This is a genomic window from Pedococcus sp. P2_A3 (assembly GCF_056405035.1).
This window is the reverse complement of record NZ_JBFUCW010000019.1, coordinates 1-56906: the sequence shown is the minus strand read 5'-3', so window position 1 is coordinate 56906 and position 56906 is coordinate 1. Positions and strand designations below refer to the sequence as shown.

Here is a 56906-nt window from a genome sequence, read left to right as displayed (position 1 = left end):
CCAGCAGGTTCACGAGGAGCCGCTTGTCGGCATACCCGTCGTGGTCGCGGTCCTTGAGGTCCACGGTGAAGACGGCCTTGAAGCGTGCGGTCGGCCCCGCCCCGGCGTCGCGCTCGACGACGAGCAGCTCGTGGTCGTTCAGGGCGATGGCATCACCGATCGAGTCCCCGGGACTCTCGAGGCGGTAGCGCCAGAAGGTGCCGGTGAACTGCGCTCCGAGGCCGTGGTTGACCTTGACCTCGAAGATGCGCAGGTCGGAACCCAGCCCTGCGGCTCTGTCCTCGGCGAGCGACCCCTCGAGCATCGGGTAGAGCCGCTGGCCGTCAGGGGCCATCGCCATCCCTTCGAACCCGCGTGAGGACGCGAGGTTTGGCTGCTCGCCGACGGCGAGGGTCGGGTTCTGCGGGGCCTTCACCCCTGGGGTCGGCACGGGCGCCTCCAGGAGTCGACCCCCGGCGTCGGCGTGGAGGAGGAACGGTCCGAACTCGTCGCCGAACCAGAAGGTCCCGTCCGGGGCGACCTGCATGGACTCCGGGTCGAAGTCCCAGCCCGTCAGCACCCGGTCCGGCGTGGGACACGTGTAGCCGGCAGGCAGGGTCGAGGCGGCAGCGCAACCGCCGTCACGCCAGATCGTCCAGTCGACGTGGTGGTCAGGGTCGCTGAGGACGAACTGCAGCCCGATATAGGCCGTCGTCCCTGTGGTGGTGTCGGGTCGGATGCGGTTGACGACGAGGTCGAAGTCCTGGCTGTTGCCCTTCTGCCCGTAGCCGTTGTCGGTCATCACGAGGTAGCTGCCGTCGGCGTTGCGGTGCATCGCCGAGAAGCCCTGCACCGGTTGGGCGGGGTACGGCCGGGCCACCGCCGTCGCTCCCGTCTGGAAGTGCCCGGAGGGCTCGGTGCCGGTGCGGTAGGTCTCCGCAGGGAGCGACGAGCGCCCGACGAGACGCGCCTGCGCCGCCGCTGTCGACGGGTCCGGGTCGACGCCCGTGGGGCTCGAGGTGCCGGGAGTCGCGCTGCTGGGTGATGAGGCGAGGGCTGCGGCACAGAGTGCCCCAGCGGCAGCGCAACCTGCCGCGCGGGTCCACGCGGACGTGCTGCGGGCGGGGTGGGAGCCGGCCAGGGGCCGGTCGTGGGTGGTCATGGTGGTCTCCTTCGTGATCTGGGGGTTTGGGTGCTGTGACTGGTGCTGTCGCACGAGCGGGGCGCGTAGCCACGCGCGTGGCGGCACCTTCGACGATCTCGTCGCCGGCACTGTCCCGTCGTCCTCTAGCGGGTCCGACTGTGTCGGCGCCTCGACCACAGCTGTGGACCCCAGGACGACCGGTAGCGGCGTTCTGCGGCGCGCGTCGGCAGCGGGCAATAGGCTGGAACGGTGCTGCGCACTCGAAACCCGGTCCACGCGCTGTCGCCCTCGGACCGCGACGCCGCGTTGGAGGTGTGCGCGCAAAACCTGCCGGCCAACGTGTTCGTCGCCGCCCGACTCCTCGAAGGCGTGCTCAGCACCCAGCCGGGCACCGTGCTCGGCCACAAGGTCGGTGGCACCCTCGAGTCGTTGTGCTGGTCGAGCGCCAACCTCGTCCCGGTCGAGGCAGACGACCTGACGATCAGCTACTTCGCCGACCGCGTGCGGCGCTGGCGTCGGCATTGCGCCTCCATCCTCGGGCCTTCCGACCAGGTGACCGAGCTGTGGCGCCACCTCGAACCAGCCTGGGGCCCCGCCCGAGYGGTGCGGGCCCGCCAGCCGTTGATGAGCACGATGGACCGGCCGTCAGCCCTCGGTATCGAGCTCGACCCGCGGGTCAGGCCCGCCACCGAGGCCGAGGTGGACCTCGTCATGCCGGCTGCGGCCCACATGTTCGAGGGCGAGATCGGCTACCCGCCCTACACCGGTTCCGGCGCGGCCTACCGTTCCGCGCTGCTGTCCCTCATCGACCGCGGCCACACCTTCGTCGCGATCGAGGACGGCGCGGTGATCTTCAAGGCCGACGTGGGGTCGGTTGCCCTGGGCTGTGCCCAGCTCCAAGGGGTCTGGCTCGCGCCGCACCTGCGCGGCCACGGGCTGGCGGTGCCGCTCATGGCCTCGGTGGTGGAGCAGGTCATGGAGACCCGCGCCCGCTGGGTCACGTTGTACGTCAACGACTTCAACGAGAGCGCTCGGGCGACCTACGCCAGGGTCGGGTTCGAGGACGTCGGCACCTTCTCGACCGTGCTCCTCTGACTGCCTCATGGTGAGAGACCGCTGATGGATCCGGCCCTCGAGTCCGAGCCCCGACCGGACACTCCCGCAGCCGGCAACGCCCTGGTCTGGCTGACCCTGTCGCTGTTCGCGTTCGGGGTCTTCCTCGTGGCGATCCCCGGACGTGACCCCGCCGGACGCACCTGGCTGTGGATCGGCGTCGTGCTGCTCGTCGTCGGCGGCCTCTCCTCGACGTTCGCCGTGCGGGCCCGGCGGGCGTACCTCAGGGAGCACCGGACCGACTGACAGGATGGCGCCATGCCCCGCACCGTCGCCCCCCTGACCAAGGACATCCTCGGCCTCGCCGGTCTGTTCATCACCTCCGGCACGACCCACCTGGTCAAGCCCGAGGTCTTCGAGCCGCTGGTCCCGAACGCCCTGCCGCGACGCCGTGAGCTGATCTACGCCTCCGGAGTCGCCGAGCTCGTCTGCGCGGCCGGGCTGCTGCACCCCCGCACCCGTCGGTATGCCGGGTGGGCCAGTGCCGCGCTCCTGGTCGCGATCCTGCCCGGGAACCTCCAGATGAGCGCCAACTACGGCAAGCGGGCGCAGCGCAAGGGCACGCCGTCGGCGCAGGCCGCGTTCGCCGGCACGGTGGCGCGCCTCCCGCTCCAGCTGCCCCTGATCCGCACCGCGCTCAGGGCCGCCGGTCGCGGCCGGTAGGGCTGCTCAGTAGAGGCCGGTGGAGTACTGCTCGCCGTAGTAGCGCTCGAGCTCCTCGATGGAGTCCTCGGGTCGCTCGAGGGCCTTGGCGATCTCGGGGCGTGAGCCCACGGCCAGGGGGTCCCAGGTCTCGGGGTGCCACAGCTTGCTGCGCATGAACGCCTTGGCGCAGTGCCCGAACACCTCGTCGATCTCGACGACCAGGGCGAGCACCGGGCGGTGCCCCTGCACCACCATGGCGTCGAACCATGGAGCGTCCGACACGAGGTGCGCCCGGCCGTTGACCCGCAGGGTGTCGCCCCGGCCCGGGATGAGGAAGAGCAGCCCGACGTGGGGGTTCGACAGGACGTTCTGGTAGCCATCGGCCCGCTTGTTGCCGAGCCGCTCGGGGATCGCGATCGTGGTGTCGTCCAGCACCTTCACGAAGCCGGCCGGGTCGCCCTTGGGGGAGACATCACACCGCCCCTGCTCGTCCGAGGTGGCGACCAGGCAGAACGGCGAGGCGGCCAGCCAGTCGCGGTCGAGCTCGTGCAGCGCGGGACGCGCCTTGTCGCGGACGCGGGGGAGCGGCTCCCCGAGCAGTTCCACCAGCTGGTCGACGGTCTCGATGCGCGTCATGCCCCGATTCTCGCAGTCGGGTGGGCCGCCACGCTCCCTGGCGCGTGCTCACCCCCACGACCCGGATCGCGAGGCACGGGGAAACCGTGGTGAGCACCCAGCATACCGACGGATATCCTCTGGGGGTTGTCCGCCAACCGAGGAGTGCCCCGTGGCCCTGCGCATGTCGACCCTGTTCCTGCGAACCCTTCGCGAGGACCCGGCCGATGCCGAGGTGCCGAGCCACCGGTTGCTCGTCCGCGCCGGCTACATCCGGCGGGTCAGCCCCGGCATCTACACGTGGCTGCCGCTGGGTCTGCGGGTGCTGCGCAAGGTCGAGACGATCGTGCGCGAGGAGATGGACGAGATCGGCGCCCAGGAGCTGCTGTTCCCGGCGCTGCTGCCCAAGGAGCCGTTCGAGGCGAGCGGTCGCTGGACGGAGTACGGCAGCAACATCTTCCGCCTGCAGGACCGCAAGGGGGCCGACTACCTGCTGGGGCCGACCCACGAGGAGATGTTCACCCTCGCGGTGAAGGACATGTTCTCGTCCTACAAGGACCTGCCCCTGGCGATCTACCAGATCCAGACGAAGTACCGCGACGAAGCGCGTCCGCGCGCCGGGGTGCTGCGCGGTCGTGAGTTCGTCATGAAGGACTCCTACTCCTTCGACGTCGACGCCGCTGGGCTCGACAAGGCCTACCAGCTGCACCGCGACGCCTACATCCGCATCTTCGACCGGCTCGGGTTCCACTACGTCATCGTCCAGGCGATGGCCGGGGCGATGGGTGGCAGCAAGTCCGAGGAGTTCCTCGCCACCGCGGAGAACGGCGAGGACACCTACGTCCACTGCCCGAACTGCGGCTATGCCGCGAACGTCGAGGCCGTGCGTGTCCCCGTCCCCGACCCCCTTCCGTATGCCGACGTGCCGGCTGCGCACGCAGAGTCCACTCCCGACACCCCCACGATCGACACCCTCGTCGCCCACCTCAACGCGCACTTCCCGCGCGAGGACCGGCCGTGGGCGGCGGGTGACACGCTCAAGAACGTCCTCGTCGTGCTCGTCCACCCCGACGGCACCCGAGAGCCGCTGGCGATCGGGGTGCCCGGCGACCGCGAGATCGACGAGAAGCGCCTCGGGGCGCAGGTCGAACCCGCCGCGGTCGAGGCCTTCGAGGAGAAGGACTTCGCGGCCAACCCCGCCTTGGTCAAGGGCTACATCGGCCCGGAGTCGCTCGGCTCGGAGTCCGTGTCGAAGGTCCGCTACCTCCTCGACCCGCGGGTCGTCGAGGGCACCCGCTGGGTGACCGGCGCGAACGAGGCCGGCAAGCACGTGATCGACCTCGTGGCGGGTCGCGACTTCACCGCCGACGGCACGATCGAGGCCGCCGACGTGCGTCCCGGCGACGCCTGCCCGAGCTGCGGGCACGCGCTCGAGTCGGCCCGGGGGATCGAGATGGGACACATCTTCCAGCTCGGCACCAAGTACGCCGAGGCGCTCGACCTCAAGGTGCTCGACCAGAACGGCAAGCTGCAGACGGTGATCATGGGCTCCTACGGCGTGGGGGTCTCGCGCGCGGTGGCCTGCGTCGCGGAGGGCAACCACGACGAGCTCGGGCTGCGCTGGCCCCGCGAGATCAGCCCGGTCGACGTGCACGTGGTCGCCACCGGCAAGGACGTCACCCGCGACCCCGAGGTCTTCACGAAGTCCGAGGAGATCACCCGCGCCCTCGAGGCCGCAGGCCTGTCGGTGCTCTATGACGACCGCCAGAAGGTCAGCCCCGGCGTGAAGTTCAAGGACTCCGAGCTGATCGGCGTCCCGACGATCGTCGTGGTGGGCAAGTCTCTCGAGAAGGGGATCGTCGAGATCAAGGACCGCGCCACCGGTGAACGTCGAGAGGTCGCCGCCGACGACGTCGTCAGCGAGGTCATCCGCGAGGTGCGGGGCAGCGCGTCCTGATGAGCGGAGCATCCTCGACGGCCCCACTGCGGGCGGTCATCTTCGACTGGGGTGGCACGCTCACCCCGTGGCACGACGTCGACCTCCCGCAGCAGTGGCGGGTCTTCGCCCGTGAGGTGCACGGGCTCCCCGTGGACGACCCCGCGATGTCGCCCGACGACCTCGCGGAGGCCGACTCGCTGGCGGTGCGGATCCACGCTGCCGAGGAGCGGGCCTGGTCGCGCGGTCGGCAGACGCACGAGAGCGCGTCGATCGAGGCGATCCTCGAGGACGCCGGCGTCGACCCGGACCACGACCGGCACCTGCTGGCGCTCGCGGCATACCGACGGTTCTGGGAGCCGCACACCCACACCGACCCGCAGGTGCGCCCGCTCTGGGAGGGGCTGCACGACCGAGGGCTCAAGGTGGGCGTGCTGTCGAACACGATCTGGAGCCGCGAGTACCACCGCGAGGTGTTCCAGCGCGACGGCGTCCTCGACCTCGTCGACGGCGACGTGTACTCCTCGGAGCTCCACGTCGTGAAGCCCCATCCGGAGGCGTTCCTCGCGGCGTGCGCGGCGGTCGGCGTGCAGCCGGGTGAGGCGGTCTACGTCGGTGACCGGCTGTACGAGGACGTCCACGGTCCCCAGCAGGTGGGCATGCGGGCCATCTGGGTGCCGCACAGCGACCTCCCCGCCGCGCAGGTGGTCCCGGTCGACGTCACGCCCGACGCGCAGGCCCACGAGCTGCTCGACATCCTCGGGATCGTCGACGGCTGGTTGGGCAGGTAGGTGCCCGACCTCGACCTGATCACGCTCCTCCTCATGGCCCTCGCGGGTTTCGGGGCAGGGTGGGTCGACGCGGTGGTGGGCGGCGGGGGACTGGTCCAGCTGCCGGCGCTCCTGCTGGGCTTCCCGGGCGCGTCCCCGGCCCAGCTCCTGGCGACCAACAAGGTGGCGTCGATCTTCGGCACGACGACGAGCTCGATCACCTACTGGCGCAGGGTCCGCCCCGACCTGCGCACCGCGCTGCCGATGGCGGCAGTCGCCTACCTCGGTGCGGTCGGCGGCGCCCTGCTCGGCCTGCACATCCCGAAGAGCGCCTTCAACCCGGTCATCCTCGTCATGCTCGTCGTCGTGGGTGCCTACACCGTGGCCAGGCCCTCGCTCGGCCACGAGACGGCGTTGCGCTTCGACGGACACCGGCACACCGGGGTGGCGATGCTGACCGGCTTCGTCATCGGGGTGTACGACGGGGCGCTCGGTCCGGGCACCGGCTCGTTCCTCGTCTTCGCGCTGGTCGGGCTGATGGGCTACGCGTTCCTGGAGGCCAGCGCCAAGGCCAAGATCGCGAACTTCGCCACCAACCTGGGCGCGCTCACGGTCTTCGTCCCCGGTGGCCACGTGATGTGGAAGATCGGGCTGGTGATGGCGGTCGCCAACATCGCCGGCGGCTATGTCGGGGCGCGGACCGCGGTGGCCCGGGGGAGCAGGTTCGTGCGGGTGGTGTTCGTCGTCGTGCTGGCGGCGTTCATCGTCAGGATCGGCGGTTCCGTGCTCGGCTTCTGGCACTGAGGTCGAGCCGAGGCGGGATCGAGGGCTGCCGCCGACCACGCGTCGAGCCGCCCACACCGGACAGGGGAACAGGCCGCCACCCGGTGGGTGACGGCCCGTTCCCGACCCGCGATCAGGGCTTCACGTAGGCCTTGATCGACCGGGTCGTCGACCCGATCTTGACCCCGAGGTTCCAGTACCCGGTCCGCATGCCGCGATCCATCGTCACGCCGATCGCCCACCGGTTGGTGCCGACCTTCGTGAAGTAGTGGTCGAGACCGTGCGGGGTCCTGGGGCACAACGCCGCATCGACGTAGCGCGGTCGCGTCGTCGAGAGCACGAGGACGGTGTAGGTCCGACCCTTGCGCAGCGTGTAGACGCCGTTGGCGTACGGCGCTCCCTGGATCATCATCGAGACGACCCTGACCTGGACCCGCGTGGTGGCCGTGTTGCCGGCCTTGTCCACGGCGCTGGCCGTGATCGTCTCGACCTCGCCCGAGCGCTGCTTGCGCACCGAGCACGAGGCCAGGCCGGAGAGCGTGTCCGCACCCACGCACTTCACCGACGGCGAGGAGGCGAAGTAGCGGGCACCACTCGTGACACCGGTGAGCCTGACCACCGGGACCACGAGGTCGATGTTGATGCCCCCGAGGGCGACGGTGGCAACGCCACCGTCGGTCGTGGTGACGGTCCGCGTCACACCCTGGCTGGCACCGTTGCCCGAGAGCGTGACCGGGGCCGGGCAGGTGCCCACGAGCGGCGCACTCCCCGCAGCACAGCTGAAGGACACGGTGACCGGCGACCGGTACCAGCCGTACGTCGACCTCGTCGATGGCGAGCTGAGCCGCGCCGTGATGACCGGGTTGGTCCGGGCACTCGAACCCGACGAGGCGAGGAAGTCCGTGGAGCCTGGGTAGGTCGCCGCGACCTGACGGGACTGGTCAGCGGGCGTGGCGTAGGCCAGCGTGGCCACACCGTCGACCACGGGCGCCGAGCCGACGGGGGTGCCGTCGACCGTGAACCCGATCGTGCCCGTGGGTGAGCCCGCGCCCGGAGCCGTCACGCCCACGTGGGCGGTGAGGTTGGAGGGCCCGACCGTGACGGTGGTCGTCGTCGCGGCCTGCGACACCGTCACCGTCTGTGGGGTGCTGACCGAGCTGGCGTGCGTGGTCGTCGAGGTCGGGGTGAAGACGGCGGACACCGGGTGTGCGCCGGGTGCGAGCACGGCACCTCCGGTAGCGGTGAGCAGCCCGGAGGAGGCGGTGCCGTCGTCCGACAGCGGCACGGCGTCGCCGACCGGCTGGCCGTCCACACTGAACTGGACGGTGCCCGCGGTGCTGCCACCCACGGTGGCGGTGGCCGAGACGGGCTGACCGTAGACCGTGACCGACGAGCTCAGCGCCAGCGACGTGGTGGTCGCGTTCAGCTCGACCGTGACGGACTGCGCCACCTGCGGTGCGGCGTTGTGCTCGGCGTCGCCCGCCTGGTCGGCCGTGACGACGCAGGTGCCGACGTGGTCGAAGGTCAGCACGTCGTCCTGGATGCTRCATGCGGCGTTCGTCGTGGCGCTGCCGACGGCGAAGGTGACGGGCGCGGTCGAGCCGCCACCGGTGGTCACGAGCTGCTGGTGGCCCGAGACCGCGGCAGGGCTGGTCAGGGGAGCGAAGGTGATCGCCTGGTCGGTCCGCACGAAGACGTCATGCCGCGCCGTCGCGGGGTTGCCGTCGGTGGAGCTCACCTTGGCGGTGACCGCCTGGGCGCCGAGTGGCGCACCACCCACGGTGACCGGGATGGTGACGGTCGGCAGCACGGAGCCGGCGGCATACGAGGCGGCTGTGGTGGTGCACGACACGACCTGTCCGACCGTCGTGCAGTCGTAGTCGGTGGTCACGGGGGTGGTGGGCACGAGGCCGTCAGGCAGCGTGGTGGTGACCGTGGCAGCGCGAGACTCGTCACCGCCGCTCGCGGCGAGCGAGGGCGTCACGGTGACGGCCCCCGACCGGCCCGAGGTGAAGGAGCCGTCAGCGCTGTCGGAGACGGCGAGCTGGTAGACCGGCAGCTGCCCGGTCAGGGTCGTGGCGCGCACGTTGCTGACCGCGTGGAACGAGTACCCGGCTCCCGTGCTGCCCGCCCAGCCGAAGGACAGCTGGTAGGGGAGGTTCGTGGTGGGGTCGAACCACTCGGCGGGAATGCCGGCGGTCGCCAGGTCGTCCGCGGTGGGGAGGTCGCCGGAGGCGGTTTGCTTGTCGGCGCCGTAGGGGGTCCACGCTGCCAGCCAGCTGCGCGCCGGCACCGTGACGCCGCCGCTGGAGACGACGTCGTGGTCCTCCGGGTTGAGGACGATCTCCACGGGCACGGCGACGGGGCGGTCGAACTGCCATGGCTGGTCGAGGGGGCCGTTGCTCGCTGTCGCGCTCAGGAGGCAGTAGCCGTTGGTGCCGTTGCCGGGGCCCCGGACGACGAGGCTCTGGCTCTGTGCACCGGTGCTGGGGCACGTGCCGTCGTAGCCGAAGTTCGTGGCGGCGAAGTTGCCGACGACGTCGAGACCGAAGCCGAGGTAGCCGTTCGGGACACCTGGCATGCCGCTGGTGGGGGCGTAGCCGAGACCGGCGCCGGGCGCACCGGCGGAGGCGGGCGCCGAAGGGTTGGTCGGGTCGGTGGCCGCGAGGACGAACGAGATGCCGTCGGCGGGGATGACGCCGCCGTAGTACCACTGGTAGCTGTCGAAGCTCACGTCGATGCCCTTGGCCGACGGGAGCCCTGCGTCGTAGAAGGCCGCGCCGACCTGGGAGTAGTCCGGGGTGGTGAGTCGCAGGACGCCCTGGCCAGCCTCATCGGGCTGGTACATCCACGACCCGTTGCACCCGGGGATGGGTTGCTGGGACGAGTCGGTGCCTGCGGTGAGGCAGGCGGCGTTGCCGGTGGACCCGGTGGGCATGACCCAGCTCGGCACCGTCGTCGTCGCCCCGGTGAAGGACTCCTCGAAGAGCGTGGTCGTCACCGGGGTGGCCGAGGCGGCTGTCGCCGTGAGGGCCACCGCCGCCGTGAGGGCGGTCGCGGTGACGGCGAGCACGGCCGTCGCGCGTCGGGCGAGACCCCTTGGTCGCAGTCCGGGCAGGGAACGGATGGACGAACGGGGCATCGAGGACCTTTCAGCGTGAAGGTGGTCCAAGTGGACCGGCCGCGCCGAACGTAACGGCGACAACTGCGCAGGTCAGGGACCTCCGGGAGTCCTCGACCCGAAGGGACTAGGGGCTCGCTCCGTCCGGGTGACCCGGCTGGCGGGGCGGTTCAGCACCCAGTCATGGCTGGTCCACAGCAAACACCCAGACTCCGGCCGCACAGTTTTCCCTGTGACCACGATCGACCTGCCGCCAGCCACGATGACCTCCGCGGCCCCGCCCCCGTCCGGCGCCCGGCGACGCCTCGCCGCGCGACGCGTCCCCGCCTGGTGGCGTGACGCCTCGGTGTCCGCCTTCTGGCTCGTGCTGCTGTGGGTCACGGCCCTGTGGGTCGCCCACGGTGGGGTCCAGGACCTCGGCTCGGTGTCCGGCGCCCTGACGAGCACGGGTCGGCTCACCGGCCTGGTCGCCTCGGCGCTCCTGCTCGTCCAGGTGTTCCTCATGGCCCGCATCCCGTGGTTCGAGCAGGCGTGGGGGCAGGACGAGCTGGCGCGCACCCACCGCCTGGTCGGCTTCACGTCGTTCAACCTGCTCTGGGCGCACATCGTGCTGATCACCCTCGGGTATGCCGCGGCCTCACCGCTGGGGTTGTGGGGCACGATCGTCGACTTCGTCCTCAACTACCCCGGCATGCTGCTGGCCGTCGCCGGCACGGTGGCGCTGTGCCTGGTGGTCGTCACCTCGGTCCGCAAGGCCCGCCGCCGGCTGCGGTACGAGTCGTGGCACCTCATCCACCTCTACGGCTACCTCGGCGCCGGCCTGGCCCTGCCGCACCAGCTGTGGACCGGTCACGAGTTCCTGGCCTCCACTGCCTCGACCGTCTTCTGGTGGGGCCTGTATGCCGGGTGTGCTGCCTCGGTGCTCGTGTTCCGTCTCGGCGTGCCCCTGGTGCGCTCCCTGCGCTCGCCCCTGCGCGTCGTCGCGGTCCACGAGGAGGCACCCGGCGTCACGTCGGTCGTCGTCGGCGGGCCCGGCGTGGCAGCCCTGCGCCCCGCCGCGGGGCAGTTCTTCCAGTGGCGGTTCGTCGACGGGCCGGGCTGGACGAGGGCCAACCCCTACTCGCTCTCGGCCGCCCCGGACGGCCGGCACCTCAGGGTGACAGCCGCCCACGTCGGGGACGGCACCCGTCGGCTCGCCGACCTGCGACCTGGCACCAGGGTGCTCGTCGAGGGCCCGTACGGCCGGCTCCACGCCGGCGTCCGCACCCGTCGCAAGGTGCTGCTCATGGGTGCCGGGATCGGCATCACCCCGCTGCGCGCCCTGCTGGAGGAGCTGGACCAGGACCCCGGCGACGTCGTGGTGGTCCACCGCGCCAGCACCCGCGAGCAGCTCGTCCTCGGGCGGGAGCTCGTCGACCTCGCCACCGCCCGCGGTGCGCGCTACGTCACTGTCGAGGGTCACCGCGTCCCCGGCCGGGACACGTGGCTGCCGGCCAGCGCGGCGCACCTGACCGATGCCGCCGCGCTCTCGCAGCTGGTGCCCGACGTCGCGGAGCGCGACGTCTTCCTCTGCGGTGCGCCCGCCTGGATGGATGCCGCCCGCCGCGCCGCCATCGCCTGCGGCGTCCCCCCGACCCATGTCCACCTCGAGCGGTTCGAGTACTGAGGAGCCCCCATGCGACGCATCACCCTGTGGGCGCTGTCCACCCTGACCACCCTCGTGCTGTTGTTCAGCTACCACACGTCGACCGCCGGCTCGGGGACCACGCTCGCTGCGGGCACCTCGGTGCAGGCGCCGGCAGCCGCAGGTGCCGGCGCCGGGACGAGCAGCTCGGGCACGACCGACTCCGGCACGAGTTCCGGCACGAGTTCCGGCACCAGCTCTGGCGCCAACTCGGGCACGACCGGCAGCACGGCGAGCAAGACCTACGACGGCGACACGGTGCAGACGCGCTGGGGCCCGGTGCAGGTGCGGATCACGGTGGTGAACGGCAAGATCACCGCCTCCGACGCGGTCGTCTACCCCAACGGCAACCAGGAGGACGAGCAGATCAACTCGTTCGCCCTGCCGGTGCTCAGCCAGGAAGCCGTGGCCGCCCAGAGCGCCAACATCGACATGGTCTCCGGGGCGACGGTGACGTCCGAGGGGTACCTCACGTCGCTGCAGTCCGCGATCGACCAGGCCCACCTGTGAGCGCCGCCACCCGCGCCGTCGACCACCGGGCTGGGACCGGTGTCACCGGCAACTCGTCGGGCGTCGCGTCCGAGGAAGCACCGCGGCGGGCCTTCGTCGAACAGGTGATGGGCCTGCCGGTGTCGGTGCACGTGCGCGGCGAGGTCGACCGACCCGAGCTGCTGACAGCGGTCGAGCAGGTGTGGGGCGTGCTCCACCGCGTCGATGCCGTGTTCAGCACCTGGCGCGAGGACAGCGAGCTGATGCGGCTGCGCCGCGGTGACCTGTCGGCAGCCCACGTCCACCCGTGGCTCGCCGAGGTGGAGCAGCTCTGCGCTGACGCGGAGGTCCGCACCCACGGGCTATTCAGCGCCTCCTTCGACGGGGCCCACCACGACCCCACGGGTCTGGTGAAGGGGTGGGCGGTCGAGCGAGCCGCGCTGCACCTGCGGCACGTCCCCGGAGTCTCCTGGTGCGTCAACGCCGGCGGTGACCTCCTGGCGGGAGCCGGCCGAGGCTCGGCTCCGAGCACCTGGCTGATCGGAGTGGAGGATCCCCGCGCGCCGGGGAGTGTGGCCGTCACCGTGCCCCTGCGTCAGGGTGGCCTCGCCACGTCCGGCGCCGCCGCGCGCGGTGCCCACGTGGTGGACCCCCGCACTGGCCTACCCATCCGTCGCGAGGGCTCGGCCACGGTGTGGGGCCCGACCCTGCTCTGGGCCGACGTCTGGGCGACCGCACTCTTCGTCGACCCGGAGGTGGGCACGGCCACGCTGGAGGGCGCCGACCCGGCATACCGCTCCCTCGTGCTCTGAACCGGCACCGGACTGCTGCCCCTGCCCCCCGGGTCTTTGAGTGATCCGACGGGTCCTGGTCCGTCGGATCGCTCAAAGACCCGGGGCGGGCGGGGGTCTGGGACAGTGGACGCGTGCAGGTCTGGTACGCGAGCTATGGCAGCAACCTGGCGCGCCACCGCTTTCTGCACTACCTGGGCGGCGGTCGACCCGAAGGGGCCAGTCGCATCTACCCCGGCGCGCGAGACCGGACCCCGCCCGCGGACGACCGTGCGCTGACGCTCCCCGGTGAGCTGTTCTTCGCCTGGGAGTCGCCGACGTGGGGCGGCGGGATCGCCTTCTACGACGCGGACTCCCCGGGTCCGACGCTGGCGCGTGCCTACCTCGTCAGCGAGCAGCAGTTCGCTGACGTGGCGGCCCAGGAGCGGCGCGAGCTGCCGGGGGAGGACCTCGACCTCACCCACGTCCTGGCTCATTCGCGACACGACCTCGGGCCCGGGCACTACGAGGCGCTCCACCTCGTAGGAGAGCTCGAGGGCTTGCCCGTGCTGACTTTCACCACGCCGGATCCGACTGTCCTGCAACGGAACTCCCCGGTGGCTGCCTACCTGGCATTGCTCGTCTCAGGGCTGCGCGAGGCGCACCAGCTGCCCGACGACGACATCGTCGACTATCTCGCTGCCCGTCCGGGCGTCGGCCCGGGCTGGGACCGCGCCCGCCTCGCCGCCTTGGTCAGCGGCGCAACGCCGCGGTGAGTGCGGCGACGTCCGTCACCGGTGCGTCGCAGACAAAACCCCGACACACGTATGCCGCCGCGTGGCCGCCGACCAGGGGTCGTTGGGCCAGTAGCGGGATCCCCGGCGCATCGGGCTCGCCGTGCACCAGGACCAGCCCGGGGGAGCTCGACTGCCGGGCCGCCGTCACGAGCGCCTGCGCCTCGGCTCCACTGCCGACCAGCGCGACCTGCAGCGGGCCGGCGAGGGCCGCTTCGGCGACGGCCAGCGCCCAGCCGCCGAACCGTGGGTCGCGGGCCGCGAGCTGTCCCGACGCCGCGAGTGCGGCCTCGGCCCGCTCGCGCATCGACGGGTCGCCGGTCAGGGCCGCGCAGGTGAGCAGCGCGCCGGCGAGCGCCGACTGACCCGACGGCTCGGCGTTGTCGGCGGAGCTCCGGGGGCGGGCGAAGAGGGCCTCGGCATCGTCGCTGGTGTCGTGGAAACCGCCGTCCTCGGCGCCGAACCGCTCGACGGCAGTGGTGAGGAGGTCAGCTGCGGTCGCGAGCCAGCGTGCGTCGCCGGTGGCCTGGTGGAGCGCGAGCAGGCCCTCGGCGAGGTTGCCGTAGTCGTCGGCGACACCTGCGGCCGACCCGACGACGCCGTGCCGCGAGGCGCGGCGCAGCCGGCCGTCCACGAGGTGCGTGCCGACGACGAGGTCGGCGCAGCGCACCGCCGCCTCGACGAGCTCCGCCCGGGCGAACAGGGTGCCCGCGTCGGCGAGGGCGGCGATMGCCAGCCCGTTCCACGACGTGACGACCTTGTCGTCACAGCCCGGCTGCGGCCGTTGCAGCCGCGCGTCGAGCAGTCGGGCGCGCACGGCGGTCCACCACGAGGAGTCGTCGGGGTCGCTGAGCAGCTGGAGCGTGGACGAGCCGTGCTCGAAGGTGCCTGCCTCCGTGACGGACAGCAGCGCTGCGGCACGACGACCGTCGTCCTCGCCGAGCACCTCGACGAGCTGGGCGGGCGTCCACGCGTAGGTCAGGCCCTCCACGCCGTCGGTGTCGGCGTCGAGGGCCGAGGCGAACCCGCCCTCGGGCGTGCGGAGGTCGCGCAGGAGGAACTCGGCCGTCTCGAGGGCGACCCGTCGAGCCAGGGCGTCGCCGGTCGCACGGTGGAGGTGGGTGTGGACGCGGAGCAGCTGGGCGTTGTCGTAGAGCATCTTCTCGAAGTGGGGAACGACCCAGCGGGCGTCGACGGAGTAGCGAGCGAAGCCGCCGCCGAGCTGGTCGTAGATGCCGCCCCGCGCCATCGCCTCGCAGGTGCTCGCGGCCATGGCGAGGGCGTCGGCCGACCCGGTCCGCGCGTGGTGGCGCAGCAGGAACTCGAGCACCATCGACGGCGGGAACTTCGGCGCACCACCGAATCCTGCTGCGGCGTGGTCGAACTGGGCGCGCAGCTGCACCACGGCGGTGTCGAGAGCGGTGGCGTCGAGCGGGTGACCGGTCGCCGGTGCCGACAGCTCACGCAGCCGTGCGGCGATGTGCGCGCCGCTGTCGAGGACGCGCTCCCGCTGCGTGGTCCAGACCTCGTTGGCCCCGGCCAGGAGCTGGAGGAACTGACCCTTGGGGAAGTAGGTCCCCGCGAAGAACGGGTCGCCGTCAGGCGTCAGGAGGCAGGTCATGGGCCAGCCGCCGTGTCCGGTGAGCGCGGTCGTGGCAGCCATGTACACCGCGTCGATGTCGGGCCGCTCCTCTCGGTCCACCTTCACCGCCACGAAGTCCGCGTTCAGGGCTCGCGCCACGTCCTCGTCCTCGAACGACTCGTGCGCCATGACGTGGCACCAGTGGCACGCGGCATACCCGACGCTCAGGAGGACCGGGACGTCACGCTCGCGGGCCTCGGCGAACGCTTCCGGCCCCCACTCCTGCCAGTCCACCGGGTTGTCCCGGTGCTGCAGCAGGTACGGGGAGGTGGACGCGGCCAGGCGGTTGGACATGCGTCCCACTCTCGCTCACGAGTCCCACTGACGGCGAATGGGAGGGACGGCGAGCTGGCGACGTCTTGACAGGCTAACGCCGTTAGCCGATCATCGAACCCTGAGGCTAACGCCGTTAGCCTCAGCCCGAGGAGAAGCCATGAAGACCATCACGACCGTCATCGACATCCCAGCCGCCCCGGAGGAGGTGTGGGCTGTCCTCGTCGACACCGCGGCCTACCCCGCCTGGAACCCGTTCATCACGGAGCTGTCCGGCGAGCTCGCCACCGGCCAGCGGCTCCGGGTCAGGATCGCGCCGCCCGGCAGCCGCGCCATGACCTTCAAGCCCACGGTCACCCAGGTCGAGAGCGGCCGCCGCGTGCAGTGGCTCGGCACCCTGGGGGTCAAGGGCCTGTTCGACGGCCGGCACACGTTCGCCCTGGAGCCCCTTGGCGAGCGGGGCACGCGTCTGACCCAGTCGGAGGACTTCAGCGGCATCCTCGTTCCGCTCGCCGGCTCCATGCTGGCCCGCACCAGGGCCGGTTTCGAGGCCATGAACGACGGCCTTCGGCGTCAAGTGGTGGCAGGCGCCACCGCATGAGCCGGGTGGCGGAGATCGTCGACGCCGCCCAGCGGTTGCTGGAGGACGAGGGCCCGGACGCCCTGTCGATGCGTCGCCTGGCGGGGGAGCTGGGCATCCAGGCACCGTCCTTGTACAAGCACGTCGACGGGAAGGAGCGCATCGAGGCCGAGCTCCAGGAGAGGGCACTGACCCAGCTGGCCGCCGCCCTGCAACCGGCCCGCGACCTCCGCGCCCTGGCCCGCGCCTACCGTCGGTGGGCGCTGGCCCATCCACGACTGTACGAGCTGACGACCAGGAAGCCACTGCACCGGGACCGGCTCGGGGACGGCGTGGAGACGGCCGCGTCGGCACGCCTCGTGACCCTGTGCGGCGGGGACGTGGACCGGGCCCGAGCCCTGTGGGCCGCAGCCCACGGGCTGGTCGACCTCGAGCTGGCCAACCGCTTCCCGGACGGTGCTGACGTGCCGGCTGCCTGGGACGCGTTGGTGGCGGCGTTCGACCGGACCGGCGACGGCTGACCTCAGCGGGCGGGTGTATGCCGCGATGCGCCAGTGGGTGTCGGTCGCTGGCGACTCAGCGTGCGGCGGAGCGAGTGGCCGCGCGGGCGCGCACCTTGTGCAGCTGGGGCATGAGCCCGTAGATGACGATCGGCACGGCGATGGTGGCGAGGACGAACGTGCGCAGGACGGGGTTGAGGGGTCGGAGCCAGTCGGCCAGGGCCAGGTTGATGACGGTGAGCGTCGGGAAGACGCAGAGCCAGATCATCAGGGCCAGCTGGTGCTTGCTCGGGGGACTGGGTCGCTGGGGGGCGGTGGGCATGGTGGAGCTCCTTGTGTCGTGGAGAGGTGGGCGGATCTTCGGTCAGCGTGGTGGTCGCAGGCGCGACCCCTACGCCGGGAAGCCTGCGTTGAAGTACGTGACGGCCGTGCGCACGTCGTCGCCGACGAGGTCGGCGTTGATGGCGATGGCTGCGGCCGAGCCCTCACCGGCAGCGGTGATGACCTGCGCGCGGGGGTTGGTGACGTTGCCGGCGACCCACAGGCCGGGGACGCTGGTGGTCCCGTTCGGACCGGTGACGACCCAGCCCTGCTCGTCGAGGTCGCAGCCGACGCCCTTCAGCACGTCGTGGTTGGGCACGAAGCGCGGGGGGACGAACAGGGCCTGTCTCGGGATGCACCGGCCGTCGTCCATCAGGAGCGCGGTCAGGTGGTCGTCCTGCACCACGAGCTGCTCCACGGCGCCCTCCACGACCCCGACTGCGCGCGCGACGAGCTGTGAGCGGTCAGCGGGGGTGAGCGTGGCGGTCGGCGTGAACAGGACGAGGTCGTGGGTCCACTGCCGCACGATCTGGGCGTAGCGGACACTGTCGGGGCCGTTCCAGAGCACCCCCAGCTGCTGGTCCCGGACCTCCCAGCCGTGGCAGTACGGGCAGTGTAGGACGTCCTTGGCCCAGCGTTCGGCCAACCCGGGGACGTCGGGAAGCTCGTCGCGCAGGCCGGTCGTGACCAGGACCTTGCGGGCCCTGACTCGTTGGCCGTCGTCGAGGATGGCCTGGAATCCCTTGGGACCACAGTGGACGAGGTCGGTGACGGTCCCGGCGACCAGGGTCACGCCGTATCCCGTGACCTCGGCGCGACCTGCCGCGAGGAGGTCCGCAGGCGGCATACCGTCGCGTGAGAGGAACCCCTGCATGTGGGCGGCGGGTGCGTTGCGCGGTGCGCCGGAGTCGGCGACCACGACGTCTCGGCGGGCGCGGCCCAGGACCAGGGCGGCGGAGAGGCCGGCGGCCCCGCCGCCGACGATGAGGACGTCGCAGGAGTTCATGAGCCGAGGATGATCCTCGAACCGAACCAGTGGCAACAGCTGTTGCTGTTTCTGGGAAGGATTGGGTCAGAATGTCGGAATGGACGACACCTCCACCACCATCGCGAAGGCTCTCGACCAGGTGGGACCCCGGCTCAAGCAGCTGCGCGCCCATCGGGGAGTGACCCTCACCGCGCTCGCCGAGACCACCGGCATCTCCAAGAGCACGCTGTCGCGGCTGGAGACGGGACAGCGCCGCGCCAGTCTGGAGCTGTTGTTGCCGCTGGCCCAGGCCTACCGGGTGCCGTTGGACGACCTCGTGGGCGCCCCGGAGGTGGGCGACCCTCGGGTGCGCCTGAAGGCGAGCAAGCGCAACGGGCGGACCGTGCTGCCGTTGACCCGTCAGCCTGGCGGGGTGCAGGCGTGGAAGATCATCGTGCCGGTCAGCAACAGCACACCCCAGCCCAAGGCCCATGACGGGTACGAGTGGCTCTTCGTGCTCTCCGGCCGCATGCGGCTCGTCCTGGGCGACCACGACCTCGTCCTGGGCCCGGGTGAGGTGGCCGAGTTCGACACCCGGGTGCCGCACTGGTTCGGCAGTGACGGCAGTGGCACGGCCGAGGTGCTCAGCCTGTTCGGGCCCCAAGGCGAACGGGTCCACGCCAAGGCGCGCTCCGCCAAGGAGTGAGCCGCTCTGCCTACCGCCCCTGCTGAGGTCCGGCCACCGCCGACCTGGTCTGCTCGCGGGCGCCCTCTCATGCGTTTGCGGGAGTTTGCGCCCGCCAAGGGCGCGTAGCGTGAATGCGCCATGAAGGGCCGTGCAGGGAGACCCTCCTACCCAGGGAGGATGCAGTGACACAGCTCGAGAAGTTCACGGTGGGCCCACCGGACCCCGTCACCGACTCGCGGCAGCTGCCGGTGATCACCACTGACGACGAGGACGGTTTCGTCACCGGCGCCGACTTGCAGGACGTCCACCCGGACAACGACGGGGTCGCTCCGGACGACGTGCTCGACCAGGTCCTGGTTGCGGCCACGCCCGACGAGCAGGCGGCGGCCGAAGCTGCCGCGGGGCCGGGCGATGTGCCCGACGCCCCCGACGCCGAGCTCGACGGGCTCACGTCCGGTGTCGACACCGATGACGTCGACCAGACCGGGTTCGGGGTGGAGGAGCTCGGTTTCGAGGGCTTCGACTCCCTCGACGACCCGAAGCCGGGACAGGACGGAGACTAGCCATGGCTGCCGTCCTGACCAGGGCCCAGGCGACACCGATGCTGCTCGCCATCGGGTTCGACAACGCCAAGCGCGACTTCGTGACCGCCGCGCGCGGTTTCCAGACCGGGTGGAACCTCGGCAACGCACTCAAGATCGACGGGGTGGTCGGGCCGAACACCTCTGCCGCCCTGACTCTCTCGTTCGCCAGGCAGCGCAAGGGGCAGCCGACCATGAGCCCGAACTTCTCCTTCGTCGAGTTCCGCTGCAACGACGGAGGCAAGTTCCCGGAGTGCAAACGGATCTGGGTGCTGCGCGACCACGTGCGCCGCCTCGAGGCCTACCGCACCAAGATCAACGCGCCGGTGCGGATCGTCTCCGGGTGCCGCTGCAAGCGCCACAACGCCGCAGTCGGCGGAGCGACATCGAGCCAGCACATGTTCGGCACCGCGTCGGACATCCAGGGCCTCGCCTCGCTGAGCCAGAAGAAGCAGTTCGCGTTGTTCGCCGGACTCGGCTTCCAGCAGAGCACCGGCCGCGTCGTCCACGTGGACTCGCGTGACAAGGGCGGCCACAACCTCACCGGGGGCAAGCCGACCGCACCCACGACCTGGAAGTACGCCACCTGACCGAGCTCGCCGGCGGGGGCAGGGAGTCACCGGGACGACGGTGGCTCCCACTCCGCGCGGCGGAGCCGGTACAGCCGGTGCCGCCTGACCGGACTCCCCTCGGGGACGAGGGGGTGGTCGAAGTCCGCGTCCTCGTCTCGGGTCATCCCCAGCTTGCGCATGACCCCCTGTGACCGGTGGTTGGCGGGCACCACCATGGCGACGATCTCGTCCATGCCGAGCGGTCCGAAGCCGTGCGCCACCGACGCTCGAGCGGCCTCCGTCGCGTAGCCGTGCCCCCAGGCCGAGCGCGCCAGTCGCCAGCCCACCTCGACGCACGGCGTGAAGGGCGCTTGGAACCGGGGCACCGACAACCCCGTGAAGCCGACGAACTCGCCGGTGTCGGCCACCTCGACCGCCCAGAGCCCCCACCCGTGGTCGGCGAGGAACATCGTGATGCGGTCGACCATCGCGTCGCTCGCCTCGCGGGTCAGGTGCGAGGGGAAGTGCTCCATCACGGCCGGGTCGTCGTTGAGCGCCGCGAAGGGTCCGCGGTCCGCGTCCCGCCACTCACGCAGCACCAACCGCTCGGTATGCAGCCGGGTCACCTCGGTCACCTGTGTCCCACCTTCCCGTCGTGCACCGTCGTGCACCGTCGGGGCCCGGTCTTGTCCGGGTTCCGTGCGCGTCCTACTGTCGGCCGTGGACACCTTGCCGTGTTTCCCCGTCTCCGGGAAGGGCGAGAGACGGACCTCGACGACCCGGAAGATGGGTGGACAGTGACTACAGCGCACGGCGCGCGACCCGCACCACTCCAGCTGGCCGGGCCCTGGGGCGGCACGGGGTGGGTCAGTGACCTGGGCGGCCCGGTGCACTGGGTGGACTACGGCGGACCGGACCCTGCCGACCAGGCGCAGGGGCTGCCCGTCGTGATGGTGCACGGGCTGGGCGGGTCGCACCTCAACTGGGTCGGGCTCGCGCCCGAGCTCTCGAAGCGCCACCACGTGTATGCCGTCGACCAGGCCGGCTTCGGGCTCACGCCGGGCACCGCCCGGACGGCGTCGGTGCAGGCCAACGCAGACCTCGTCGCGCGATTCATCAGGGAGGTCGTGGGGGCGCCGGTGGTGCTCGTCGGCAACTCGATGGGCGGCATGGTCTCGATCCTGCTCGCGGCAGCCCACCCGGAGCTGGTCGCCGGCCTCGTCCTCATCGACCCGTCGATCCCGGTGCCACGGCAGCGACCCGACCTGGCGGTGAGCGCAACCTTCCTCGTCTACGCGACGCCGTTCGTGGGGGAGCGCTACCTGGCCCTGATGACCAAGCGGACCACCGACCGCCAACGGGTCCAGGGCGTCGTCAACCTCTGCTTCGCCGACCCGCGGCGCGCGGACCCCGACGTCGTCGACGCCGGCGTGGTGCTGGCTGCCCACCGTCGTGGCATCCCGGGGCAGGAGGCGGCGTTCCTCGGTGCCGCCCGGTCCCTGATGCGGTTGCTGGCCAACCCCCGTCGCTACCAGTCGCTGATGCGCAGCATCGACAGTCCGGTGCTCCTCGTGCACGGCGAACGCGACAGGCTGGTGTCGGTCGCTGCCGCTCGCGCGGTCGCGGGGCAGAACCCGGGTTGGGAGACGCACGTGCTGCCCGGCGTCGGCCACACCCCCCAGCTCGAGGTGCCCGACCAGGTGCTGGCCACGGTCAGCCCGTGGCTCGAGGCGCACCAGCTCGCCCCCACGGCGACGTCGACGCACTCACCATGAGCACGGCATACCTGACCTGTCCGCTGTGCGAGGCCACCTGCGGCCTCGCGGTGACGTTCGACGGTGACACGGTGACGTCCGTGCGCTGCGACGACGACGACGCGTTCTCCCACGGGTTCATCTGTCCGAAGGGCGCCTCCCTCAAGGCCTTGCACGACGACCCCGACCGCCTGCGCCAGCCGATGGTGAAGCGCGACGGTCGGTGGCACGAGGCCACCTGGGACGAGGCCTTCGCGGAGATCGACCGTCGACTCGTGCCGCTGCTCGCCGAGCACGGCCGCGAGTCCGTCGCGTTCTACCTGGGCAACCCGTCGTCCCACAACCTCGGCGTCACGCTCTACGGTCGGGCGTTCTACAAGGCCGTGGGCACGCCCAACATCTACACGGCCGGGAGCGTCGACCAGCTGCCCAAGCACTACTCGTCGGGCTACCTCTTCGGCGACCCGTTGAGCATCCCGGTGCCCGACCTCGACCGCACCCAGCACTTGCTGCTGCTCGGCGCAAACCCGTTGGTGTCCAACGGATCCCTGATGACCGTTCCCGATGCCCGCGGCCGGCTGAAGGCGATCCGCGAGCGCGGGGCAAGGTCGTCGTGGTCGACCCACGCCGCACCCGCACCGCAGAGGTGGCCGACGAGCACCACGCCATCAGGCCGGGGACCGACGCCCTGCTCCTCTTCGCGCTCGTCGAGGTGATCCTGCGCGAGGGCCTGGCCGATCTCGGCCACCTCGCCGACCACGTCAGCGGGTTCGACGCCCTGGCCGCGTTGGCGTCGCCCTTCGGCCCCGAAGCGGTGTCGCCGCACACAGGGATCGCCGCGACCGAGATCGAGCGGATGGCGCGGGAGCTGGCCGGTGCCGACCGTGCGGCCGTCTATGGACGGATCGGCACGACGACCCAGGAGTTCGGCACCCTCTCCAGCTGGCTGGTCGACGTCCTCAACGTCATCACCGGCAACCTCGACCGTGCGGGCGGGGCGATGTTCCCCTTCGCTGCTGCGGGTCAGGCGAACAGCGTTGCGCGTCAAGGCAGCTCGCCGAGCAAGGGGTGGCGGCACGGCAGGTGGCACAGCCGGGTGCGTGGGCTGCCCGAGGTCATGGGGGAGCTCCCGGTGGCCACCCTCGCCGACGAGATCCTCACCCCCGGTCCGGGCCAGGTGCGTGCGCTGGTGGTGGTGGGTGGCAACCCCTGCCTGAGCACGCCCAACGCCGACCGGCTCCGCGAGGCGGTCCAGACCCTCGACCTCATGGTGTCGCTCGACGTCTACCTCAACGAGACCAGCGAGCACGCCGACGTCATCCTCCCGGGACCGACCCCGTTGGAACGTGACCACTACGACGTCACCTTCACCCAGCTGTCCGTGCGCAACATGGCCAACTGGAGCCCGGCTGCGCTGCCGACCGGTGCGCCGCAGGAGTGGCAGACGATGCTCCGGCTGGCCGGCATCGCGGCCGGGCAGGGGCCGCAGGCTGATCTCGAGGCGCTCGACGACCTGATGGCGACCCAGACCGCCACGAGGTACGGCCTGGACGTGGCGGTGGCCGGGGACCGGCGTGGACCGGCGCGACTGCTCGACCTCATGCTCCGGGCCGGGCCCCACGACCTCACCCTGGCCGACCTCGAAGCCGCCCCCCACGGTGTTGACCTCGGACCGCTGACCCCCCGAGTCCCCGCGCTGCTGCGGACCGCGAGCGGGCGCATCGAGCTCACCCCCGAACCGCTCACGCGGGACGTGCCACGACTGGTGGCTGCCCTCGAGCGCCCCCTGGCCGCGCCCGATGAGCTGGTGCTCATCGGCCGGCGTCAGCTGAGCTCCAACAACTCGTGGATGCACAACCTCGCTCCACTGGTGCGCGGCTCCAACACGTGCACCGCCCAGGTGCACCCCGACGACGCTGCCCGGCTCGGCCTGCGCGACGGGGGAGAGGCCGTGGTGCGGTCGCGGGTGGGCGCCGTGACGGTCCCCGTCGAGGTGACCGAGGCGGTCCGCCCCGGGGTCGTGAGCATCCCGCACGGGTGGGGGCACTCCAGCCCCGGCGCCCGCACCGAGGTCGCGTCGGCCCACGCGGGCGTCAACAGCAACGTCCTCGCCGACGACCTGCTCGTCGACGCCCTGACGGGGACCGCGGTCCTCAACGGCATCCCCGTCAGGGTCACCCCTGCCTGAGCCGGTGCGCGGGGCCGCTGCGCACAGCCGGGCAGCGGCGGAGCCCGGCTCCACCACGAGGGTGGGGCCGGGCTCCGCCGGTGAGCGGGCGGTCGATCAGCGGCTGGCCCTCACCTGCTCGCCGTCCGCGACGAGCTCGGGGTCCCGCACGCGGTCGAGCTGGTGGTCGTCGTCGACCATGCTCGCCTCGTCGAACGGCAGGTCACCGGCCAGCACCGCGTCGAGCCGTGGCCGGTCGAGCTCACCCACCCAGTGACCGATCAGGACGGTCGCGATCGAGTTGCCGGCGAAGTTGGTCAGCGCGCGGGCCTCGCTCATCATCCGGTCGATGCCGACGATGAACCCGACGCCGTCGACCAGGTCGGGACGGTGTGACTGGAGCCCACCGGCCAGCGTCGCGAGCCCGGCGCCGGTCACGCCCGCCGCACCCTTCGAGGCGATGATCATGAACACCAGCAACGAGATCTGCTGTCCGATCGAGAACGGCTTGTCCATGGCGTCGGCGATGAACAGCGACGCCATCGTCAGGTAGATCGCCGTGCCGTCGAGGTTGAAGGAGTAGCCCGTCGGGACGGTGATGCCGACCACCGGCCGCGAGACCCCGGCGTGCTCCATCTTGGCGATGAGGCGCGGCAGAGCGGACTCCGACGAGGAGGTCGAGAGGATCAGGAGGAACTCGCGGCCGAGGTACCTCAGCAGCGAGAAGACGTTGATCCCGGTGAAGAGCTTGAGGATCGTGCCGAGGACGACGAAGACGAAGAGCGCGCAGGTGATGTAGAACGCGATCATCACCTGGGCCAGGCTCTTCAGGGCGTCGAGCCCGGTGGCGCCCACGACGGCGGCCATCGCTCCGAACGCACCGATCGGCGCGACATACATGATCATCGCCATCAGCCGGAAGACGAGCCGCTCGAAGTGCTTGATCCCCACCAGGATCGGCTCACCCGCACGACCCATCTTCTGGAGCGCGAAGCCCACGAGCAGGGCCACCAGCAGGGCCTGCAGCACCGAGCCCGACGTCAGCGACGAGACGAGGGTGTCGGGAATGAGCCCCAGGATGAAGTCCACGGTGGTCGTGTGTGCCTCGCCGACCTGCTTCTGGCCGGTGGCTGCGAGCTCCTTGGTGAGGTGCAGCCCCGCACCGGGCTTGACGAGGTTGCCGACGACCAGCCCGATCGCGAGGGCGAAGGTCGACATGGTGAGGAAGTAGCCGAGCGCGAGGCCGCCGACCTTGCCGACCTGGGTGGCCTTCCGGACCGAACCGATGCCGAGCACGATGGTGCAGAAGATGATCGGCGTGATCATCATCTTGATGAGGTTGACGAAGCCGGTGCCCAGCCACTTGAGCTTGACCCCGAACTCGGGGAAGGCGAACCCGACGATGATGCCGAGGACCATCGCCACGATGACGGCGATGTAGAGGTAGTGCGTGCGGTCCCGCTTCGGTGCGGGGCGGTCGACGACGGTGTCGGCGCTGCTGCTCACGGTGCTCTCCAAGGGGATCGGGTCCGGGGCGCAGGCCCGGGACAGGTGAACAAGGACGAGGGTGGGCCCCGGAGTGACTAGGGTCACGATTGTGTTCATTGAGTTCTGCGCGCGACCTGACCTCGTGCGAGGGGCCGGCGTGCAGTTTGCCCCGGTATGCCGGTGAGCGCACCTCGGTGGCTCACCGCACCGGGGCGGTGGAGCGTGGCAGCGCAGACCTTCGCGCTGCAGGTCCTGGTCGCCCTCCTGGTGGTCGGGGTGGGCACTGCCGCTGCGTACGCCCAGGCCCAGCGGGCCGGCACCCAGGAGGCGACGGCGCGGGCCACCGCGGTCGCCGAAACCGTCGCGAGCACCCCCTCGGTGGTCGCAGGCGTGCGGGCTGGAGGCTCCCAGCCGGCACTGCAGGAGTTCGCGGAGGACGTCCGGAAGGAGACGCGCACCGACTTCGTCGTCATCATGAGCCCGACGGGGGTCCGCTACACCCACCCAGACCGCAGGCAGATCGGTGGCCAGTTCCTCGGGCACATCGCCGCCGCCCAGGCGGGTGGCACGGTGGTCGAGGACTACACCGGCACCCTGGGCGCATCGCGCCGGGTCGTCGTGCCGGTCACGGACGACGCGCACTCGGTCGTCGGCCTCGTCGCCGTCGGGATCCGGAAGTCCGCGGTGAGCGAGCGGCTCCGGAGCCAGCTCCCGGCACTCCTGCTCGCCGGTCTCGCCGCTGCGCTGCTGTCCGGCGCCGGCACGGCTCTGGTCAGCCGCCGCATCCGCCGCCAGACGCACGGCCTCGGGGAGCGCCAGCTGCGCGAGATGGTCGAGTACTACGACGCGGTGCTGCACGCCGTGACCGAGGGCCTGCTCCTCACCGACCTCGACGGCCGGCTGCGGCTCGCGAACGACGAGGCGGTGCGGCTGCTGGGGCTGCCCGCCGACGCGCGGGGTCGGCTCGTGGCCGAGCTCGGGCTCTCCGCACCGCTCGTGGCAGCCCTCACCGACGGGGCGCCCCGCGAGGACGAGCTGCACGTCACCGCGGCGCGGGTGCTCGTGCTGAACAAGGCGCGCGCGCAGTGGAACGGGCGGGCCCTCGGGTTCGTGGCGACGGTCCGCGACCGCACCGACCTCGAGCACCTCACGGGTGAGCTCGACTCCGCGCGCGGGCTCGCCGAGGCGCTGCGGTCGCAGGCCCACGAGTCGTCGAACCGCCTGCACGCCATCGTGTCGCTCATCGAGCTGGGCCACCCCGAGCGCGCGCTGGCCTTCGCCACCGACGAGCTGCAGGTCTCCCAGCGGCTGACCGACAGCGTGGTGGGCTCGGTCGGCGAACCGGCCCTGACCGCCCTGCTGCTCGGCAAGGCGGCCCAGGCAGCCGAGCGCGGCATCGACTTCCGGATCGCTGACGATGCCGCGTGGCCCCCGGACACCACGCCGGTGCGCGACGTCGTGACGATCGTCGGCAACCTCATCGACAACGCCTTCGACGCGGTGACCCCGCAGTCGGGTGAGCGTCGCGTGGAGGTCTCGTCGCACGTCGACGGCGACCACGTCGTGCTCAGCGTCGCCGACTCCGGGCCGGGGCTGCCGCCCGACGCCGTCGACCAGGCGTTCCGTCGGGGGTTCTCGACCAAGGAGCAGGGGAGCGCGGGCCGGCGGGGCATCGGGCTGGCGCTGGTGGCGCAGTCGGTGGCCCGTCTCGGGGGAGACCTCGAGGTGTCCGGTCCGCCGGGTGCCCGGTTCACCGTCCGGCTCCCGGTGAAGGCGAGGACGCATGCCTGACACCGCGCCCGGGGCCAATGACGGCTCCTCGAAGACGACCTTCCGGGTCCTCGTGGTCGAGGACGAGCCGGTGGCGCTCGAGGCCCACGCGGCATACGTGGGGCGGGTGCCGGGGTTCGCCGTCGCGGCGACGGCCGCGACCAGCCAGCAGGCGCTGCGCGCCCTCCAGTCCACCGAGGTCGACGTCGTGCTCCTCGACATGAACCTGCCCGACCGGCACGGGCTCGACGTCATCCGCGCCATGCGGGCCGGTGGGCACCGAGCCGACGTCATCGCCGTCACGTCGGCCCGTGACCTCGAGGTGGTGCGCGCCGCGGTGTCGCTGGGGGTCGTGCAGTACCTCCTGAAGCCGTTCGTCTTCGCCACCCTGCGCGACCGGCTGGAGGCCTACCGCGCCTATCGCGCCCAGCTCGGCGCCACCTTGGAGCTGTCCACCCAGGCCGAGGTCGACCAGGTCGTGGCCGGGGTGCGCAGCCGCACCCCCACCGTCCTGCCCAAGGGGATGGGCGAGGAGCTGCTCGCGAAGGTCACCCGCGCGCTGCGCGACTGCGACGGCGGGCTGTCCGCGAGTGAGCTCGGCGAGGCGCTCGGGGTGAGCCGGGTGACCGCGCGCCGCTATGCCGAGTACCTCTCGGACAGCCGTCTCGCGGTGCGTTCGCAGCGGTATGCCGGCGCCGGCCGGCCCGAGGTCGAGTACCGCTGGGCGGAGTGACCGCACTTCTGGCCACCGATGCGGCAGTGAAGGCGGTTGCGGCCGGGATGGTGCGGTACTTCTGGCCAGGAGTGGCAGTGACGCGGGGCGTCAGCCGTCGAGCGCCTTGAGCAGGGCGATGTTGAACGACACCGCGTCGCGGTCGCCGTCTCCGGCTGCCCACCCGGCCTCCATCGCCGTGTGGACGTAGGTCCACGCGAGGGCCTCGTCCTCGTCGATGCCGGCTGCCTCGCAACAGACCTCGAGCCGCCGGCGCACCAGGTAGCGGAACGCCGAGCCGGTGCCGAGCTCGTCGGTGCGGTTGCGCAGCAGCGGCTGGATCTCGAAGCCCGGGTGCCCGGCCATGGCGTGCGGGTCGATGGCCAGCCACTCCGGCCGGCCCGAGCCGGGGAGGCTGGCGAGCACGTTCTGGAAGTGGAGGTCGGTGTGCACGAGGGTGGCGTCGCACCGGTCGTCCGCGGTGAGGTCGCGCACGAGTGAGACGGTGCGTTCCAGCATCCGTCGCGGCAGGGCGCCATCCGCCTCCAGGCGCGCGAGCTGCTCTCGGGCGAAGGTCGACAGGCGTCGCAGGCCCGGCGGCGCCGGGACGTGCAGCTGGCGCAGCAGCTCCCCGGTGAGGGTGCAGGCGGTGTCGACGTCGACCGAGCGCAGGTCGCGACCAGGGTCGAGCGCCTCGAGCAGCAACGCGCTCCGACGCGGGTCGGCGGCCACGAGGCGCACCGCGCCCCGGCCGTCCCAGTGCCGCAGCACCAGTGCCTCGTCCCGCGCTTCCACGTGCGGCCAGACCAGCTTGAGGGCCAGCTGCTCGCCCTCCCTGCGCACCGGCACGACCACAGCCGTCCAGCCGGTGCGGCCGACGCCGAGCGGCTCCAGGCCCCAGTCGTCGAGCACGTCGGCCAGGAGCCGGGGCAGCCGTGCCGACCAGTCGGACCCCGACGGCCCCCCGACGGCGCCATCCTTGGCCGAGAAGCGGTGGACGAAGGTCCGGAACTCCTCGGGGACGAGCTCGACCACGTCCTCCGGTCGGGTCACGAGAGCCCGGGGAACGGTGCGAGCTGCACACCCCAGCGCGCCCCCAGCACCTCGGTGTCGGCGAGCCACTGCACGAGGGCCCCGAGCGGTCCGAGGTCGCCGTTCGTCGAGCCGAGGTCGCGAGCGACGGACGCGCGCAGGTCGGTCAGCACCTGGGCGCCGAGCTGGCGCGCCGCGGCCGGGGTGGTGACGGGGAACGGCAACGGGTAGCCGAGGGCTGCCGGACCCGCAGAGGTTCCGGCGAGCGACTCCTGCTCGCTGGCCCGTGCCTGGAGGGTGGCCAGGGTGGCGAGGGCCAGGGTGCGCTGGGCGCCGGTGGGGGACTGCGCGGCCACCACCTCGAACGCGTAGACGGCCGCGCGCGTGCTCTCGAGGTACGACGCCGCGAGCGACGGCGCCGACCAGGGCGGCTCGGGCCAGGTGGCGGGGGCGCCGAGCAGGATCGCCGCAGCGGCGCGCTGGGCCAGGACGCTGCCGACCAGCGGGACCGCCGTGTCGGGCACCTTCGCGAGCGAGGCGATCGCGGTCGGCCCCAGGTCGCTGGCCTCCTCGGCGGCAAGCTGCTTCGGGCCGGCGACAGCGGAGGTGGGTGTGCCGGAGGCGGCCGAGGGTGGGGTCGCGGTCGGCGGCGCAGCGGTGGTGGTGGTCTGAGAGGTGGTGGATGAGCCGGTCGTGGAGGTGGCGGATGAGGCCGTGGCGTCGAGCACCTTCTGCGGGACCCCGAGCCGGAGCAGCTCGGCCTGCAGGACGCTCACCTGGCTCCGGTGCAGCGTTGCCAGCCGCGCGGGCAGCCCGGTGGCCGCGCCCCGGAGGGCGGCGGCCTGGTCGGCCAACGTGGCGGAGTGCCGCCACAGCGCGATGAGGAAGGCCTCACCGGGGATGGGCGCCCGGGTCGGGATCAGGGGCACTCTCGGGGCGTCGTCCTCGAGCCGGATCCCGCACGCAGCCAACGACATCGAGGCCACCGACCCCAGCGTGAGGCCGAGTCCCACGGAGAGGACGCCACGCCGGGTGGGGCGCGGCGGCACGCCGTGGTCGACCGGTGGCATGCGCCGATCATGGCATGCCCAACGGTGCGGGCATGCGGCCCACTCTGGCCGCCGATAGAGTGGCGGGTCAGCACCACGAGAACTTCAGAGAGGACGAGTCAGTGAGCGTCAAGGAACAGATTCGTCCCGCCGTGGAGGCGCCGCTGCGTGACCTCGGGCTGCTGGTCGAGGACGTCGCCGTGACCCCCGCCGGCAAGCGCCGCCTCGTCCGCATCTGGATCGACCGGGTCCTCGAGGACACCGGTGACACGACCTCCGTGACACCGCCGCTCACGCTCGACGAGGTGGCCGACGCCACCCGCGCAGTGAGCGACGCCCTCGACGAGACGGGGGCGATGGGGGAGCAGCCCTACACGCTCGAGGTCGGGTCACCCGGCATCGACCGCCCACTCACCGAGCCCCGCCACTTCCGCCGCAACGTCTCGCGCCTGGTCACGCTCACCCCGGTGGAAGGGGATGCGGTCACGGCCCGCATCACCGCCGCGGGGGACGACGGGGTCACCCTCGAGGTGCCGGCCACCAAGAAGGAGCCGGCCCGGTCCGTCCACGTCGCGTATGCCGACGTGTCGCGGGCCGTGGTGCAGGTCGAGTTCTCGCGGCCGTCCGACCACGGCGAGGGCCACGCCGACGAGCCCGCCGACGATGACCACGAGCACGACGACCACGAGCACGACGACCACGAGCACGACGACCACGAGCACGACGACCACCACGAGCACGAGCACGAGCACGACGACCACGACGACGACGCCGCCGAGGGTGGCGTCGACCCCGCTGAGGAGCACTGACATGGACATCGACCTGGCCGCACTGAGGRCCCTCGAGAGGGAACGCGACATCTCCCTCGACATCCTCATCCCCGCCATCGAGCAGGCCCTCCTCGTCGCCTACCACCGCACCGACGGCGCCTACCGCAACGCGCGCGTCGAGCTCGACCGCAAGTCCGGTCACGTCGTGGTCTGGGCCAAGGAGGAGCTCAAACAGCCCGAGCCGCCGGCGGCGGTGCCGTCCGAGGGCTCCGACGAGGACGCCGACACGCCTCCCGCGCCGACAGAGCGTGCGCCGCGCGAGTACGGCCCCGAGTTCGACGACACCCCGACCGGATTCGGTCGGATCGCCGCTGCCACCGCACGGCAGGTCATCGTGCAGCGGCTGCGCGACCTCGAGGACGACGCCATCATGGGTGACTTCAAGGGTCGCGAGGGCGACGTCGTCGCCGGGGTGATCCAGCAGAGCCCGGACCCCCGCGTCGTCACCGTCGACTTCGGCACCGTCGAGGGCATCCTGCCGCTGGCCGAGCAGGTGCCCGGCGAGCGCTACGTCCACGGCGAGCGGCTCCGCTGCTTCGTCGTCTCGGTGCGTCGCGGTCCCAAGGGCCCCCAGATCGGGCTCTCCCGCACCCACCCCAACCTGGTGCGCAAGCTCTTCGCCCTGGAGGTGCCCGAGATCGCCGACGGCTCGGTCGAGATCGCGGCGCTGGCGCGCGAGGCCGGGCACCGCACCAAGATCGCGGTCCACTCCAAGGTGGCCGGGCTCAACGCCAAGGGCGCCTGCATCGGCCCGATGGGTGCTCGGGTGCGGGCCGTCATGACCGAGCTGCACGGCGAGAAGATCGACATCGTCGACTACTCCGACGACCCCCGCACCTTCGTGGCTGCCGCGTTGTCGCCCTCGCGGGTGCAGTCGGTGACGATCGTCGACCCGACGCTGCGGTCGGCCCGGGTCGTCGTGCCCGACTACCAGCTCTCGCTGGCCATCGGCAAGGAGGGCCAGAACGCCCGTCTGGCCGCCAAGTTGACCGGGTGGCGGATCGACATCCGACCGGACACCGCCCCCGTCGACAGCCCGCGCGACACGCCTGCCGAGGCCCCGGCCGCCAGTGCTGGTGACGCCGCCGAGCGGCAGTAGGGGCTAGACTGGTGGCGACCGACCGGACTGGACTCCGGCCAGCGGCATCGAGCACGACCATCCACACACCGCACGGGCAACCGACCCGGACGTGTGTGGGGTGCCGCAGGACGGATAGCCGGTCGGCACTCCTGCGAGTGGTCGCGGAGACGGATGAGGCCGGAGTGATCCGGCTGAGCCCCGACCCGCGGCGTCGCCTGCCGGGGCGCGGCGCTTGGCTGCACCCCACGGGCGACTGTCTCGAGCAGGCCCTGCGCCGTCGGGCGTTCGGTCGCGCGCTGCGTGTCAGCGCCGGCCCGGATCCGGTAGCGCTCGCGGCATACGTCGAGGGCCTGGACCAGACCACGAGCTGACCCGCCCCTCACCCAGAGGGGACCGTCCGGTTCCACAGGCGCCGCCCGTGGAACCTGCTATGTCCATCGAACCGAGATTGGGTTTGACGCTGATGAGCATCCGATGAGAACTCAGCAATGAGCTCCAACCAGCTTTAACGACGGTCCGCGCCTGTCACCTGACTGCGGACCCAGGAACAGGAGAAACGTGGCCAAGGTCCGTGTAAGCGCGCTCGCCAAAGAGCTCGGAACCGACAGCAAGACGCTGATCGCCCACCTCAACAGCATCGGCGAGTACGTCAAGACCGCCAGCTCGACCATTGAGGCACCCGTCGTCCGCAAGGCGACAGAGACTTTCCCGGAGGACCTGAAGAAGGCCCCCGCCAAGAAGGCAGCTGCCAAGCCTGCCGGTCCGTCCGCCCCGGCGGCCCCGACCGCAGCGAAGACCGCTGAGCCCACCGCACCCGCGGCGGCCCCTGCTGCCGCCCCCTCGGCTCCTGCTGCTCCGGCGGCTGAGCCCACCCCGGCTCCGGCTCCAGCCGCCGCCGCTCCGGCCGCGCCCGCCGCAGCTGCACCCGCGGCCCCGGCCGCCMCCGAAGCCCCCGCCGCCCGGGCGGACGTCCAGTCCGCGCGCGACGGTGGACAGCAGGGTCCCGGCGTGCCGGCGTCCCCGCGTCCGGGCAACGCGCCGCGTCCCGGTGGTCCGGCGCCTCGTCCCGGCGCGCCGCGTCCGGGCAACAACCCGTTCGCGCCCAGCCAGGGCATGCGCACCGGTCGTGATGGAGGCCCCGCGGCTCGCGAAGGCGCCCCGTCGGGTCGAGGCGAGGGTGCCCCCCGTGAGGGTGGCGGCCGTGAGGGAGCCCGTCCGGGCAACAACCCGTTCGCGCCCAGCCAGGGCATGCCTCGTCCCCAGAGCCGTCCCGGTGCTGCCGGCCCGCGCCCCGGTGGCACGGCCGGCCCGGGTGGGCCCCGCCCCGGCGGGCCCCGTCCCAGCCCCGGCATGATGCCCGACCGCAGTGCGGTCGGTCGTCCCGGTGAGCGTCCCGCCCGTGGTGGCGCCCGTGGGCCCGGTGGCCCCGGCGGTGCCGGTGGCGGTCGCGGTCCGGGTGGTCCCGGTGGCCCCGCCGGTGGCGGCGGCTTCGCCGGTCGTCCCGGCGGCGGTGGCTTCCGTGGTGGTGCCGGTCGCGGCTCGACCGCGGGTGCGTTCGGCCGCGGTGGTGGCCGTCCGGTGCGTGGACGCAAGTCCAAGCGCGCGAAGCGCCAGGAGTTCGAGCAGATGCAGGCTCCGTCGCTGGGTGGCGTCACCGTCCCCCGCGGTGACGGCAAGACCACGATCCGCGTCCGTCGCGGCTCGTCGCTGACCGACTTCGCCGACAAGATCAACGCCAACCCGGCTTCGCTGGTGACCGTGTTGTTCCACCTCGGTGAGATGGCCACCGCGACGCAGTCCCTCGACGAGGACACCTTCAAGGTGCTCGGCGCCGAGCTCGGCTACGACATCCAGGTCGTCTCCCCCGAGGAGGAGGAGAAGGAGCTGTTCGACGCCTTCAACATCGACCTGGAGACGGGCATCGAGGGCGAGGACGACGAGGACCTGGAGGCGCGTCCGCCGGTCGTGACCGTCATGGGTCACGTCGACCACGGTAAGACGCGACTGCTCGACGCGATCCGCAACGAGGACGTCGCCGGTGGCGAGTCCGGTGGCATCACCCAGCACATCGGTGCCTACCAGGTGCACAAGATGCACGAGGGCGTGGACCGTCCGATCACCTTCATCGACACCCCGGGTCACGAGGCGTTCACCGCCATGCGTGCCCGTGGCGCCAAGGTGACCGACATCGCGATCCTCGTGGTCGCGGCCGACGACGGCGTCATGCCGCAGACCATCGAGGCGCTCAACCACGCCCAGGCTGCGGACGTGCCGATCGTCGTGGCGGTCAACAAGATCGACGTCGAGGGTGCGAACCCGTCCAAGGTGCGCCAGCAGCTGACCGAGTACAACCTCGTGGCCGAGGAGTACGGCGGCGAGACGATGTTCGTCGACGTGTCGGCCAAGGCCGGCCAGAACATCGACGCGCTGCTCGAGGCCGTCCTGCTCACTGCCGACGCCGCGCTCGACCTGCGCGCCAACGCCGACCGCGACGCCCGCGGTGTCGCGATCGAGGCCAACCTCGACCGTGGCCGTGGCGCCACGGCCACGGTGCTGGTGCAGGCCGGCACGCTGCATGTCGGTGACGCGATCGTCACGGGTTCGGCCTACGGCCGCGTCCGCGCGATGCTCGACGAGCACGGCAACAACCTCACCGAGGCGGGTCCGTCCCGGCCGGTGCAGGTGCTGGGCCTGTCCTCGGTGCCGCGCGCCGGTGACACCTTCGTGGTGGCCCCGGACGACCGCACGGCCCGCCAGATCGCCGAGCGCCGCGAGGCGGCGGACCGTCAGGCCTCGCTGGCCAAGGCCCGCAAGCGCATCTCGCTCGAGGACCTCACCGAGGCCCTCGCAGCAGGCAAGGTCGAGACCCTCAACCTCATCCTCAAGGGTGACGTGTCGGGTTCCGTCGAAGCCCTCGAGGACGCGCTGCTGCAGATCGACGTCGGCGACGAGGTCGACCTGCGGATCATCGACCGTGGTGTCGGTGCGATCACGATGAACAACATCAACCTGGCCATGGCGTCCAGTGCGGTGATCATCGGGTTCAACGTCCGCGCAGAGGGCCAGAACGCCGACTACGCCGAGCGCGAGGGCGTCGAGATCCGCTACTACTCGGTGATCTACCAGGCCATCGAGGAGATCGAGGCGGCCCTGAAGGGCATGCTCAAGCCGGAGTTCGAGGAGGTGGAGCTCGGCACCGCCGAGATCCGCGAGATCTTCCGCTCCAGCAAGTTCGGCAACATCGCCGGATCGATCGTCCGCAGTGGCGAGATCAAGCGCGGCACCCGGGCGCGGATCACCCGCAACGGTGTGGTCGTGGCGGAGAACATCGAGATCGCCGGTCTGCGCCGGTTCAAGGACGACGTCACCGAGGTCCGCGAGGGCTTCGAGTGCGGCATCAACCTGGGGTCGTTCAACGACCTCCAGATCGGTGACCTCATCGCGACGTCCGAGATGCGGGAGAAGCCGCGCGACTGACGGTATGCCGTGTGGGCCGGGGGTGGCGGTACGTCACCCCCGGCCGCACCGGCCCCTGACCACCCCCAGACCAGCAAGGAGTCCTCGCATGGCTGACGCCGGACGGGCCCGCAAGATCGCCGACCGCATCAAGACCCTGATCGCCGCGAACGTCGAGTCGATCGTCAAGGACCCCGACCTGGGCTTCATCACCATCACCGACGTGCGCGTGACCGGCGACCTGCAACACGCGTCGGTCTTCTACACCGTGTTCGGTGACGAGGCGCAGCGCGCGAAGACGGCCGCGCTCCTCGAGCAGAACAAGGGTCGGCTCCGCTCGTTCGTCGGCGGGCAGATCCAGATCCGGCTCACGCCGAGCCTGGACTTCTTCGCCGACGCCATCCCGGAGACGGCCGCCCACCTCGAGGACCTCCTCCGCGAGGCCAAGGAGCGCGACGAGGCCGTCGCCGCTGCGGCGGCCGGGGCGACGTACGCGGGAGAGGCTGACCCCTACCGCAAGCCAGAGGCCGACGACGATGAGCTCGATGCCCTCCCGGAGGGCGACGACGGTCTCGGCCAGGGCGACTCGCGGGACTCCGGCGCGGATGCCCGCGCCTGACGGCCTGCTCGTCGTCGACAAGCCGTCCGGCTGGACCAGCCACGACGTGGTGGGTCGGGCCCGGAGGATCTGTGGCACCCGCAAGGTGGGTCACGCGGGCACCCTCGACCCGATGGCCACGGGGGTGCTCGTGCTCGGGATCGGTCGGGCGACCCGGCTGCTCACCTTCCTCGTCGGCTGCGACAAGGACTACACCGCCACGATCCGGCTGGGGCAGACCACCATCACGGACGACGCCGAGGGCGAGGTCACCGCGACGGTGGCTGCGGACGGCGTCACGCCGGGCGCCCTGTACGCCGCGGTGCGCGAGCTGACCGGTGACCTCCAGCAGGTGCCGAGCTCGGTGTCCGCGATCAAGGTCAAGGGCGAGCGCTCCTACCACCGGGTGCGCGCCGGCGAGGAGGTCGACCTTCCGCCCCGCCCCGTGACGGTCAGTCGGTTCGACGTCCTCGCGACGCGCGCGGGTGACGTGGACGGCATACCCGTGCTCGACGTGGACGTCGAGGTGACGGTGAGCTCCGGCACCTACGTGCGCGCGCTGGCCCGCGACCTCGGCGCCGAGCTCGACGTGGGGGGCCACCTCACGGCGCTGCGCCGCACGCGGGTCGGCGCGTTCACGCTCGACCGAGCCCACGGACTGGCGGAGCTCGGCGAGCTCGGCGACCCCGAGCAGGTCCCGGTGACACCCCTCGCCGACGCAGCCCGTGCCCAGTTCGCCGTGCGCGAGCTGACCGCCGAGGAGGCCACCGCCGTGGGCTACGGCCAGCGCGTGGAGTCCGTCCAGGAGGGTCGCACCGAGCCCGTCGCCGCCTTCGCACCGGACGGTCGGCTGGTCGCGGTGCTCGATGAGTCCGGTCACAAAGCCAAGGCGCACGTCGTGTTCGCGCCGGCCGGTTCGTAGAGTGTCCTCCGTGCACCGCTGGACCGACCCCGCCGCGACCCCCTCGAGCCTGCGCCCCTGCGTCGCCACCTTCGGCAACTTCGACGGCGTCCACCTCGGCCACCGCGCCGTGCTGGCGCGGCTCACGGCCGAGGCGACCCAGCGCGGCCTGCCGAGTGTCGCCGTCACCTTCGACCCCCACCCGGCCACGATCTTCCACCCCGACACCCTCGAGCAGATCTCACCCGGGCGACTGCGCGACGAGCTGCTCGCGGAGACCGGCATCGACGGGCTGCTGGTGCTCGACTTCACCGAGGAGTTCGCCCAGCAGACCGCCGAGGAGTTCATCGTCCACACCTTCGTCGAGACCCTCGGGGTGCGGGCGATCGTCGTCGGCGAGGACGCCCGGGGGTTCGGCCGCGGCTACACCGGTGACGTCGGCACCCTGGCCGCCCTCGGAGAGGTGCACGGGTTCGACGTGATCGTCCTCGAGGACCTCGGCAACGGCGAGCGGTGGTCGTCCTCGGCGGTGCGTCGCCACCTCGCCGCCGGCGAGATCGCCGAGGCCTCGGCGATCCTCGGTCGCCCCCACCGCATGACCGGCACCGTCGTGCACGGTGCCCACCGTGGGCGCGAGCTCGGCTACCCGACCGCGAACCTCGCCCCCGACTCGCTGGGCCTGGTTCCCGCCGACGGTGTGTATGCCGGGTGGCTCACGCGGGTGTCCAAGGCGGACGAGGACCCTGAGCGGACCCTTCCGGCGGCCATCTCGGTCGGCACCAACCCGACGTTCGACGGCACCCTGCGGACCGTCGAGGCGTACGTCCTGGACCGCACCGACCTTGACCTCTACGACGAGGAGGTCACCGTCGAGTTCGTCCACCGGATCCGGCCGACCCTGCGCTTCGACTCGATCGAGGAGCTGTTGGCGGCGATGGCCGGAGACATCGACACGTGCCGACAGGTTCTGGCCACGATCGTCCCGTCCTGACCCGGTCCCGCCACGGCGGGTGGTGGGCCAGGGCGAGCGGGGGAGCCGCGCTGTGGGCGCGCAGCGACTGGGGCCTGGTCGTGGCCGCGCTCGGTCTGTCGCTGCTCGGTGCCCTCCTCGTCTACTCCGCCACCCGCCACCAGAGCGGCACCGCCTTCCTGGCCAGGCACCTCTTCAACACCGCCGTCGGGGTGACCCTCGCCGCAGCCGTCACCCGCACGGGCTACCAGTGGCTTCGTGCCGCGGCGCCGTTGCTCTACCTCGTGTCGGTGGCGGGCCTGGTGGTGGTACTGACGCCGGTCGGCTCGACGGTCAACGGCTCGCACTCGTGGATCCTCGTGCCGGGTGGGTTCTCGGTGCAGCCCTCGGAGTTCGCCAAGGCCGCGCTGTGCCTCGGGTTGGCGATCATCCTCGGGGAGCGGATCGACCGGCAGGCGCAGCCCGACGGCCGTGACCTCCTGCTCGCGGTGGTGGTGGCGGCCGTGCCGATCGGGCTGGTCATGCTCCAGCCAGACCTCGGCTCCGCCCTCGTGCTCGGCGCGCTCGCGTTCGGTGTCGTGGCCGTGGCCGGCACCCCCAAGCGCTGGCTGGCCGCGGCGGTGGCCGTCGTGGCCGCGGGCGTGGTGGTGGCCCTCACCACGCCCGTGCTCAGCGACTACCAGCGCGACCGCCTCACGGCGTTCGCGAACCCGCAGGCCGACCCCCAGGGCATCGGCTACCAGACCCGCCAGGTGCGGATCGCGATCGGGTCGGGAGGCTGGCAGGGACAGGGGCTGTTCGAGGGCCGGCAGACCCAGGGCGGGTTCATCCCGTTCCAGCAGACCGACTTCGTCTTCTCGGTGGCGGGGGAGGAGCTCGGCTTCCTGGGTGCTGCCGGCCTGCTGCTCCTGCTGGGGTTCGTGGTGCTGCGGGCGGTCCTCGTGGCGGCGCGCGCCCAGGACGCGTTCGGGCGGCTCATCGCCTCCGGGGTGGCGGTCTGGTTCCTGTTCCAGGTCTTCGAGAACGTGGGTATGAACCTCGGGATCATGCCGGTCACGGGGCTGCCGCTGCCGTTCCTGTCGTACGGCGGTTCGTCGATGTTCGCGTGCTGGCTGGCGGTCGGGCTGGTCAACAACGTCCACCTCACCCCGCGTCGACGCTGAGGGCCAACCATTTGGCCACAATCGGGGTCGTTCATCCCCGCTGCCCCGTCGTGCATGGCACTATCCCGGGCAACCCCTGCACCGAGCCGAGGACGGTCAATGTCGACTCAAGCCCCCCTTTCCACCGCTCAGAACGAACGCGTCAACGACGCGGTCCTCGAGCAACGCCCTGCGACGGTTGCGCACCTGTTCCGCGACCGCGTGGCGAAGACGCCGAACGCCGAGGCCTTCCGCTTCGCCGAGGACGACTCGTGGTCCTCGGTCACGTGGACCCAGGTCCGCGAGCGCGCGTACCGCCTCGCCGCCGGGCTCGTCGCCCTCGGCGTCCACCCCGAGGACCGCGTGGCCATCGCCTCCTCGACGCGGTACGAGTGGGCCCTGACCGACCTCGCGGTGATGTGCGCGGGGGGCGCCACCACGACGATCTACCCCACGACCATCGCCCCCGACGTCGCCTACATCCTCGCGAACTCCGGCAGCGTCGTCGTCTTCGCCGAGGACGACGACCAGATCGCCAAGCTGTGGGAGCGGCGGATCGACCTGCCCGAGATCACCCGCGTGGTGACCTTCGACGGCACGTCCGACGGCGAGTGGGTGATCAGCCTCGACGAGCTCGAGCAGATGGGTGTGGAGCTCCTCACCACCAACTCGTCGGTGGTCGACGACCGGATCGACTCGCTCACCAAGGACCAGCTCGCGACGATCATCTACACGTCGGGCACGACCGGCCGCCCCAAGGGGGTCCGGCTCAGCCACGACGCGTGGACCTACGAGGCGGCCGCGGTCGACTCGATCGGGATCCTCAACTCCAGCGACCTGCAGTACCTCTGGCTGCCACTCGCGCACGTCTTCGGCAAGGTGCTGCTGACGCTGCCCCTCCAGGTTGGCTTCCCGACCGCCATCGACGGACGCGTCGACAAGATCGTCGACAACCTGGCCGTCGTGCAGCCGACCTTCATGGGCGCGGCCCCACGCATCTTCGAGAAGGCCTACGGCCGGATCACGATGATGATGGCGGCCGAGGGTGGGCTGAAGGAGAAGCTGTTCCTCTGGTCGGTGTCCGTCGGTCGCGAGGTCGCCGAGATGCGGGCCCGGGGCGAGGAGCCCACGGGCCTGCTCGCCAAGAAGCTCGCCCTGGCCGACAAGCTGGTGCTGCACAAGGTGCGTCAGCGGTTCGGGGGCCGGATCCGCTTCTTCATCTCCGGGTCCGCGGCCCTCAACAAGGACATCGCCAACTGGTTCGACTCGATCGGCCTGACGATCCTCGAGGGCTACGGCCTGACCGAGACCAGCGCAGCGTCGTTCGTGAACCGCCCGTCGAGCAACGCGATCGGCACCGTGGGCTGGGCGCTTCCCGGCACCGAGGTCAAGATCGCCGAGGACGGCGAGGTGCTGCTCCGCGGCCCCGGCGTGATGCAGGGCTACCACGACAAGCCCCAGGAGACCGCCGAGACCAAGGACGTCGACGGCTGGCTGCACACCGGTGACATCGGCACGCTCGACGACAGGGGCTACCTCAAGATCACCGACCGCAAGAAGGACTTCTTCAAGACCTCGGGCGGCAAGTACGTCGCCCCGTCGCTCATCGAGTCGACCTTCAAGGGGCTGTGCCCCTACGTCAGCCAGTTCATGGTCTATGGCGCCGACCACAACTTCGTCACGGCCCTGGTCACCCTCGACCCCGACGCGATCAAGGAGTGGGCCGACCTGCACGGGGTCACCGGCAGCTACCGGGACATCGTCACCTCCCCGGAGGCGCGCGACATGGTCCAGGTCTACGTCGACAACCTCAACGTCAACCTCAACCGCTGGGAGCAGATCAAGAAGTTCACGATCCTCGACCACGACCTGACGATCGAGGACGGAGACCTGACCCCGAGCCTCAAGCTGCGCCGCAAGGCGGTCAGCGAGAAGTACCAGGAGACGCTCGACGCCCACTACACGGGCTAGGCACTAGCCAGCACGACCCGGGGCTGCGGGCTTTACCGGCGGGTCGGCGACGAGGGGCACGAAGCGGTACCAGCCGTGCTCCTCGACCGCCGGCCCGCCGTCGTCGGTCCGCACCCGCAACATCCGGCCCGCCACCGGGATGACGAGCACCCCCTGCGGGGCGAGCTGGGCGACCAGCTCGGCGGGCAGCGTTGTCGCCTGCGCAGACACCAGGATGCGCTGGTACGGCCCACCGGCGGCCCACCCGAGGGTGCCCGGGGCGGCGAGCTCGACGTGGGCCCACGGCATACCGGTGGCGGCGAGGTTCGCCGCTCCGAAGGCGACCAGGTCGGGCACCCGCTCGACCCCGGTGACCGTGCCGCTCGGCCCGGTCAGCTGCGCGAGCAGGGCGGTGGTCCACGCCGAGCCCGCACCGACGTCGAGGACGTGGTCGCCGGGCTGGACGTCGAGCAGCTCGAGCATCTGGCGCACCGTCGTCGGCTGGCTGTTGGTCTGCCCGTGACCGATCGACAGGGGAACGTCCCGGTCGGCGTGGGCACGCTGGTCCGGCGGCAGGAAGGCGGCACGAGGCACCGCCTCCATGGCCGCGGCGACGCGTTCGGCCGGGCTCGGCACGGCTCCAGTATGCGGCCGACGGGTGGGTCAGCGGGCAGACCCAGCGCGTTGGCCCGACGCGTGGTGGCTCGACGGCGCCGGGTCGGGGCCGCCCCCGACCCAGTGCGCGGACACCGCGAGGGTCAGCAGCAGGCCGAAGACGGCGATGATCCGGACCGAGGAGGCGCGCATGGGGCCGCAGGCTAAGGACCCTGGCTGGGAGTTCGCTGGGTGTGCCGCCCCGCTTCGGAGCCGGCTCGTTTTCGGCGCTCGGCCGTGCCGCCGTTACCCTTGGACCACCATGACTTCCACCCCCGGCACCTCCGTCTTCCCGCTGCTCGAGCCGTTGCTCGAACAGGTCAGCAAGCCCATCCAGTACGTCGGGGGCGAGCTCAACTCCACGGTGAAGGACTGGAACTGTGGCGGCCACGGCCCCCAGGGGGAGGAGCTCACCACCCGGTGGGCCCTGATGTACCCCGACGCCTACGAGGTGGGCGTGCCCAACCAGGGCGTCATGATCCTCTACGAAGTGCTCAACGAGCGCCCCGATGCGCTCGCCGAGCGCACCTACGCGGTCTGGCCCGACCTCGAGGCGCTGATGCGGGAGTCGGGCGTGCCGCAGTTCACCGTCGACGCCCACCGCTCCATCCGCGACTTCGACGTGCTCGGCCTGTCGTTCTCCACCGAGCTCGGCTACACCAACATGCTCACCGCCCTCGACCTCGCCGGCATCCCGCTGCACGCGGTCGACCGCACCGACGACGACCCGATCGTGGTCGCCGGTGGCCACGCCGCGTTCAACCCCGAGCCCGTCGCCGACTTCGTCGACGCCGCGATCGTGGGCGACGGCGAGGAGGCCGTGCTGGCCGTCACCGACCACATCGGCGCCTGGAAGGCCGAGGGTATGCCGGGTGGCCGGCGTGAGCTGCTCCTGCGCCTGGCGCGCACCGGCGGTGTCTACGTGCCCTCGCTCTACGACGTGACCTACCTGCCGGACGGACGCATCCAGCGGGTCGCACCCAAGCCCGACGCGCAAGGGGTGCCGTGGCGCGTCTCGAAGCACACCGTCATGGACCTCGACGCGTGGCCGTACCCGAAGCAGCCGCTGGTGCCGTTGGCCGAGTCGGTGCACGAGCGGATGTCGGTGGAGATCTTCCGCGGCTGCACCCGGGGGTGCCGGTTCTGCCAGGCCGGCATGATCACGCGCCCGGTCCGCGAGCGCTCCATCACCGGGATCGGTGAGATGGTCGAGCGGGGTCTGGCCGCCACAGGTTTCGAGGAGGTCGGGCTGCTGTCGCTGTCGTCGGCGGACCACTCCGAGATCGCCGAGATCGCCAAGGGACTGGCCGACCGCTACGACGGCACGCAGACCGGGCTGTCGCTGCCGTCCACCCGCGTCGACGCCTTCAACATCGACCTCGCCAACGAGCTGACCCGCAACGGCCGGCGCTCCGGCCTGACCTTCGCCCCCGAGGGCGGCAGCGAGCGGATCCGCAAGGTCATCAACAAGATGGTGACCGAGGAAGACCTCATCAAGACCGTGGCGGCCGCCTACGGAGCCGGGTGGCGCCAGGTCAAGCTCTACTTCATGTGCGGCCTGCCGACCGAGACCGACGAGGACGTGCTCCAGATCGCCGAGCTCGCCAAGAAGGTCATCGAGACGGGGCGGCAGGTCTCGGGCCGTCGCGACATCCGATGCACCGTTTCCATCGGTGGGTTCGTCCCCAAGCCGCACACGCCGTTCCAGTGGTGCGCGCAACTCGGTGACGAGGAGACCGACGCGCGACTGGCGAAGCTGCGCGAGGCGATCCGGTCCGACCGCCGCTACGGCAGCTCGATCGGTTTCCGCTACCACGACGGCAAGCCCGGCATCGTCGAGGGGCTCCTGTCGCGCGGGGACCGGCGCGTCGGCCGGGTCATCGAGCAGGTCTGGCGGGACGGTGGCCGGTTCGACGGGTGGAGCGAGCACTTCTCCTTCGAGCGGTGGATGACCGCCGCCGACACCGCGCTGGCCGAGCTCCCGGTCGACGTCGCCTGGTACACCACGCGCGAGCGCGGTGAGACCGAGGTGCTGCCCTGGGACCACATCGACTCCGGCCTCGACAAGGAGTGGCTGTGGGCCGACTGGCAGGACGCGCTCGACGAGACCGAGGTCGACGACTGCCGCTGGACGCCCTGCTTCGACTGCGGCGTCTGCCCGCAGATGGGCACCGACATCGAGATCGGGCCGACGGGCAAGACGCTCCTGCCCTTGACGGTCATGGGCTCGGGACGCGCGGCGATGGCCGAGACGCACGCCCACTGACCCTCCTTCGCTCGACGAGCATGAGCCCACCCGGCAGGCGCCGGGTGGGTTCATGACCTCGCTGACCTCGACAGGTCAGGGGACGACCACGACGTCGCCGACCATGCCCATGTCGTCGTGGATGGCGCAGATGTAGTGGAACGTACCCACCGTGGTGAAGGTGACGTCGAACGGGGCGCCGGGAGCGAGCACGCCACTGTTGAGGTCCCCACCGGCGAAGTGGGTCGGGTCACCGGAGGGCGCCAGGATCGCCAGTCCCGGAGGCTCCTGGCCGAAGGTCACCGTGTGCGGGGCGCCGGGGCCACCGACGTAGAACGACACCGTGTGTCCCACGTGCACCACGAGCCGGTCACGGACGAACCGGGAGACCCCGAAGCCCTCGCCGTCGACACCGACCAGCACGCGCGAGCCGGTCGTGGCGTGGGCCTGCTTGGCTTCGCGCCAGGCGTCGCGTCCGCGGTTGAGGATCGTGTTCGCCTGCTGCGTTCCCGCCTGGTCGTAGTCGCCCTGGGTGTAGGGGTAGGCGGTACCAGCCGCGCGGACGTGCACGGTGCCCATCATCATCTGGCCGTGCAGGAGGCAGTAGTACGTGAAGTCACCGGCGGTCGGGAAGGTCAGGTCGTAGCTGGTCGCCGGGTTCTGGAAGACGAAGATCGGCTGCGTGGCGAGGATCCCCGAGTTGGTGTAGGCGGTGCCGTTCTGGACCGAGGCTCCAGCCATCGCGGTCTGGGACGGGTCGAACGGGTTGAACTCGGGCAATGTCGTGCCGGGCGCGAGGAAGGTGACCGTGTGCGGCTCCGCGCTGTTCGACGTCCAGTGGACGGTGTCACCGGCATCGACCCAGACCTCCTTCGGCAGGAAGGCCATCGCGGTCACGGCCATGTCGGGTGTCTCGGCGCCGACCCGCACGTGCCACGTGGTGGGTCCCGAGACCGCGGCCGAGGCACTGGAGCCCAGGGCGAGGGGGATGGTGAGGGCGGTGACGGAGATGACGGCCAGAACGAGGCGTCGCAGGATTGACTTCCCAGACATGGGTGCTCCTCAGGGCGCGGTTCACGGTCGCGGACGCGACCGCGTCGGATTGCTCGTGGACCCCTTCAGCGCGTGCACTCCAGTGCAAGGGTGCTCGCCCAATCTGCTTGGCAGGTCATGCCTTTGGACGATTTCCGGGCTCTCATCCTCGCGATCCGTCCGGGATGACGGCTTTGTCGACGGGGGCGTGGCGCGGGCTGTGCCGATCACGGCGACCATCCGCAGCAGGATCCTCGCCCATTGACGGGCTCCCCTGGGGCTGTCATGGTCCGTAGATGTACGCACTCGGGAGGGGCCGGGGTCTGGGTCGGGTGGTGGGGGTTGCCACCGCGCTCATGCTCGTCGCTGTGTCACCGACGGCGGTCTCGGCGGCGGAACCGGAGGTGACCGTCGGGTCGGTCACGCTGTCCCGCACGGCTGTGGCCGTGTCGGGGGTCAACACGGTGCGGGTCGACGTGCAGATCACCGCCCATGTGCCGCTCGCGGCCGCGATCGAGACCAGATTGGCCGTCTACCTCGAGCGGCAGGGCCCGGGAGGGTCCGTGGACCACCTCGTGGCCGGCAACCTGCTCCGCACGGCCGGCACTGGTGCCGACGGAGTGTGGTCCGGGCCCCTCTGGGTGCCGTCCACGGCCAACGGCCCGTTCAAGGTCACGGCGGCATCCCTCTGGTACAACGACCAGGGCGCTCAGGGGATGGTGGTGCCCACCCCGTATGCCGGCCCCGCGCTGCAGGTCACCGGTGTGCACCAGCCGAGGATCTCGGCGACCTCGTCGCCCAACCCGGTCCCGAAGGGCTCGGGTTACGCGCTGGTCGGGCGGGTCCTGGACAGCGCGACCGGGCAGCCCTACGCGAGCACCGTGCGCGTCGAGATCGGTGTCGACAACCAGTGCGTCGAGCCTGGAGCCGTCGCGATCCGCACGAACACGAGCGGCTACTTCGCCAGGCAGCTGGCGCCCGCTGCCTTCGGCATCCTCAACTGTGCCCTCATCCGTACGGGGGACGTGACCGTCGTGGGGGTGTCCTTCGTCGCCCGAGGGCCCGGCGACCTGACTGCGGCGCCGACGACCGCCGCTGCGCGGGCGGGTAGCACCGTGCTCGTCGAGGGAAGAGCGCGCAACGCGGCCTTGTGCCCGGTGGTCCTGCAACGCCTGCGGGGGGCCACCCAGTGGCGTGGGGCCAGCCTCGCCCGCGTACGGGCCAGCGGCCGGTTGACCTTGCCCGCCACCCTGGGCGCCCCGGGGTCCTACACCTACCGGGTCCATCTTCCGCGCTGCAATGTCATGGCGGATGCGACCACGGCGCGCTTCGCCATTCGCGCGACCTGACCAGCTGAGCCTGGCGGCGTCGCCGCCGGATCTCCCCGCGGTGCACGGTTCCGCCCGCGACGCACCGATGGGCCCGGCCGCCCTGTCCGACCGGACCCATCAGCACCTCATGCGGTCACGGGCTCGAGATCGTCCCGCCGTTGGCGACGGTCAGGCTCGACGTCTCGTGGCAGCTTGCGGGGATGTCGCGCTGCCCTGCGTTGGTGCTGTCGTAGCTGACCCGCCACGAGAACGACCCGGAAGCCGTCTGCGCCGGGGCATTGCCCGACAGCACGGTCTGGGGCGAGGCTCCGGCGACGTTCTTCGTCGTCGAGAAGGCGCTCGCTCCGGTGCAGGTGCCGTTGGTGAAGAACTCGAACGAGACCACGCCGGCCATGGCGCCGCCAGCAGTGGCGGACACGGTCACCGAGTCACTCGGCACCCAGGTCTGCGCACTCGTCAGCGACGAGGGCACGGTCGTCACGACGACGTCCTCGTTGGTGTCGTCACACGCGGTGTTGTGCGACGTGGCGCTGTTGTTCGGGAGGTTCCCGCTGTAGGAGGCCACCCAGTGGTAGGTCCCAGCTGCGAGCGGGACGAACGCCGGGGTCGGGGTCGGGTACGACCCGTTCCCGGAGACGGTCACGGCGGCCGAGGTGTAGGCCAGCGTGGTGCAGTTGTCCGGTCCGTACAGGGTGAACGTGATCGTGCCACCCGCGGCAGCACCACCGGCTCCGGTCGTGTTGATGACCGGGCTGGCCGGCTGGGTGGCCAACCCGCCGATCGTGGCGCTGTCACTGATCGAACCACCGAGGACGACGCTGGCACTGGCCGTCGTCGCGAGGGACGGCGTCACCGGGTTGACGGTGAAGCACTCGCTCGCACGGGAGTCGCTCGAGCCCGGGATGCCGTTGGCAGAGTCACCGCTGAAGACCGCCCGCCAGCAGTACCGACCTGCTGAGGTGACGTATGCCGTCGGCGAGTTCACCGTCACCGGGTAGGCCGTGCCGCTCAGGTTGGTCGAGCCCACCGAGGTGCCGCCAGTCGTGCACAGTCCGGGGGAGTCGACCTTGCAGAGCGAGAACGCGACGGAGCCGGCCGGGGTGGCCGTGCCGCCGGTGAGGCCCACGACGGCGGAGTCACGCACTGACACCACTCCGGTGCCGATGGACAGGCCACCAGCCGGGATGGTGCCACCCGCGCCGGTCTGCGGCGTGGTGACGGTGGTGGAGGTGCAGTTGGTGATCGGCGGCGCGTTCTTGAGGATGGTGTCCTTGTAGTCGGCCGTGTCCGAGTTGCCGGTCACGGTGCTCGGGATCGTGTTGGCGAACACCTTGCAGGCCGTGCTGCCCCCGAAGATCGTCGCGGTCAGGTCGACCGCCGCTTCTCCGCGGAACCCGTCCGCACTGTAGGCGGCCTGCGACACCGTGGCGTCGAGCAGCGACGGTGCGCCCAGGGTCAGGTTCGGGGCGGTGCCGGACCACGTCCGCAGGTACAGGTCCTTGCTCCCACCTTGCTGGTCCCAGAGGATCATGAAGTCGCCGGCCGTGCGGTTGGCCCAGGGGTTGCAGTTCGCGATCAGCTGGGCGTCGGTGGCCGTGTCGTACGCACACCCGGCAGGAGCGGCGTTCTGCATGAACTCGTAGGCGATGAAGCCGCTGCCGGTGTTGTTGTCGCGCTCCCACGCGAAGTAGAGCCAGTCGTGGTTGGGGGCAGCCGTGTCCCGCTCGGTGTCCAGCCAGGCGCGGCGCAGGTCGACCTGCGCGTTGGGGTTCGTCAGGTCCAGGGTCGGCAGCGCGTCGTTGTGGATGACGCCGATCTTGGTCGTGCTCGAGTTGAGCGGACCGAGCTCCTTCACGTTGCCGAACAGGTCGGGGAGCTCGGTGGTGTTGGCATCGGGGACGACGCCGTCGATGGTGAACGGACCGTCGGCGGCATAGGCCACCTGCGGCAGCGCCACCGCTCCCGCGACGACCAGCCCTGCGATGGCCAAAGCGGCCTTGAGCCGCGACCTCCGAGTCATCAAGACCCCGCCCGATGGGGCGGTCATGCGTCGTGTCATGACGTCCTCCACTTCACTGTGACCCGGCCCGGAGTCGGGACCGGGAAGAGCAGCGCGCCGGCGCGGTGGACCGCGGCTCCGTCGTCGGGGGAGCTCCCGTGGATGAGAGGCCGAGGCGGTGGGGTCGTCGGGCACGTCGTCGTGTGTCCCGGTCTCACGCTAGGACGGCGCGACCTCGTGCGAGACCGTCATAAGGCGCAGGAGGAAAGGCCCAAAGTGGTTGATTCACAACGAGATTGCGCGGCTAGCCCAACCCAGGACCGCAGGATCGGCGCCCGCGCCGACCGCGCTCGCGGAGGGGGAGTGAGCGGAACCACCTCTCGGCGCCCTCTGGGACATYCCCTCAAACCGGTGACATTTGTCATCGGGCGCGGACGACCCCGCGGGGTCGAATGAAACGGCTCCACCCTGGACGGCCGAGACCCGGCCGCCCGGGCCACCCCGTCCCGGAGGTTCCATGTCCCGTCTCTCGAGAACCGCCTGCGCCGCCCTCGGCGCAGCAGCCCTGGTCACCGCAGCAACAGCCGGCTCGGCGCTGGCCGCCCCCGCCGGGGCCCACGCCCTGCCCGGCAGCGTCCCGTCCTGGGCCGTCCCGAAGAACCGCACCGCGTCCACCGACGCCACGCAACAGGTCACGTTCCGCGTCTACCTCAACTACCGGGGAGGCGACGCGGCCGCGGCCTACGCGACCTCTGTCTCGACGCCCGGCAGCGCCAACTACACGAAGTTCCTGACCCCGGCGCAGTTCCGTGCCCGGTTCTCGCCCGCCCAGGCCGATGTCGACAGCGTGTCGTCGTGGCTGAAGAGCCAGGGCTTCACCGTCGGGGCGACCCCGGCCAACCGGAAGTACGTCGAGGCGACGGGCACCCTCGCCCAGGCGGCTGCGGCCTTCGACACCTCGTTCGCCGAGTACCGCACCGAGGGAAAGACCGTGCGCGGCAACACCACCGCCCTCAAGGCGCCGTCCAGCCTCACGGCCGTCGAAGGCGTGGTCGGGCTCGACGAGTCGCAGACGCTGGCCCACCAGGACAAGGTCACGCCCGGCCCGGCGCTGTTCCGCAACGCCCAGCCGATGAGCGACTACTGGGGCCAGAAGACGGTCCAGAACACGCCCACTCCTGACGGCACCCCGCTGCCGTCCTCACCGAGCGCCTTCGCGCCCAAGGGGTATGCCGGGGCGCAGCTCCAGGGCCTCTACGGCATGACCGGGGCGATCGGCTCGGGCAACGACGGGCGCGGGGTGACCGTCGGCGTCATCGACGCCTACGCGTCGCCGACGATCCTCCAGGACGCCAACACCTACTCGGCGGCGCACGGACTGCCCTCGCTCAGTGGTCACTTCACCCAGGTCGTGGCCCCGGGCACCTACAACCGCCCGGAGAACCCGAGGCAGGACCCGCAGGGCTGGGCCGGTGAGGAGACCCTCGACGTCGAGGCGGTCCACACGATGGCTCCGGGTGCGGACATCACCTACATCGGCGCACCGAACAACTACCGCGACCTCGACGCGATCATGAACAAGGTGGTCGACCAGCACCTGGCCGACATCGTCACCAACTCCTACGGTTACGGCGGTGAGGCGCTCCCGACCGGGACGATCAAGCCGTCGCTGGACACCCAGATCCAGGCCGCCGCCGAGGGCATCACGCTGTTCTTCTCGTCGGGTGACAACGGCGACGAGACCGGTGGCGTCGCGGGCGCGACCCCGACGCCGGACTGGCCGGCTTCGAGCCCCTACGTCACGGCGGTCGGTGGCACCAGCGCTGGTGTGTCGCAGTCGAACGGTCGGGTCTTCGAGCTCGGGTGGGAGACGACCAAGGGCACGCTGAACAAGGCCACGACCACCTGGAACACCCCCTTCTTCCTCTACGGCAGTGGCGGTGGCACCTCGCGACTGTTCGCCCAGCCGTCCTACCAGGCGGGTGTCGTGCCCGGCCCCATCTCCCAGACCTACGGCGGCGGCGCGATGCGCGCGGTGCCGGATGTCGCGGCGCTGGGCGACCCCAACACGGGCATGCTCGTGGGTGAGACCCAGACCTTCCCGGACGGCTCGCAGCAGTACTCGGAGTACCGGATCGGCGGCACCTCGCTGTCCTCGCCGCTCTACGCGGGCATGTTCGCCCTCGCGGAGCAGAAGGCCGGGCACRCCTACGGCCTGGCCAACCCGGTGCTCTACGGGGCCCGGAGCTCGAGCATCGACATCACCAAGACCGACCTCGCCGCCTACCCGGGCGACGTCAGGACCGACTACGTCAACGGCGTCGACGCCTCAGCGGGCTACGTCTACAGCGAGCGGACCTTCGACAGCGATGCCGCCCTGACCATCCACGTCCGCCCTGGGTATGACGACGTCACCGGCGTCGGGGTGCCCAACGGGCAGGCGTGGTTGACCGCGGTCGCCTCCTCCTGACCGCCGGACACCGGCGGGCGGTTCCCCTCACCCGCCCGCCGGTGCCGACTCTCAGGGAACTCACATCAAACGAGTGACATTTGTCATCGGAGGATGACCCGGCCGCGGTATCCAATATGAGTGGCCGCGGTCGCCTCCTCCAGACCGCCGGGCAMCGGTGGGCGAGTCCCCTTCACCCGCACACCAGTGCCACCCCCAGCCGCTCGTGCGGAGAGGGCTGGGTATGCCGCCCGCTCGCCCAGGCTTCTCGCCTCGGCTGAGCGGGCGGCATACGTTTGTCGGCAGGTGGCATGGGTCGGGTGGTGACACCGATGCCGTCACGCGCGGCCGCCGGATCGTGCTGGGCTGCGTGGGGGTGGACGTCAGGCATCGACGCCGCGGGGACGCGGCGCGGATGCCCGAGGTGGTGCGGTGGTGCGCCGGGGGTCCTAGCCCATCCCGCTCGCGAACCACGGCTGGTGCAGGTCGAGGTACCGCATGTCGCGGACCTGGGCCATCTCCGACTCGAACTCGCGGCGACGGTCCTCGGGCATCTCCTTCTGCTCGCCCATCCGTGCCTCGGCCTCGCTGCGGAACGCGATGGTCTCGGTGAAGAACCCGTCCTCGTCGATCGCGATGGTGCCGCCGATGATCTCCGGCCGCTGTTCCTGGAGCATGTCCATCGGCTGGTCCATGAACCGCCGGAACCGCTCGGGGTCGCTCAGCCGGCCCTGCATGACCTGCACGAAGCCAGCGTCGTCCGACCCGCCGTTGAGGAACATCTGGGCGTTGTCGCAGTCGTGGAACATGACCTCGCCGTCGAAGCACTCCTGCATCCTGGTGAACCACTCACCCTGCTCGGGCCGGGTGGAGTTCCTGGCTGCGGCCTCTCGGCTCTCGAACCTGACGACGCCGACGAACTCGTTGTCGTCGGTGATGCCGTAGGTCCCGCCCAGCCAGCCCTCGGCCGTCGGTCCGAGCTGCTCGCGCCACTCGTCGGTCAACCGGTGCATTCGTTCCGCGTCCCGGCACTTTCCCTGGATGATCTGGATGAACACCTCATACCCTCCGCTTCTCTGGCAGGGGCCGCTTCCCAGCGAAGTGGTCCAACTCCCGAAGTTACGCCCGGCGCGAGGCGTCGTCACCAGACAATCCGGGCCGTGCGCCGAGCGGTCGGAGGCACGTCGGGCCCGACCCTCCGGGGCAGTCGGGAGGGGCGGGGGCGCTCAGGCGAACAGGGCGCCGACGACCTCGCGGAAGGTGCGCGTGTGCAGGTCGACGTCCTCGCGTGAGGTCTCCGGACACATCAGGGCCATGTTGTGGAACGGCGTCATGAGGATGCCGCGGTTGGCCATGGCGAGGTGCAGGTAGGCGTCCAGCTCGTCATCCGCCGCAGCGGCTGACTCCTCGCCGGTGCGCGGAGCAGGCCGCGCGAAGCGGTACTCCGCCCGCGCACCCAGCCGGCTGATCGACCACGGAACGTCGAGCTCGTCGAAGGTCTGCTGGACCCCGTCGGTGAAGGCGCTCGCGAGCTCCGTCATGTGGTCGAAGGCCTCACGGGTCAGGACCTCACCGAGCGTGGCGCGCATGGCCGCGGTCGAGAGGGCGTTGCCGGCCAGGGTGCCCCCGACGCCGCCCACGTCGACGATGTCGGCGTCGCCCGCGTCGGTGTGCCGCGTGACGGCGCGCGCGACCTCGTGCGACAAACCGTAGGCACCGCAAGGGATCCCGCCGCCGATCGACTTGCCGATGACCAGGACGTCCGGCTCGAGGCCCCACGCGGTCGTCGCGCCGCCCCACCCCGCAGAGAAGGTGTGGGTCTCGTCGATCATCAGCAGGGAGCCGTGCTTCGTGGCCAGCTCGCGGACGCCCTCGAGGAACCCCGGTTCGGGCAGGACGATCCCGATGTTGGTGAGGGCTGGCTCGGTCAGCACCGCCGCCACGTCGCCGTGGGCCAGGGCCGCCTCGACCGACGCGAGGTCGTTCCAGGTCGCGACGCGCGTGGTGAGGTCGAGGTCGACCGGGGGCGCGACGTTGCCGGGGCGGCTCTGGGCCTTGCCGTCCGGGCCGGGCAGCGCGAACGCCTCGTCGACGGAACCGTGGTAGCAGTAGGCGAAGACGAGCACCTTGGGACGGCCGGTGGCGAGCCGCGCCAGCCGGATCGCCCAGCGGTTCGCGTCGGTGGCCGACAACGTGAAGCTCCACAACGGCATACCGAACCGGCGCTCCAGCTCGGCACCCACCCACTGGGCGTCCGCCGTGGGGAGCATGGTCGTGATCCCACCCAGCTCGCCAGCCCGTCGCTGCACCGCGGCGACGGTCGCCGCGGGGGAGTGGCCCGCCATGGCACCGGTGTCGCCGAGGGCGAAGTCGACGTAGGTGTGCCCGTCGACGTCGGTCACCCGGTTGCCCGACGCGTGGTCGAGGTAGAGCGGGAAGCCGCCGGACCACATGTTCATCCACGTCATCGGCACCCGCCCGAAGAGGTTGGCGGCCTCGGCGAAGAGGGCGCGGCTGCGGGGGTGGTGCTCGGTGTATGCCGCCTGCTCGGCGTCGAGGAGCGTGGCCAGTCGGGCGCGGTCGAGGTCTGCCATGGGGACAGGCTAGGACCGGGCCGGGGCGGGTTTCAGTCGACTGCGGATTCCGAAGGTGCGGGTCAGCGTCAGCCCTTGACGTAGGAGAGCTTCTCGCAGATGAGCCCGTCGCGGAACCGGAGGACATCCACCCCCCGGATGTGTCCCGGTGCGCCCTCGGAGTCGGTCCAGCTGTACGACCACCGCACGACCGCCCGGTCGCCCGCGACGAACTGCTCCTCGGTGGAGAAGAGGGGGTCGGTGGTCTCCGCGAACATCGTCGTCCACACCGCGCGGACGTCGTCGGCTCCCTCGTGGCGGACCCCGTCCGGCGCCGGACCGGTGGCCTCGAACACGCAGTCCGGTGTCATCTCGAGCAGCGCCGCATCCATGTCGCCGGCCCGGAAGGCGCGCAGGAAACGCGCGGTGCACGCGTGGTTGCGGCCCCACTCCGAGTCGCGCCCGAACGTGGCCAGCAGGTCACCCTGGGCGCCGCCGTGCGAGATCGCCCGCGCCGCCACGGCTCCGGCGCCACGGTAGGCCTCCTCACGATCGGCGAACCAGCTCGCCACACCCGCCACCAGCGCGGGGTCCAGTCGCCGGTCGGTGCCGATGGCTGCCGAGAGGTCCCAGGAGTGCACGAGGTGGTCAGCCGCGAGCTGCCAGACGTACTCGGCCACGTCGGTGTCGCCGAACGAGAGGGCCACCGTGCCTCCTCGGGGCAACCGCTCGACGACAGACGTGGTGGCCACCTTGGCGGCGTCGATCGAGCGCGCGATCGGCGCGTCGGCGAGCAGGTCGCCGTCAAGGCTGGAGCCGACCTCCTCGATCGTGCGGCCCGCCATGAGTGCCTCGGTCCAGAGGTCCTCCGACGTCACGTGGTTCACCAGGTCCCGCACGGTCCACTCTGTGCAGGGTGTGGGGGAGTCCCACTGGTCGTCGCGGACTGCGACGACCACGTCGGCCCAGTGCTCGACCGTGCGGTGGTACAGCGTGTTGAGGTCCATCAGATCGCTCCGCTCTGCAGTGCCGCTCTGGTGGTTCGCACCCACCAGTCGAGGTCCGCCCTCTCCCGGGCCCGGATCGCCGGGTCCGGGTGCTCGACAGCGTCGAGCGCCTTGTTCCACCCCAGCCAGACCATCGCTGACAGCAGCCCGAGGTGCATGGTCCGGTCGTCGCACGCCTGGCCGGCCGCCGACTGGTACCAGCCGATCAGCTGCTCCCTCGTCGCCTCGACGACCGAGGAGCAGCCCGCAACGAAGCGCGCGACGTCGAGGGCGCCCGGCCCGTCCGTCGCCATCGCCCAGTCGAGGAGGACGAGGTCATCGCGGTCGAACGCCATGTTCACCGTGGCCAGGTCGCCGTGGGCCAACGTCGAGGGCGAGCTCCGCAGGGCCGTGACGAGCGGGGCGGGGTCGTCCAGGAGGGCGAGGACGGGGTCCGCGACGTCGGTCGGCACGGCGTCAGCGAACAGCTCCCACCCCCGCAACGCGAGGCGCATGAGCTCGACGTCGACCTCGGCCTCGCGGATGCGACGGGGCGTGAACAGCGACACGACGAGGTCGAGCGGGGCGAGGCCGGCCGGTGCCTGGCCGAGGAAGGCGCGGTGCAGTGCGGCGACTGCGGTCATCGTGCGCCGGGCCTGGTCAGCCGAGAGCCGGTCGTCCCAGCTGAGGACGCGGTCTCCCAGGTCACGCAGGACCAGGACGGTGCTGTCACCCTCGACCCACCCGTCGACCACGGCGTGGGCGACCCCGCGAGGCAGCCGGTCGAACGCCCCGTCGCGCCACAGGACGTACTCGCTGGACGGTCCTCCACCGGTCATGGCCAGGGTCACGTCGTGCTGGGGATCGACCCGCTTGACGACGAGCGCACGCCCGTCCCGGAGTCGGACCCGCTCGAGTTCCGCTCCGGACTTGCCCACGTGGTCGGAGACCACCGAGCGCTCCACGACGTCGCGCAGGACGTCGCCCGCTGCCACGAGTTCACCGTGGCACTTCTCGCGACGGCCCGCCATGGCCCGTTGGAGCCAGTCGCGGGAGAGGTGCCTAGGCTTTCCCCATGGCCCGACAGCGAGTTCCCGAAGGACCACCCCCGGCCCTGGCGGTGCAGAAGCTGCGAGTCCGGTACGCGAAGCGTGGTCGGCTGCGCTTCTCCTCGACCAGGGACTTCCAGCGCGCGCTCGAGCGGGCCCTGCGCCGGGCAGGGGTGCCGATGGCCTTCTCCGCCGGGTTCCACCCGCACCCCAAGATCAGCTACGCGAACGCCGCGCCGACCGGCACGGCGAGCGAGGCCGAGTACTTCGAGATCTCGGTGACCGAGCGGGTCGACCCCGAGTCGGTGCGACGCGCCCTCGACGAGGCGCTGCCCGAGGGACTGGATGTGCTCGAGGTGGTCGAGGCCGCCCCGGGCGCCCTCGCCGACCGGTTGCAGGGCAGCGACTGGGTCCTGGACTTCCCCTGGGTGAGCGCCGAGCAGCTGCWGGCGGCCGCCGACCAGCTGCTGGCGCTCGAGCGGGTCGAGGTGACCCGGACCTTCAAGACCGGTCCCAAGACTTTCGACGTGAGATCCGCCGTCGTGTCGATGACCACTGAACCGTCGCCGCGGCCCGACTGTGCGATACTTCGGGTGGTTGTACGGCACACCACACCGGCCGTACGCCCCGACGACGTCCTGACCGCGCTGCGAGCAGCCACGGAGCTGGCGCCACCGACACCACCCCTGGTGACCCGACTGGCGCAAGGCCCGCTGCGACCCGCAACCGCTGGGGTGGCTGATCCACTGGCTGCCGACGAGGACGACGACGGCGTCTGACTTGGTGCCGCGCGACCTGCGCGAGCCTCGACAGGCGTAGCCCAACCGACTTCCGTGTCGACGGCACCCGCCGCCGACGCGAGCAACACCGCGCACCACGTGGCCGAGGGGAGAGTCCGATCCGGACTCTCGGTGTGGCCTTCGCCCGTGGGTGACGGAAGGACGCCACGGATGGCCTCCACGGAAGACCTGTTCACCCCCGACTCCTCGTCGCAGGAGTCTCCCGCCGAGAGTTCCGAAGCCGCTCAGGGACCGGTCGGCACGGGCGGCGCAGCCTCGACGGCGCCCGCGCCAGCCCGCAAGCGGGCCGCTCGGCGCGCGACCAAGAAGACCTCCGCTCCGGCAGCCGCCGTCGAGGCGAACGAGCCTGCGAGCTCCGATCCCCTGACCGCTGAGCCCCTGAACGCTGAGGCCCTGAACGCTGAGGCCCTCAATTCTGGGGCCGGGACCACCGAGCCCGCCTCTGACGCATCGGCCGAGGCCGACGCGTCCGCGTCCGCGCCGAAGACGGCCAAGAAGGCCGCGGCCAAGAAGACCACCGCCAAGAAGGCCGCCGCGAAGAAGACCACCGCGAAGAGGGCCACCGCCAAGAAGGCGACCAAGGCCGTCCCGGCGGACGAGTCCGCGCAGGCGGAGCCCACTGCAGAGGAGGCCGCCGCCGCGCTCCTGGGCGCCCCGGCCGTTGCCGACGTCTCCGCGGACTCCGACGAGACCGCCCAGGTCGAAGAGGCCCAGGAAGACGACGACGAGGTCGAGCTGGACGCCGACGGTCAGCCCACCGCGGGCACCGTGCCGAGCTTCGGCGTGCTCTTCCAGGCCCCCGACCCGGCCGCTGCCCGCCCCACTCGTCGCCGCGCCGCGACCAAGGCCGCTGGCCCGCCGCAGGTGGCCGCCGTGCCCACCCGCGAGTCCGCGGGGTCGGCTGACGACGGCGGCGCCACTGGCGCGGACGCCGCCACCGAC

Annotated in this window: 51 protein-coding genes and 1 pseudogene (1 of these 52 running past the window's edge); 34 read left to right on the top strand and 18 right to left on the bottom strand. The window is 71.4% G+C overall.

Annotated features, from left to right (window positions below; translation table 11 throughout):
- A protein-coding gene (locus tag AC1DX8_RS15380) for an esterase-like activity of phytase family protein (protein ID WP_477630809.1) crosses the window boundary here: on the bottom strand, positions 1-1141 show its 5' portion. 230 nt of this gene lie to the left of the window's left edge; the window shows 1141 of its 1371 coding nt (coding positions 1-1141); it begins with the start codon at positions 1139-1141; its stop codon lies off the left edge, out of view.
- A gap of 231 nt (positions 1142-1372) precedes the next feature.
- Here AC1DX8_RS15380 and AC1DX8_RS15375 point away from each other — a divergent pair, with 231 nt between their 5' ends.
- Genes AC1DX8_RS15375 through AC1DX8_RS15365 form a run of 3 tightly spaced genes read left to right on the top strand, consistent with a single transcriptional unit; the run spans position 1373 to position 2899 of the window.
- Positions 1373-2218, top strand: coding sequence for a GNAT family N-acetyltransferase (locus tag AC1DX8_RS15375; protein WP_477630808.1), 846 nt, complete (start codon positions 1373-1375; stop codon positions 2216-2218).
- A gap of 24 nt (positions 2219-2242) precedes the next feature.
- Positions 2243-2482, top strand: coding sequence for a hypothetical protein (locus AC1DX8_RS15370; RefSeq protein ID WP_477630807.1), 240 nt, complete (start codon positions 2243-2245; stop codon positions 2480-2482).
- 12 nt (positions 2483-2494) lie between these two features.
- A complete protein-coding gene (locus tag AC1DX8_RS15365; RefSeq protein WP_477630806.1) occupies positions 2495-2899 on the top strand; it encodes a DoxX family protein in 405 nt (134 codons plus the stop codon).
- 6 nt (positions 2900-2905) lie between these two features.
- Here the strand turns inward: AC1DX8_RS15365 and AC1DX8_RS15360 are convergent, their stop codons facing one another.
- Positions 2906-3517, bottom strand: a complete 612-nt coding sequence (locus AC1DX8_RS15360; RefSeq protein ID WP_477630805.1) for a pyridoxamine 5'-phosphate oxidase family protein — start codon at positions 3515-3517, stop codon at positions 2906-2908.
- A gap of 151 nt (positions 3518-3668) precedes the next feature.
- Here AC1DX8_RS15360 and AC1DX8_RS15355 point away from each other — a divergent pair, with 151 nt between their 5' ends.
- Genes AC1DX8_RS15355 through AC1DX8_RS15345 form a run of 3 tightly spaced genes read left to right on the top strand, consistent with a single transcriptional unit; the run spans position 3669 to position 7006 of the window.
- Positions 3669-5453, top strand: a complete 1785-nt coding sequence (locus tag AC1DX8_RS15355) for a proline--tRNA ligase (RefSeq protein WP_477630804.1) — start codon at positions 3669-3671, stop codon at positions 5451-5453.
- Complete coding sequence (locus tag AC1DX8_RS15350) at positions 5453-6223, top strand: HAD family hydrolase (protein WP_477630803.1); 771 nt, start codon at positions 5453-5455, stop codon at positions 6221-6223. The genes AC1DX8_RS15355 and AC1DX8_RS15350 overlap by 1 nt, the downstream gene beginning before the upstream one ends.
- Before the next feature lie 33 nt (positions 6224-6256).
- Entirely contained in the window at positions 6257-7006 is a 750-nt protein-coding gene (locus AC1DX8_RS15345) for a TSUP family transporter (RefSeq protein ID WP_477630844.1), read from the top strand.
- Positions 7007-7118: 112 nt separating this feature from the next.
- Here the strand turns inward: AC1DX8_RS15345 and AC1DX8_RS15340 are convergent, their stop codons facing one another.
- A complete protein-coding gene (locus AC1DX8_RS15340) occupies positions 7119-10127 on the bottom strand; it encodes an Ig-like domain repeat protein (RefSeq protein ID WP_477630802.1) in 3009 nt (1002 codons plus the stop codon).
- Between the two features lie 211 nt (positions 10128-10338).
- On the opposite strand from AC1DX8_RS15340, the gene AC1DX8_RS15335 reads away from it, so the two are divergent.
- The 4 genes from AC1DX8_RS15335 to AC1DX8_RS15320 all read left to right on the top strand — a co-directional run bounded on the left by AC1DX8_RS15335 (position 10339) and on the right by AC1DX8_RS15320 (position 13825).
- On the top strand, positions 10339-11772 hold the full coding sequence (locus tag AC1DX8_RS15335) for a ferredoxin reductase family protein (protein WP_477630801.1): 1434 nt from the start codon (positions 10339-10341) through the stop codon (positions 11770-11772).
- Between the two features lie 9 nt (positions 11773-11781).
- A complete protein-coding gene (locus AC1DX8_RS15330) occupies positions 11782-12300 on the top strand; it encodes an FMN-binding protein (RefSeq protein ID WP_477630800.1) in 519 nt (172 codons plus the stop codon).
- The gene (locus tag AC1DX8_RS15325) at positions 12297-13091 is read left to right on the top strand and encodes an FAD:protein FMN transferase (protein ID WP_477630799.1); all 795 of its coding nucleotides are present in this window, start codon (positions 12297-12299) and stop codon (positions 13089-13091) included. Before AC1DX8_RS15330 ends, AC1DX8_RS15325 begins: the two co-directional genes overlap by 4 nt.
- A 113-nt stretch (positions 13092-13204) precedes the next feature.
- Positions 13205-13825: a histone deacetylase gene (locus AC1DX8_RS15320; protein WP_477630798.1), complete on the top strand. Its 621-nt coding sequence runs from the start codon at positions 13205-13207 to the stop codon at positions 13823-13825.
- Here the strand turns inward: AC1DX8_RS15320 and AC1DX8_RS15315 are convergent.
- Entirely contained in the window at positions 13803-15779 is a 1977-nt protein-coding gene (locus AC1DX8_RS15315) for a thioredoxin domain-containing protein (protein ID WP_477630797.1), read from the bottom strand. The two genes, AC1DX8_RS15320 and AC1DX8_RS15315, sit on opposite strands and share 23 nt — an antisense overlap.
- 139 nt (positions 15780-15918) lie before the next feature.
- Here AC1DX8_RS15315 and AC1DX8_RS15310 point away from each other — a divergent pair, with 139 nt between their 5' ends.
- Together AC1DX8_RS15310 and AC1DX8_RS15305 are read left to right on the top strand one after the other, a co-directional pair.
- Positions 15919-16359 carry an SRPBCC family protein gene (locus AC1DX8_RS15310; protein ID WP_477630796.1) on the top strand — a complete coding sequence of 147 codons (441 nt, stop codon included), beginning with the start codon at positions 15919-15921 and terminating at the stop codon, positions 16357-16359.
- Positions 16356-16859, top strand: a complete 504-nt coding sequence (locus tag AC1DX8_RS15305; protein ID WP_477630795.1) for a TetR/AcrR family transcriptional regulator — start codon at positions 16356-16358, stop codon at positions 16857-16859. The genes AC1DX8_RS15310 and AC1DX8_RS15305 overlap by 4 nt, the downstream gene beginning before the upstream one ends.
- Positions 16860-16914: 55 nt before the next feature.
- Here the strand turns inward: AC1DX8_RS15305 and AC1DX8_RS15300 are convergent, their stop codons facing one another.
- The gene (locus tag AC1DX8_RS15300) at positions 16915-17160 is read right to left on the bottom strand and encodes a putative antibiotic biosynthesis monooxygenase (RefSeq protein ID WP_477630794.1); all 246 of its coding nucleotides are present in this window, start codon (positions 17158-17160) and stop codon (positions 16915-16917) included.
- Positions 17161-17229: 69 nt separating this feature from the next.
- Positions 17230-18165, bottom strand: a complete 936-nt coding sequence (locus AC1DX8_RS15295) for an NAD(P)/FAD-dependent oxidoreductase (RefSeq protein ID WP_477630793.1) — start codon at positions 18163-18165, stop codon at positions 17230-17232.
- 79 nt (positions 18166-18244) lie between these two features.
- On the opposite strand from AC1DX8_RS15295, the gene AC1DX8_RS15290 reads away from it, so the two are divergent.
- The 3 genes from AC1DX8_RS15290 to AC1DX8_RS15280 all read left to right on the top strand — a co-directional run bounded on the left by AC1DX8_RS15290 (position 18245) and on the right by AC1DX8_RS15280 (position 19985).
- Positions 18245-18832 (top strand): helix-turn-helix domain-containing protein, encoded by a 588-nt coding sequence (locus AC1DX8_RS15290; RefSeq protein ID WP_477630792.1) that lies wholly within the window; start codon positions 18245-18247, stop codon positions 18830-18832.
- A gap of 164 nt (positions 18833-18996) precedes the next feature.
- Entirely contained in the window at positions 18997-19377 is a 381-nt protein-coding gene (locus AC1DX8_RS15285; protein ID WP_477630791.1) for a hypothetical protein, read from the top strand.
- Positions 19378-19379: 2 nt separating this feature from the next.
- Positions 19380-19985 carry a D-Ala-D-Ala carboxypeptidase family metallohydrolase gene (locus tag AC1DX8_RS15280; protein WP_477630790.1) on the top strand — a complete coding sequence of 202 codons (606 nt, stop codon included), beginning with the start codon at positions 19380-19382 and terminating at the stop codon, positions 19983-19985.
- Positions 19986-20011: 26 nt separating this feature from the next.
- Here AC1DX8_RS15280 and AC1DX8_RS15275 read toward each other — a convergent pair whose 3' ends face one another.
- Positions 20012-20581, bottom strand: coding sequence for a GNAT family N-acetyltransferase (locus tag AC1DX8_RS15275; protein WP_477630789.1), 570 nt, complete (start codon positions 20579-20581; stop codon positions 20012-20014).
- A gap of 162 nt (positions 20582-20743) precedes the next feature.
- Between AC1DX8_RS15275 and AC1DX8_RS15270 the strand changes: the two genes are divergently transcribed.
- From AC1DX8_RS15270 to AC1DX8_RS15260, 3 genes are read left to right on the top strand one after another with little or no spacing between them, the layout of a single operon-like run.
- Positions 20744-21721, top strand: a complete 978-nt coding sequence (locus AC1DX8_RS15270) for an alpha/beta fold hydrolase (protein ID WP_477630788.1) — start codon at positions 20744-20746, stop codon at positions 21719-21721.
- The gene (locus AC1DX8_RS15265) at positions 21718-22416 is read left to right on the top strand and encodes a molybdopterin-dependent oxidoreductase (protein ID WP_477630787.1); all 699 of its coding nucleotides are present in this window, start codon (positions 21718-21720) and stop codon (positions 22414-22416) included. Before AC1DX8_RS15270 ends, AC1DX8_RS15265 begins: the two co-directional genes overlap by 4 nt.
- On the top strand, positions 22314-23888 hold the full coding sequence (locus tag AC1DX8_RS15260; protein WP_477630786.1) for a molybdopterin dinucleotide binding domain-containing protein: 1575 nt from the start codon (positions 22314-22316) through the stop codon (positions 23886-23888). Before AC1DX8_RS15265 ends, AC1DX8_RS15260 begins: the two co-directional genes overlap by 103 nt.
- A 96-nt stretch (positions 23889-23984) precedes the next feature.
- On the opposite strand, the gene AC1DX8_RS15255 is transcribed toward AC1DX8_RS15260, so the two are convergent.
- Positions 23985-25373: a cation:dicarboxylate symporter family transporter gene (locus tag AC1DX8_RS15255; RefSeq protein ID WP_477630785.1), complete on the bottom strand. Its 1389-nt coding sequence runs from the start codon at positions 25371-25373 to the stop codon at positions 23985-23987.
- 204 nt (positions 25374-25577) lie between these two features.
- Here AC1DX8_RS15255 and AC1DX8_RS15250 point away from each other — a divergent pair, with 204 nt between their 5' ends.
- Positions 25578-27146 (top strand): sensor histidine kinase, encoded by a 1569-nt coding sequence (locus tag AC1DX8_RS15250; protein WP_477630784.1) that lies wholly within the window; start codon positions 25578-25580, stop codon positions 27144-27146.
- Positions 27139-27858: a response regulator gene (locus tag AC1DX8_RS15245; RefSeq protein WP_477630783.1), complete on the top strand. Its 720-nt coding sequence runs from the start codon at positions 27139-27141 to the stop codon at positions 27856-27858. Before AC1DX8_RS15250 ends, AC1DX8_RS15245 begins: the two co-directional genes overlap by 8 nt.
- 90 nt (positions 27859-27948) lie before the next feature.
- On the opposite strand, the gene AC1DX8_RS15240 is transcribed toward AC1DX8_RS15245, so the two are convergent.
- Both AC1DX8_RS15240 and AC1DX8_RS15235 read right to left on the bottom strand, forming a co-directional pair.
- Complete coding sequence (locus tag AC1DX8_RS15240) at positions 27949-28890, bottom strand: aminoglycoside phosphotransferase family protein (protein ID WP_477630782.1); 942 nt, start codon at positions 28888-28890, stop codon at positions 27949-27951.
- Positions 28887-29939, bottom strand: coding sequence for a DUF4439 domain-containing protein (locus AC1DX8_RS15235; RefSeq protein WP_477630781.1), 1053 nt, complete (start codon positions 29937-29939; stop codon positions 28887-28889). The genes AC1DX8_RS15240 and AC1DX8_RS15235 overlap by 4 nt, the downstream gene beginning before the upstream one ends.
- Before the next feature lie 101 nt (positions 29940-30040).
- On the opposite strand from AC1DX8_RS15235, the gene rimP reads away from it, so the two are divergent.
- From rimP to AC1DX8_RS15190, 9 genes are all read left to right on the top strand, one after another.
- Complete coding sequence (rimP, locus tag AC1DX8_RS15230) at positions 30041-30727, top strand: ribosome maturation factor RimP (protein ID WP_477630780.1); 687 nt, start codon at positions 30041-30043, stop codon at positions 30725-30727.
- A gap of 1 nt (position 30728) precedes the next feature.
- Positions 30729-31847 carry a transcription termination factor NusA gene (gene nusA, locus AC1DX8_RS15225; protein WP_477630779.1) on the top strand — a complete coding sequence of 373 codons (1119 nt, stop codon included), beginning with the start codon at positions 30729-30731 and terminating at the stop codon, positions 31845-31847.
- An 11-nt stretch (positions 31848-31858) separates the two neighbouring features.
- Positions 31859-32200: a YlxR family protein gene (locus AC1DX8_RS15220; RefSeq protein WP_477630778.1), complete on the top strand. Its 342-nt coding sequence runs from the start codon at positions 31859-31861 to the stop codon at positions 32198-32200.
- Positions 32201-32387: 187 nt separating this feature from the next.
- Positions 32388-35306 (top strand): translation initiation factor IF-2, encoded by a 2919-nt coding sequence (gene infB, locus AC1DX8_RS15215; protein WP_477630777.1) that lies wholly within the window; start codon positions 32388-32390, stop codon positions 35304-35306.
- An 88-nt stretch (positions 35307-35394) separates the two neighbouring features.
- Positions 35395-35904: a 30S ribosome-binding factor RbfA gene (gene rbfA, locus AC1DX8_RS15210; protein ID WP_477630776.1), complete on the top strand. Its 510-nt coding sequence runs from the start codon at positions 35395-35397 to the stop codon at positions 35902-35904.
- A complete protein-coding gene (gene truB / locus AC1DX8_RS15205; protein WP_477630775.1) occupies positions 35891-36805 on the top strand; it encodes a tRNA pseudouridine(55) synthase TruB in 915 nt (304 codons plus the stop codon). Before rbfA ends, truB begins: the two co-directional genes overlap by 14 nt.
- Positions 36806-36815: 10 nt before the next feature.
- Positions 36816-37775 (top strand): bifunctional riboflavin kinase/FAD synthetase, encoded by a 960-nt coding sequence (locus tag AC1DX8_RS15200; protein ID WP_477630774.1) that lies wholly within the window; start codon positions 36816-36818, stop codon positions 37773-37775.
- On the top strand, positions 37739-38917 hold the full coding sequence (gene rodA, locus AC1DX8_RS15195) for a rod shape-determining protein RodA (protein ID WP_477630773.1): 1179 nt from the start codon (positions 37739-37741) through the stop codon (positions 38915-38917). The genes AC1DX8_RS15200 and rodA overlap by 37 nt, the downstream gene beginning before the upstream one ends.
- Before the next feature lie 99 nt (positions 38918-39016).
- The gene (locus AC1DX8_RS15190) at positions 39017-40867 is read left to right on the top strand and encodes an AMP-dependent synthetase/ligase (protein ID WP_477630772.1); all 1851 of its coding nucleotides are present in this window, start codon (positions 39017-39019) and stop codon (positions 40865-40867) included.
- 3 nt (positions 40868-40870) lie between these two features.
- On the opposite strand, the gene AC1DX8_RS15185 is transcribed toward AC1DX8_RS15190, so the two are convergent.
- Together AC1DX8_RS15185 and AC1DX8_RS15180 are read right to left on the bottom strand one after the other, a co-directional pair.
- Positions 40871-41482, bottom strand: coding sequence for a protein-L-isoaspartate O-methyltransferase family protein (locus AC1DX8_RS15185; RefSeq protein WP_477630771.1), 612 nt, complete (start codon positions 41480-41482; stop codon positions 40871-40873).
- Between the two features lie 27 nt (positions 41483-41509).
- Positions 41510-41653: a hypothetical protein gene (locus AC1DX8_RS15180; protein WP_477630770.1), complete on the bottom strand. Its 144-nt coding sequence runs from the start codon at positions 41651-41653 to the stop codon at positions 41510-41512.
- 109 nt (positions 41654-41762) lie between these two features.
- Between AC1DX8_RS15180 and AC1DX8_RS15175 the strand changes: the two genes are divergently transcribed.
- Positions 41763-43766 (top strand): TIGR03960 family B12-binding radical SAM protein, encoded by a 2004-nt coding sequence (locus AC1DX8_RS15175; protein WP_477630769.1) that lies wholly within the window; start codon positions 41763-41765, stop codon positions 43764-43766.
- 75 nt (positions 43767-43841) lie between these two features.
- Here AC1DX8_RS15175 and AC1DX8_RS15170 read toward each other — a convergent pair whose 3' ends face one another.
- On the bottom strand, positions 43842-44798 hold the full coding sequence (locus AC1DX8_RS15170) for a plastocyanin/azurin family copper-binding protein (RefSeq protein WP_477630768.1): 957 nt from the start codon (positions 44796-44798) through the stop codon (positions 43842-43844).
- 275 nt (positions 44799-45073) lie between these two features.
- Here AC1DX8_RS15170 and AC1DX8_RS15165 point away from each other — a divergent pair, with 275 nt between their 5' ends.
- A complete protein-coding gene (locus AC1DX8_RS15165) occupies positions 45074-46126 on the top strand; it encodes a hypothetical protein (RefSeq protein WP_477630767.1) in 1053 nt (350 codons plus the stop codon).
- Positions 46127-46241: 115 nt separating this feature from the next.
- Here AC1DX8_RS15165 and AC1DX8_RS15160 read toward each other — a convergent pair whose 3' ends face one another.
- Positions 46242-48128 carry a hemagglutinin gene (locus tag AC1DX8_RS15160; protein ID WP_477630766.1) on the bottom strand — a complete coding sequence of 629 codons (1887 nt, stop codon included), beginning with the start codon at positions 48126-48128 and terminating at the stop codon, positions 46242-46244.
- Between the two features lie 496 nt (positions 48129-48624).
- Between AC1DX8_RS15160 and AC1DX8_RS15155 the strand changes: the two genes are divergently transcribed.
- Complete coding sequence (locus tag AC1DX8_RS15155; protein WP_477630765.1) at positions 48625-50577, top strand: S53 family peptidase; 1953 nt, start codon at positions 48625-48627, stop codon at positions 50575-50577.
- 428 nt (positions 50578-51005) lie between these two features.
- Here the strand turns inward: AC1DX8_RS15155 and AC1DX8_RS15150 are convergent, their stop codons facing one another.
- The 4 genes from AC1DX8_RS15150 to AC1DX8_RS15135 form a co-directional block, all read right to left on the bottom strand.
- Positions 51006-51614: a hypothetical protein gene (locus AC1DX8_RS15150; RefSeq protein ID WP_477630764.1), complete on the bottom strand. Its 609-nt coding sequence runs from the start codon at positions 51612-51614 to the stop codon at positions 51006-51008.
- Between the two features lie 168 nt (positions 51615-51782).
- A complete protein-coding gene (locus AC1DX8_RS15145) occupies positions 51783-53150 on the bottom strand; it encodes a transaminase (protein WP_477630763.1) in 1368 nt (455 codons plus the stop codon).
- Between the two features lie 68 nt (positions 53151-53218).
- Entirely contained in the window at positions 53219-54136 is a 918-nt protein-coding gene (locus AC1DX8_RS15140) for a TIGR03086 family metal-binding protein (RefSeq protein WP_477630762.1), read from the bottom strand.
- Positions 54136-55110: a phosphotransferase gene (locus AC1DX8_RS15135; RefSeq protein ID WP_477630761.1), complete on the bottom strand. Its 975-nt coding sequence runs from the start codon at positions 55108-55110 to the stop codon at positions 54136-54138. The genes AC1DX8_RS15140 and AC1DX8_RS15135 overlap by 1 nt, the downstream gene beginning before the upstream one ends.
- 80 nt (positions 55111-55190) lie before the next feature.
- On the opposite strand from AC1DX8_RS15135, the gene AC1DX8_RS15130 reads away from it, so the two are divergent.
- The gene (locus AC1DX8_RS15130; protein ID WP_477630760.1) at positions 55191-55943 is read left to right on the top strand and encodes a TIGR03936 family radical SAM-associated protein; all 753 of its coding nucleotides are present in this window, start codon (positions 55191-55193) and stop codon (positions 55941-55943) included.
- Positions 55944-56114: 171 nt separating this feature from the next.
- A pseudogene (locus tag AC1DX8_RS15125) lies at positions 56115-56906 on the top strand (hypothetical protein); the annotation flags it as partial.

Excerpts from the sequence above, each read along its gene's own strand:
- AC1DX8_RS15370 (WP_477630807.1), top strand. The coding sequence starts at position 2,243 with ATGGATCCGGCCCTCGAGTCCGAGCCCCGACCGGACACTCCCGCAGCC.
- AC1DX8_RS15365 (WP_477630806.1), top strand. The coding sequence starts at position 2,495 with ATGCCCCGCACCGTCGCCCCCCTGACCAAGGACATCCTCGGCCTCGCC.
- AC1DX8_RS15360 (WP_477630805.1), bottom strand. The coding sequence starts at position 3,517 with ATGACGCGCATCGAGACCGTCGACCAGCTGGTGGAACTGCTCGGGGAG.
- AC1DX8_RS15350 (WP_477630803.1), top strand. The coding sequence starts at position 5,453 with ATGAGCGGAGCATCCTCGACGGCCCCACTGCGGGCGGTCATCTTCGAC.
- AC1DX8_RS15345 (WP_477630844.1), top strand. The coding sequence starts at position 6,257 with ATGGCCCTCGCGGGTTTCGGGGCAGGGTGGGTCGACGCGGTGGTGGGC.
- AC1DX8_RS15330 (WP_477630800.1), top strand. The coding sequence starts at position 11,782 with ATGCGACGCATCACCCTGTGGGCGCTGTCCACCCTGACCACCCTCGTG.
- AC1DX8_RS15310 (WP_477630796.1), top strand. The coding sequence starts at position 15,919 with ATGAAGACCATCACGACCGTCATCGACATCCCAGCCGCCCCGGAGGAG.
- AC1DX8_RS15305 (WP_477630795.1), top strand. The coding sequence starts at position 16,356 with ATGAGCCGGGTGGCGGAGATCGTCGACGCCGCCCAGCGGTTGCTGGAG.
- AC1DX8_RS15300 (WP_477630794.1), bottom strand. The coding sequence starts at position 17,160 with ATGCCCACCGCCCCCCAGCGACCCAGTCCCCCGAGCAAGCACCAGCTG.
- AC1DX8_RS15295 (WP_477630793.1), bottom strand. The coding sequence starts at position 18,165 with ATGAACTCCTGCGACGTCCTCATCGTCGGCGGCGGGGCCGCCGGCCTC.
- AC1DX8_RS15290 (WP_477630792.1), top strand. The coding sequence starts at position 18,245 with ATGGACGACACCTCCACCACCATCGCGAAGGCTCTCGACCAGGTGGGA.
- AC1DX8_RS15280 (WP_477630790.1), top strand. The coding sequence starts at position 19,380 with ATGGCTGCCGTCCTGACCAGGGCCCAGGCGACACCGATGCTGCTCGCC.
- AC1DX8_RS15265 (WP_477630787.1), top strand. The coding sequence starts at position 21,718 with ATGAGCACGGCATACCTGACCTGTCCGCTGTGCGAGGCCACCTGCGGC.
- AC1DX8_RS15245 (WP_477630783.1), top strand. The coding sequence starts at position 27,139 with ATGCCTGACACCGCGCCCGGGGCCAATGACGGCTCCTCGAAGACGACC.
- AC1DX8_RS15235 (WP_477630781.1), bottom strand. The coding sequence starts at position 29,939 with ATGCCACCGGTCGACCACGGCGTGCCGCCGCGCCCCACCCGGCGTGGC.
- rbfA (WP_477630776.1), top strand. The coding sequence starts at position 35,395 with ATGGCTGACGCCGGACGGGCCCGCAAGATCGCCGACCGCATCAAGACC.
- truB (WP_477630775.1), top strand. The coding sequence starts at position 35,891 with ATGCCCGCGCCTGACGGCCTGCTCGTCGTCGACAAGCCGTCCGGCTGG.
- AC1DX8_RS15190 (WP_477630772.1), top strand. The coding sequence starts at position 39,017 with ATGTCGACTCAAGCCCCCCTTTCCACCGCTCAGAACGAACGCGTCAAC.
- AC1DX8_RS15180 (WP_477630770.1), bottom strand. The coding sequence starts at position 41,653 with ATGCGCGCCTCCTCGGTCCGGATCATCGCCGTCTTCGGCCTGCTGCTG.
- AC1DX8_RS15175 (WP_477630769.1), top strand. The coding sequence starts at position 41,763 with ATGACTTCCACCCCCGGCACCTCCGTCTTCCCGCTGCTCGAGCCGTTG.
- AC1DX8_RS15170 (WP_477630768.1), bottom strand. The coding sequence starts at position 44,798 with ATGTCTGGGAAGTCAATCCTGCGACGCCTCGTTCTGGCCGTCATCTCC.
- AC1DX8_RS15165 (WP_477630767.1), top strand. The coding sequence starts at position 45,074 with ATGTACGCACTCGGGAGGGGCCGGGGTCTGGGTCGGGTGGTGGGGGTT.
- AC1DX8_RS15160 (WP_477630766.1), bottom strand. The coding sequence starts at position 48,128 with ATGACTCGGAGGTCGCGGCTCAAGGCCGCTTTGGCCATCGCAGGGCTG.
- AC1DX8_RS15145 (WP_477630763.1), bottom strand. The coding sequence starts at position 53,150 with ATGGCAGACCTCGACCGCGCCCGACTGGCCACGCTCCTCGACGCCGAG.
- AC1DX8_RS15140 (WP_477630762.1), bottom strand. The coding sequence starts at position 54,136 with ATGGACCTCAACACGCTGTACCACCGCACGGTCGAGCACTGGGCCGAC.